Annotated in this window: 38 protein-coding genes and 6 pseudogenes (1 of these 44 only partly in view); 20 read left to right on the plus strand and 24 right to left on the minus strand. The window is 46.2% G+C overall.

All coding sequences use genetic code 11. From position 1 onward, the window contains the following. Positions 1-66: 66 nt before the first annotated feature. From E7747_RS13875 to E7747_RS13920, 10 genes and pseudogenes are all read left to right on the plus strand, one after another. Positions 67-600, plus strand: a complete 534-nt coding sequence (locus E7747_RS13875) for an RNA methyltransferase (RefSeq protein ID WP_136416589.1) — start codon at positions 67-69, stop codon at positions 598-600. An 88-nt stretch (positions 601-688) separates the two neighbouring features. After that, a pseudogene (clpP, locus tag E7747_RS13880) lies at positions 689-1,374 on the plus strand (ATP-dependent Clp endopeptidase proteolytic subunit ClpP). Between the two features lie 18 nt (positions 1,375-1,392). Continuing rightward, positions 1,393-2,661: an ATP-dependent Clp protease ATP-binding subunit ClpX gene (gene clpX / locus E7747_RS13885; protein WP_136416591.1), complete on the plus strand. Its 1,269-nt coding sequence runs from the start codon at positions 1,393-1,395 to the stop codon at positions 2,659-2,661. A gap of 81 nt (positions 2,662-2,742) precedes the next feature. After that, positions 2,743-4,917 (plus strand): DNA helicase RecQ, encoded by a 2,175-nt coding sequence (recQ, locus tag E7747_RS13890; RefSeq protein ID WP_123614467.1) that lies wholly within the window; start codon positions 2,743-2,745, stop codon positions 4,915-4,917. A 43-nt stretch (positions 4,918-4,960) separates the two neighbouring features. Then, complete coding sequence (locus E7747_RS13895; RefSeq protein WP_136416592.1) at positions 4,961-5,620, plus strand: cell division ATP-binding protein FtsE; 660 nt, start codon at positions 4,961-4,963, stop codon at positions 5,618-5,620. Between the two features lie 118 nt (positions 5,621-5,738). Beyond that, entirely contained in the window at positions 5,739-7,025 is a 1,287-nt protein-coding gene (locus E7747_RS13900) for an NAD(P)/FAD-dependent oxidoreductase (protein ID WP_136416594.1), read from the plus strand. Between the two features lie 129 nt (positions 7,026-7,154). Continuing rightward, positions 7,155-8,942 carry an arginine--tRNA ligase gene (gene argS / locus E7747_RS13905; RefSeq protein ID WP_136416596.1) on the plus strand — a complete coding sequence of 596 codons (1,788 nt, stop codon included), beginning with the start codon at positions 7,155-7,157 and terminating at the stop codon, positions 8,940-8,942. Between the two features lie 100 nt (positions 8,943-9,042). After that, on the plus strand, positions 9,043-9,786 hold the full coding sequence (locus E7747_RS13910; protein ID WP_123614471.1) for a Bax inhibitor-1/YccA family protein: 744 nt from the start codon (positions 9,043-9,045) through the stop codon (positions 9,784-9,786). Positions 9,787-9,848: 62 nt separating this feature from the next. Continuing rightward, a pseudogene (locus E7747_RS13915) lies at positions 9,849-11,044 on the plus strand (saccharopine dehydrogenase family protein). A 127-nt stretch (positions 11,045-11,171) separates the two neighbouring features. Then, positions 11,172-13,664, plus strand: coding sequence for a PemB family protein (locus E7747_RS13920; RefSeq protein ID WP_136416598.1), 2,493 nt, complete (start codon positions 11,172-11,174; stop codon positions 13,662-13,664). Positions 13,665-14,117: 453 nt separating this feature from the next. Here E7747_RS13920 and E7747_RS13925 read toward each other — a convergent pair whose 3' ends face one another. After that, on the minus strand, positions 14,118-15,347 hold the full coding sequence (locus tag E7747_RS13925; RefSeq protein WP_228449113.1) for an ISAs1 family transposase: 1,230 nt from the start codon (positions 15,345-15,347) through the stop codon (positions 14,118-14,120). 320 nt (positions 15,348-15,667) lie between these two features. Here E7747_RS13925 and E7747_RS13930 point away from each other — a divergent pair, with 320 nt between their 5' ends. The 3 genes from E7747_RS13930 to E7747_RS13940 all read left to right on the plus strand — a co-directional run bounded on the left by E7747_RS13930 (position 15,668) and on the right by E7747_RS13940 (position 17,635). Next, positions 15,668-16,222 carry an IS1096 element passenger TnpR family protein gene (locus tag E7747_RS13930; protein ID WP_123614474.1) on the plus strand — a complete coding sequence of 185 codons (555 nt, stop codon included), beginning with the start codon at positions 15,668-15,670 and terminating at the stop codon, positions 16,220-16,222. A 235-nt stretch (positions 16,223-16,457) separates the two neighbouring features. Continuing rightward, complete coding sequence (locus tag E7747_RS13935) at positions 16,458-17,177, plus strand: hypothetical protein (protein WP_136416600.1); 720 nt, start codon at positions 16,458-16,460, stop codon at positions 17,175-17,177. Positions 17,178-17,209: 32 nt separating this feature from the next. Continuing rightward, entirely contained in the window at positions 17,210-17,635 is a 426-nt protein-coding gene (locus E7747_RS13940) for a hypothetical protein (RefSeq protein WP_136416602.1), read from the plus strand. Positions 17,636-17,647: 12 nt separating this feature from the next. Here the strand turns inward: E7747_RS13940 and E7747_RS17370 are convergent, their stop codons facing one another. The 20 genes and pseudogenes from E7747_RS17370 to E7747_RS14030 all read right to left on the minus strand — a co-directional run bounded on the left by E7747_RS17370 (position 17,648) and on the right by E7747_RS14030 (position 49,454). Next, positions 17,648-18,196 carry an MATE family efflux transporter gene (locus tag E7747_RS17370; RefSeq protein ID WP_317130203.1) on the minus strand — a complete coding sequence of 183 codons (549 nt, stop codon included), beginning with the start codon at positions 18,194-18,196 and terminating at the stop codon, positions 17,648-17,650. A 26-nt stretch (positions 18,197-18,222) separates the two neighbouring features. After that, positions 18,223-19,011 (minus strand): MATE family efflux transporter, encoded by a 789-nt coding sequence (locus tag E7747_RS17375; RefSeq protein WP_317130204.1) that lies wholly within the window; start codon positions 19,009-19,011, stop codon positions 18,223-18,225. Between the two features lie 270 nt (positions 19,012-19,281). Further along, on the minus strand, positions 19,282-22,536 hold the full coding sequence (locus E7747_RS13950; protein ID WP_136416603.1) for a S41 family peptidase: 3,255 nt from the start codon (positions 22,534-22,536) through the stop codon (positions 19,282-19,284). Positions 22,537-22,687: 151 nt separating this feature from the next. Then, positions 22,688-27,226: a translocation/assembly module TamB domain-containing protein gene (locus E7747_RS13955; RefSeq protein ID WP_228449179.1), complete on the minus strand. Its 4,539-nt coding sequence runs from the start codon at positions 27,224-27,226 to the stop codon at positions 22,688-22,690. Positions 27,227-27,363: 137 nt separating this feature from the next. Continuing rightward, entirely contained in the window at positions 27,364-28,461 is a 1,098-nt protein-coding gene (locus E7747_RS13960; RefSeq protein WP_136416607.1) for a TlpA family protein disulfide reductase, read from the minus strand. A 284-nt stretch (positions 28,462-28,745) separates the two neighbouring features. Beyond that, on the minus strand, positions 28,746-29,378 hold the full coding sequence (locus tag E7747_RS13965; RefSeq protein ID WP_317130205.1) for a DUF3575 domain-containing protein: 633 nt from the start codon (positions 29,376-29,378) through the stop codon (positions 28,746-28,748). Positions 29,379-29,509: 131 nt separating this feature from the next. Beyond that, positions 29,510-32,391 (minus strand): annotated as a pseudogene (gene uvrA / locus E7747_RS13970) (excinuclease ABC subunit UvrA). A gap of 24 nt (positions 32,392-32,415) precedes the next feature. Continuing rightward, entirely contained in the window at positions 32,416-33,402 is a 987-nt protein-coding gene (locus tag E7747_RS13975) for a lytic transglycosylase domain-containing protein (protein ID WP_136416611.1), read from the minus strand. A 50-nt stretch (positions 33,403-33,452) separates the two neighbouring features. After that, on the minus strand, positions 33,453-34,766 hold the full coding sequence (locus E7747_RS13980; RefSeq protein WP_136416613.1) for a T9SS type B sorting domain-containing protein: 1,314 nt from the start codon (positions 34,764-34,766) through the stop codon (positions 33,453-33,455). A 217-nt stretch (positions 34,767-34,983) separates the two neighbouring features. Continuing rightward, the gene (locus E7747_RS16675; RefSeq protein WP_168185357.1) at positions 34,984-35,133 is read right to left on the minus strand and encodes a hypothetical protein; all 150 of its coding nucleotides are present in this window, start codon (positions 35,131-35,133) and stop codon (positions 34,984-34,986) included. A 75-nt stretch (positions 35,134-35,208) separates the two neighbouring features. Beyond that, positions 35,209-35,811, minus strand: a complete 603-nt coding sequence (yihA, locus tag E7747_RS13985; protein ID WP_123614485.1) for a ribosome biogenesis GTP-binding protein YihA/YsxC — start codon at positions 35,809-35,811, stop codon at positions 35,209-35,211. A 36-nt stretch (positions 35,812-35,847) separates the two neighbouring features. Further along, positions 35,848-36,924 carry a GNAT family N-acetyltransferase gene (locus tag E7747_RS13990; RefSeq protein WP_136416614.1) on the minus strand — a complete coding sequence of 359 codons (1,077 nt, stop codon included), beginning with the start codon at positions 36,922-36,924 and terminating at the stop codon, positions 35,848-35,850. A gap of 203 nt (positions 36,925-37,127) precedes the next feature. Further along, complete coding sequence (locus tag E7747_RS13995) at positions 37,128-38,651, minus strand: DUF4301 family protein (protein WP_123614487.1); 1,524 nt, start codon at positions 38,649-38,651, stop codon at positions 37,128-37,130. Positions 38,652-38,842: 191 nt separating this feature from the next. Continuing rightward, positions 38,843-40,441: an MBOAT family O-acyltransferase gene (locus E7747_RS14000; RefSeq protein ID WP_228449180.1), complete on the minus strand. Its 1,599-nt coding sequence runs from the start codon at positions 40,439-40,441 to the stop codon at positions 38,843-38,845. A gap of 59 nt (positions 40,442-40,500) precedes the next feature. Then, positions 40,501-41,727 carry a GDSL-type esterase/lipase family protein gene (locus E7747_RS14005; protein WP_168185358.1) on the minus strand — a complete coding sequence of 409 codons (1,227 nt, stop codon included), beginning with the start codon at positions 41,725-41,727 and terminating at the stop codon, positions 40,501-40,503. Between the two features lie 107 nt (positions 41,728-41,834). Further along, positions 41,835-43,241 (minus strand): SGNH/GDSL hydrolase family protein, encoded by a 1,407-nt coding sequence (locus E7747_RS14010; protein ID WP_136416618.1) that lies wholly within the window; start codon positions 43,239-43,241, stop codon positions 41,835-41,837. Between the two features lie 52 nt (positions 43,242-43,293). Next, entirely contained in the window at positions 43,294-44,460 is a 1,167-nt protein-coding gene (locus E7747_RS14015; protein ID WP_136416620.1) for a chorismate-binding protein, read from the minus strand. 19 nt (positions 44,461-44,479) lie between these two features. Beyond that, positions 44,480-45,790, minus strand: coding sequence for a 30S ribosomal protein S12 methylthiotransferase RimO (gene rimO / locus E7747_RS14020; protein ID WP_123614491.1), 1,311 nt, complete (start codon positions 45,788-45,790; stop codon positions 44,480-44,482). Between the two features lie 6 nt (positions 45,791-45,796). Beyond that, positions 45,797-46,756 carry a signal recognition particle-docking protein FtsY gene (gene ftsY / locus E7747_RS14025; RefSeq protein WP_136416622.1) on the minus strand — a complete coding sequence of 320 codons (960 nt, stop codon included), beginning with the start codon at positions 46,754-46,756 and terminating at the stop codon, positions 45,797-45,799. 142 nt (positions 46,757-46,898) lie between these two features. Further along, positions 46,899-49,454 (minus strand): DUF5686 and carboxypeptidase-like regulatory domain-containing protein, encoded by a 2,556-nt coding sequence (locus tag E7747_RS14030; protein WP_168185359.1) that lies wholly within the window; start codon positions 49,452-49,454, stop codon positions 46,899-46,901. Positions 49,455-49,583: 129 nt separating this feature from the next. Here E7747_RS14030 and E7747_RS14035 point away from each other — a divergent pair, with 129 nt between their 5' ends. Both E7747_RS14035 and E7747_RS14040 read left to right on the plus strand, forming a co-directional pair. Continuing rightward, positions 49,584-50,051, plus strand: coding sequence for a CYTH domain-containing protein (locus E7747_RS14035; protein ID WP_136416625.1), 468 nt, complete (start codon positions 49,584-49,586; stop codon positions 50,049-50,051). Between the two features lie 11 nt (positions 50,052-50,062). Beyond that, positions 50,063-50,359, plus strand: coding sequence for a nitrous oxide-stimulated promoter family protein (locus tag E7747_RS14040; RefSeq protein ID WP_136416627.1), 297 nt, complete (start codon positions 50,063-50,065; stop codon positions 50,357-50,359). Positions 50,360-50,384: 25 nt separating this feature from the next. On the opposite strand, the pseudogene E7747_RS14045 reads toward E7747_RS14040, so the two are convergent. From E7747_RS14045 to E7747_RS14055, 3 genes and pseudogenes are all read right to left on the minus strand, one after another. After that, positions 50,385-51,670 (minus strand): annotated as a pseudogene (locus E7747_RS14045) (bifunctional folylpolyglutamate synthase/dihydrofolate synthase). A gap of 73 nt (positions 51,671-51,743) precedes the next feature. Continuing rightward, the gene (locus E7747_RS14050; RefSeq protein WP_136416629.1) at positions 51,744-52,313 is read right to left on the minus strand and encodes a chromate transporter; all 570 of its coding nucleotides are present in this window, start codon (positions 52,311-52,313) and stop codon (positions 51,744-51,746) included. Next, on the minus strand, positions 52,310-52,912 hold the full coding sequence (locus tag E7747_RS14055) for a chromate transporter (protein ID WP_136416630.1): 603 nt from the start codon (positions 52,910-52,912) through the stop codon (positions 52,310-52,312). Before E7747_RS14055 ends, E7747_RS14050 begins: the two co-directional genes overlap by 4 nt. A gap of 324 nt (positions 52,913-53,236) precedes the next feature. On the opposite strand from E7747_RS14055, the pseudogene E7747_RS14060 reads away from it, so the two are divergent. The 5 genes and pseudogenes from E7747_RS14060 to nifJ form a co-directional block, all read left to right on the plus strand. After that, a pseudogene (locus tag E7747_RS14060) lies at positions 53,237-54,049 on the plus strand (CoA transferase); the annotation flags it as partial. Positions 54,050-54,093: 44 nt separating this feature from the next. Further along, complete coding sequence (locus E7747_RS17090) at positions 54,094-54,534, plus strand: CoA transferase (RefSeq protein WP_228449181.1); 441 nt, start codon at positions 54,094-54,096, stop codon at positions 54,532-54,534. A 261-nt stretch (positions 54,535-54,795) separates the two neighbouring features. Next, positions 54,796-56,465: pseudogene (locus tag E7747_RS17540) on the plus strand (thiamine pyrophosphate-binding protein); the annotation flags it as partial. 114 nt (positions 56,466-56,579) lie between these two features. Beyond that, the gene (locus E7747_RS14070) at positions 56,580-57,551 is read left to right on the plus strand and encodes an AEC family transporter (RefSeq protein ID WP_123614501.1); all 972 of its coding nucleotides are present in this window, start codon (positions 56,580-56,582) and stop codon (positions 57,549-57,551) included. A 109-nt stretch (positions 57,552-57,660) separates the two neighbouring features. Beyond that, positions 57,661-57,671, plus strand: the start of a protein-coding gene (gene nifJ, locus E7747_RS14075) for a pyruvate:ferredoxin (flavodoxin) oxidoreductase (protein WP_136416632.1). The gene runs 3,607 nt beyond the window's last position; only the first 11 of its 3,618 coding nucleotides appear in the window; it begins with the start codon at positions 57,661-57,663; the stop codon falls past the right edge of the window.

The raw sequence follows: 57,671 nt of genomic DNA on the forward strand, positions 1-57,671 counted from the left end.
GAGAGTCATGGCACGAGACCACAAAACCCACCCGCCACGACAATACCGCTTGTATAAAGACCAAATATGGAAAAGAAGACCATCCGCGACCTTCACCGCGCAGACATCGAACACTTCAAGCGCCAGCCAAAAATGTCGCTCACAGTAGTGCTTGACAACGTGCGTAGCCTAAACAATATCGGAGCTATATTCCGGACATGCGACGCCTTCGCCGTCGAGCGCATAATGCTGTGTGGCATCAGCGCATGCCCGCCATCGCCTGAAATCCACAAGACAGCCCTCGGCGCAGAGGAGTCGGTGGCATGGAAGTATTTTGCGACAACCGACGAGTGCATCGCCGAGCTTCAGCGCGACGGCTATACGCTATGCTGCCTCGAACAGGTCAAAGGCAGCATTGAACTTCAGGAATTCTCGCCTCAACGCGGACGGCGCTACGCCATGATACTCGGGCACGAAGTCGATGGTGTGGCGCAAGATGTGGTCAACCAATGCGACATCTGCCTTGAGATACCGCAAAGGGGCACAAAACATTCGCTTAACGTATCAGTATCAGGCGGAATAGCCATCTGGCATTTTTTCGAGCATCTCTCCACCTATTGAAAGATACATTTTAGAATATTTTTTTGACCGAAACAGTTTTTTTTTGTAACTTTACATTACAAAAACAGCGAAAACAAGTTACACATCTATGAATAAAGATTTTAGGAATTTCGCGGTGCACCATCTCGGAATGAACGGGCTCGCACTTGACCAATATGCCGCATCTTCGGCTCAACAGATAACATCCTCATACATCTCTCCTACAATCATCGAAGAACGCCAGCTTAACGTAGCACAGATGGATGTGTTCTCACGCCTGATGATGGACCGCATCATCTTCCTGAGCACCGATGTCAATGATTACACGGCAACCGTCGTGCAGGGACAGCTCCTCTATCTCGACTCTGTAGATCGGGCAAAGATATTTCAATCTATCTCAACTCTCCCGGCGGCTCTGTCATCGCAGGTCTCGGCCTTTATGACACCATGCAGCACATCAAGAGCGACGTATCGACAATCTGCATCGGCATGGCCGCTTCAATGGCAGCAGTTCTTCTTGTTGCGGGCGCTCAGGGCAAACGCATGGCTCTACCCCACTCCCGCGTGATGATTCACCAGCCCCTCGGAGGCGTGCAGGGCCAGGCTTCGGATATCGAAATCACTGCCCGTGAAATCCTCAAGTACAAAGCGGAGCTCTACAAAATCATAGCCGACCACTCAGGCATGCCGCTTGAACGCATCGAGGCAGACGCAGACCGCGACTACTGGATGACAGCTGACGAAGCCAAGGAATATGGCATGATCGACCGTGTGCTCCTCCCCGAAAAGAAATAATCACAACCAAGACACGAAATGGCAAAAAAATCCAATTCGAATCAAGGAATCAAATGTTCATTTTGCGGTAAGGAACCATCCTATACCGACATACTCGTGCCGAGCCCGCTCGGTGACACATACATCTGTAGCGAGTGCGTCGAACAGATTGAAGGACTCCTGAAAGATTATTATCAGGAGAATCCTTCACTCCGTCCCGCAGGCTCTAAAAACCGCAAAGACACACCCTCGGCAGACATCGAAGCAAAGCCTCTTCCAACCCCGGTTGAAATCCGCGAATTTCTCGACCAATATGTCATCGGGCAAGAGGACGCAAAAAAATATCTGTCGGTCGCAGTCTACAATCACTACAAGCGTCTCGCACAAGACAAAGACGACGTCGACATTGAAAAAAGCAACATTATCATGGTCGGCCCGACCGGAACAGGCAAAACACTTTTGGCCAAGACTATCGCACGGCAGCTCGATGTGCCTTTCGCCATAGTCGACGCGACAGTCCTCACCGAAGCCGGTTATGTCGGCGAAGACATAGAGAGCCTTCTGGTCCGGCTTCTTCAGGCAGCCGACTACGATGTGGCCAAAGCCGAACGCGGAATAGTATTTATCGACGAAATCGATAAAATAGCGCGAAAAGGTGACAATCCGTCAATCACCCGCGACGTATCCGGCGAAGGTGTCCAGCAAGGCTTGCTCAAACTGCTTGAAGGATCAATCGTGAACGTTCCGCCGAACGGTGGACGCAAACACCCCGAGCAGAAAATGATTGCCGTAGACACAAAGAACATTCTTTTCATCTGCGGAGGCGCGTTTGACGGCATCGAGCGCAAAATCGCCCATCGTCTCAACACTCACGTGGTCGGTTTCACAGGTTCTTCCGTAAGATCCAAAGTAGATTCCGACAACTACCTGAAATACATAGCGCCTCAGGATCTCAAGTCGTTCGGGCTTATCCCCGAGATAATCGGCCGTCTGCCCGTACTCGTCCATCTTGATCCGCTCGACCGCGAAGCCCTGCTTAGAGTGCTCACTGAGCCGAAGAACGCTATTACAAAGCAATACGAGAAGCTGTTCGCAATGGACGGTGTAAAGCTCGTATTCACCGACGAGACTCTTGAATTCATCGTTGATAAAGCGATTGAATACAAGCTCGGAGCGCGAGGTCTTCGCACAATCGTAGAGACCATCATGATGGATCCGATGTATGAGACCCCGTCGACCGACATCAAAGAGCTGGTCATTGACCGCACATTTGCCGAGGAGAAAATCCGCAAAGCCTACATAGGCTGAGCGGAGACCTCCGCTGCAATCTCCTATCCACCCTCCTCATAATATCACATTTCACTCCTCCACCAACCTGAAGCATATCCCATGAATCAACGACTTCACGACGCACTTAAAGAGCATTTCGGTTTTGACTCCTTCAAGGGCAACCAAGAAGCTATCATGAGCAGTCTCCTTGACGGAAACGATGTTTTCGTCCTGATGCCGACCGGAGGCGGAAAGTCTCTGTGCTACCAGCTTCCCGCCCTCATGATGGATGGTACGGCCATTATTATTTCCCCGCTGATAGCCCTGATGAAAAATCAGGTAGACGCAATACGCCATTTCAGCGAGGCTGACCACGTGGCCCATTTCCTAAATTCATCGCTCAACCGATCCGCAATCGATCAGGTGAAATCGGACATCACCGCCGGGCGCACGAAACTGCTCTATGTCGCACCTGAGTCGCTGACCAAAGAGGAGAATATAGAATTTCTTAAAACCATACCGATTTCATTCTACGCGGTTGACGAAGCTCACTGCATTTCGGAATGGGGGCATGATTTCCGCCCTGAATACAGACGCATACGTCCCATCATCAACGAAATCAATCCCCGGCCGATGATTGCTCTCACGGCCACCGCCACGCCCAAGGTGCAGCATGACATACAGAAAAATCTCGGCATGACAAATGCCAAAGTATTCAAGTCATCGTTCAACCGCGAGAATCTGTATTATGAAGTCAAACCGAAGACTCAGAATATAGATAAGGAAATCATTAAATATATCAAAAACAACCCCGGGAAATCAGGCATCATCTATTGCCTGAGTCGAAAAAAAGTCGAGGAACTTGCTGAGATGCTTGTAGTAAACGACATCAAGGCTCTTCCCTATCACGCAGGCATGGACGGAGCGACACGCAGTTCCAATCAAGATGCCTTCCTGATGGAGAAAGTCGATGTCATCGTGGCCACCATAGCTTTTGGCATGGGAATTGACAAACCCGACGTTAGATTTGTTATACACTATGATATGCCCAAGTCGCTTGAAGGCTATTATCAGGAGACAGGCCGTGCCGGCCGAGACGGAGGTGAGGGACAGTGCATCACCTTCTATACGGCCAAGGACCTTCAGAAAATGGAGAAATTCATGCAAGGCAAACCGCTTGCCGAGCAGGAAATCGGACGCCAGCTCCTGATTGAGACCCAAAGCTACGCTGAGGCAAGCAGTTGCCGCCGACGTTCGCTGTTGTTTTATTTCGGCGAAGAATACGGACATGACAACTGCCAGAACTGTGACAACTGCATTAATCCAAAGAAAAAAGTGGAAGCTAAAGATGATTTATGCGCGGTGTTGGAAACCGTCATCGCACTAAAAGAAAAATTTAAAGCCGACCATGTTACCGACGTTGTGCTCGGACGGGCTACCTCAGATGTCAAATCCTATGAACATGACCAGCTTGAAGTATTCGGCAGCGAACAAGGCGCGGACGAACGCCTTATCAGTGCCGTAATCCGCCAGGCCATTCTTGCCGGCTATCTCGAACGCGATATCGAGAACTATGGACTTTTAAAAATCACAGCGAAAGGCAAAAAGTTCCTTTCTCGTCCCGAATCATTCAAAGTGGTCGAGGACACAGATTTCAGTGAGGAGCCGGAACCAGAGATCCTGAAGAGCGGAGGCTCGTGTGCCGCTGACGACGAACTTTTCAGCATCCTCAAAGACCTTCGCAAGAAGATCGCCAAGAAGCTCGGACTGCCACCATATGTGATATTCCAAGATCCATCGCTCGAAGCGATGGCCACCACCTATCCTATTTCAATTGAGGAGCTCCAGAATATCCCCGGAGTCGGCCAAGGAAAGGCAAAGCGCTATGGCGAAGAATTTGTCAAAGTAATCAAGCGCCATGTCGAGGATAATGAGATTGAACGGCCGGAGGATTTCCGCGTACGCAGTGTACCGAGCCGCAACTCTACCAAATATTTCATAATTCAGGCTGTGGACCGTAAAATTCCCCTGCCGGAAATCGCCATAGCCAAGGGTCTTGATTTCAGCGAGCTTATCGATGACATCGAAGCCATCGTATATTCAGGCACAAAAATCAACATCAACTACTATATCGACGAAATCATCGACGAGGATTCACAGGAAGAAATATTCGACTTCTTCAAGGAATGCCAGACCGACGATCTCAATGAAGCATACCGCGAACTCGGAGAAGATTTCACCGAAGATGAAATCCGTCTGATGCGCATCAAATTTCTCTCTGAGATGGGCAATTGATTCCGCGCAATAAAATCCACATCTGCCACCACAACTCGAAAGCATGGGAAAAGTCATAGAATACAAGGATGTCGAGCTTCACCGTCAAGACCTGATAGCTCTGAAACATGTCAATCTCTCGGTCGACGAAGGCGAGTTTGTCTATCTTATGGGCAAAGTCGGGAGCGGAAAGTCAAGTCTGCTCAAATCCATCTATGCCGACATACCCATCGCTTCGGGTGAGGCGCGGGTGCTTGATTATGACCTCAACAAAATCCGCAACAAGCAGATTCCATATCTGCGGAGAGAGATCGGAATCGTCTTTCAGGATTTTCAGCTACTGACCGACCGCAGCGCATATGCTAATCTGCGTTTCGTGCTTGAAGCGACAGGCTGGCACGACAAAGCTGAAATCGAAAAGCGTATAGAAGAGGTGTTGAAGCAGGTCGGAATGCTTAACAAAAGCTACAAGAACCCTCATGAGCTATCTGGCGGCGAACAGCAACGTATCGTAATAGCCCGCGCGTTGCTCAACAGCCCGAGGATAATCCTTGCCGATGAGCCGACATGTAATCTCGACCCTATAACCGGAGAAGCCATTGTAAGCCGTCTTCATGAAATCGCGGGCAAAGGCACTGCCGTCATAATGGCAACTCATAACCTCTCGCTCGTTGAACAATTTCCGGCCCGCATTCTCACATGCGAAAACCGGACCATTGTCTGACTGCAACCGCAGCCTGACACACGACCTGATATTTCAGCCACTGCCAAGTAAAACCAACAGGAGAAGAAATGCGTTATAGAATCAACAAAACTATAAACGCAATTCGTCTTTCCTGCTTATGTCAACGAAACAAAAAATAGTTGTAATCGGTGGTGGTTTCGCCGGTTTGAACTTTGTCAAAAAGATAGACAAGAGTAAATTTGATGTAACACTCGTCGACAAACACAATTATCACACTTTCCCGCCTTTATTCTATCAGGTAGCTTCATCAGAGCTTGATCCGACAAGTATTTGCTTCCCTCTACGCCGTGAGTTGCGCAAACGCAATTGTCACGGGGTTGCCTTTCATATCGGTAAAGTCAGAAAAATAGATGTGGCAGCAAAGACCATATCCACTGATTATGAGACGACCCATTACGATAAACTCGTAATAGCACTTGGTACAACCAATAACTTTTTTGGGAATAAAGACCTTATCAAAGATGTATACACACTAAAATCGACTGATCAGGCCATAAGAATACGCAACGAAATTCTATTTCGCTGCGAACGCGCCGCAGTTGAGCCGGACAATGAAAAGCGACGCCGGATGTTGAGTTTTGTGGTAATCGGTGGAGGGCCTGCCGGAGTTGAAATCGCCGGAGCAGTCGGAGAATTGAAGCGTTACATCCTGAAGCGTGACTATCCCGGAATTGCTCCCGATGATCTCAGCATAACGATCATAGAGGGTACAGATAGATTGCTTGGGACGATGAGCCGGGAAGCATCTGACACAGCATTGCGCGACCTCAATCAACTAATGGTCGAGGTAAAACTCGGCCGTCTGATGAAAACATACAATGATAATGTAATCACACTTGACGACGGCTCTACCATTTACAGCGAAATGGTCATTTGGACTGCCGGTGTGACTGGTGTGCCAATTGAATTTTCAGGAACCGACTATAAGGCCGGACGTGGCGGCCGCTTTCCAACCGACCATTATTGCCGCATCGCAGGGCTCGAAGACATATATGCCATAGGCGATATCGGGCTCATGACAACCGAAAAATATCCGAAAGGATTACCACAACTTGCACAAGTAGCCATACAGCAAGGACGCTTTCTCGCAAAGAACTTCAATTCCGGCAAATGGGAAAAACCGTTCAATTATGTCGACAAAGGCTCTATGGCCACCATAGGCCGAAACAGAGCTGTCGCAGACCTACACAGTATACACTTGTCAGGCTTTATAGCATGGCTCGCATGGATGTTCATCCATCTGATTTCACTTCTTGGCATGAGAAACAAAATCAATGTGCTTATAAACTGGATATGGGCATATTTCAGCTATAATACATCTTTAAGACTGCTTCTCGCCGGATCAAAATATCCCAAAAGAGGAGAGTTATGGGACAAAGGATGACAAATATTTCGGATATTCGCATTTTTATTGTAATTTTGTGATTTGAAGCTTGGGTGCGTCAGCTCTCAAGCAAAACATAATCATCTTAGGAATTTTTTATTTATTAAAGACAAAATCCGAACAATAAAAATGTCTATTGATAGCATCATTGCACAGGCAGTCTCAAAAGCGGTCAAAGAGCTTTACGGCATCGATACTCCCGCAGAAACCATAGTACCACAGGCTACCCGCAAAGAATTTGAAGGCAACCTGACAGTTGTCGTCTTTCCGTGGGTAAAAGCAGCCCGCAAGGCTCCTGATGCCGTCGGTCAGGAAATCGGCGCATGGCTTGAGGCTAACGAAGAAGCAGTTGAGAAATTCAACGTGGTCAAAGGCTTCCTCAATATCACCATTGCTCCTAAATTCTGGAATTCGGTGCTCAGTCATATCGCTGACACTCCCGACTATGGTTTGCAGACAGCCAATGAAAATTCGCCTCTCGTAATGGTAGAATATTCATCACCAAATACGAACAAGCCTCTTCACCTCGGACATATACGTAACAACCTTCTCGGTTTCAGTCTATCAGAAATCCTCAAGGCATGTGGCAACCGAGTCGTGAAAACCAATATCGTAAATGACCGTGGCATCCATATCTGCAAATCAATGCTTGCCTGGCAGAAATGGGGCGAAGGAGTGACACCTGCCTCTTCAGGGAAAAAAGGCGACCACCTTATCGGTGATTTCTATGTACTTTTCGACAAGCATTATAAAGCCGAGCTTAAAGCACTTGAAGAGCAGGGCATGACCAAGGAAGAAGCCGAGGGTGCATCTCCTCTGATGAAAGAAGCCCGCGCGATGCTCGTGAAATGGGAACAGAAAGACCCTGAAATCAGATCCCTCTGGGAGACAATGAACTCGTGGGTCTATGCCGGATTTGACGAAACCTACAAAAGAATGGGCGTTAACTTCGACAAGATTTACTACGAAAGCGAGACTTACCTCGAAGGCAAGGGGAAAGTCCTCGAAGGTCTTGAGGCCGGGAAGATGTATCGCAAAGAAGACGGCTCTGTATGGGCCGACCTTACAGGCGAAGGTCTTGACCACAAGCTTCTTCTGCGTAGCGACGGGACATCTGTATACATGACTCAGGATATCGGCACAGCCAAACTGCGCTATGAGGATTATCCCATTGACAAGATGATATATGTCGTTGGTAATGAACAGAACTACCATTTCCAAGTTCTATCCATTCTTCTTGACCGTCTTGGCTTCAAATGGGGCAAAGACCTCGTGCATTTCTCCTACGGCATGGTAGAACTCCCTGAAGGGAAAATGAAATCGCGTGAAGGCACTGTCGTCGATGCCGACGATCTTATGGATGATATGGTTGCAACCGCAAAAACAGTATCAGCCGAGCTCGGAAAACTCGATGGTCTCAGCGACGATGAAGTGGCACGCATTTCAGAGATGGTCGGCCTCGGAGCGCTCAAATATTTCCTTCTGAAAGTCGATCCGCGTAAAAACATCACTTTTAATCCAAAGGAATCAATTGACTTCAACGGCAATACCGGCCCGTTCATACAATATACCTACGCCCGAATCTGCTCTGTTCTTCGCAAAGCTGAAGAAGAAGGCATGAAGATCGGTGACTACAGCAACGTTGCCCCCGGAGAGCGTGAGATAACCCTTATCCAGACTCTGGCTGATTTCCCGGCGACTGTTCAGGCTGCAGGACAGAGCTATAGCCCGGCACTCATTGCCAACTATATCTATGACCTCGTGAAGAGTTACAATCAATTCTATCACGACTGCTCCATCTTAAAGGAAGAAGACGAGGCCAAACGTTCGCTCCGTCTCGAATTAAGCCGTCAGACAGCCAATGTCGTTAAAACAGGTATGGGGCTGCTCGGCATCGAAGTTCCTGAAAGAATGTAAACCACACACGAGCAATAGCCATACAAACATATTGCATCGTCAGTCCGTTTCTATACTACTCTATAATTCATTTCACACAAACTAAAAACGCATCTTAAACATGAGTTACAATCAGCAGACACCTCCCCCTTATTACGGCGGAGGCAATAATTACAACGGATACCATGCCTCACAGGCAGAGGTTGTCCAGACCACCTCTTCGGTGATGAAGCGTGTCTACTTCAAGATGTTTCTTGGTCTTCTCGTGACCGCCTTCATCTCGCTCTTCTGTGCAAACTCCATGAGCTTCATGTCATTCGTAGCGACCAATTCATGGTTCTACTGGGGTCTGTTTATCGCTGAACTCGCACTTGTATTCGTACTCTCTGCACGGGTAATGAAAATGTCGTCGGCAGCAGCCACTCTGATGTTCTTTGCATTTGCCGCCCTCAACGGCATGACTCTTGCTCCGATTTTCCTCGTCTATACAATGACTTCTATCGCCAAGACATTCTTTATCTGCGCCGGTACGTTCGGTGCCATGAGTGTCTATGGCTATTTCACCACTCAGGACCTTACGAAATGGGGCAATTTCCTGTTCTACGCGCTTATAGGTCTGATTATCGCTTCTGTGGTAAATATCTTCACAAAAAGTTCAACTCTTGACTGGATTATCTCGATTGCAGGTGTGCTCATCTTCGTCGGTCTTACTGCATGGGATACTCAAAAAATCAAGCAGATGGCTCTTGTGACACCGTCATCGTATGTCGGTCATCTCGCCACTATCGGCGCGCTGACTCTCTATCTCGATTTCATCAATCTCTTCCTCTATCTCCTTCGTTTCTTCGGTAGCCAGCGCGACTGATTGGCATCTTCATTACCGATAAAACAAACTCAGATTTAAATCCTATCTTTAAAATAGAGAACATGGCAAAAGTCGTAATCATCGGAGCAGGCGGCGTAGGAACCGTTGTAGCTCACAAGTGTGCCCAGCACCCTGAAGTTTTCACTGAAATCGTCATCGCTTCGCGCACCCGCAGTAAATGTGACGCAATTGTTGAAGCCATCGGCAAGCCCAATGTCAGCTCAGACGTTGTTGATGCCGACAGCGTTCCTCAGCTCGTAGAGCTTTTCAACCGCCACAAACCCGAGCTTGTCATCAATGTGGCACTCCCCTATCAGGATCTTACCATCATGGATGCTTGCCTTATATGTGGTGTCAACTACCTCGACACTGCAAACTATGAGCCGAAAGATGTGGCACATTTCGAATATTCGTGGCAGTGGGCCTACAAACAGCGTTTCGAAGATGCCGGCCTGACTGCAATCCTCGGTTGCGGATTCGATCCCGGAGTGTCGGGTGTGTTCACAGCATACGCCGCCAAACACTATTTCTCCGACATGGAATACCTCGATATCGTCGATTGCAACGGCGGAGACCACGGCAAAGCGTTTGCAACAAACTTCAATCCTGAAATCAACATCCGCGAAATCACACAAAACGGACGTTATTACGAGGACGGTAAATGGGTGACAACAGGTCCGCTTGAAATCCACAAGACTCTCACATACCCGAATATCGGCGAACGCGAAAGCTATCTTCTCTATCACGAGGAACTCGAATCTCTTGTCAAGAACTATCCTTCAATCAAGCGCGCCCGTTTCTGGATGACATTCGGACAGGAATATCTCACACATCTCCGTGTAATCCAAAATATCGGTATGGCTCGCATCGACGAAGTGGAATTCAACGGACAAAAGATTGTTCCTCTCCAGTTCCTAAAGGCAGTCCTTCCCAATCCGCAGGATCTTGGCGAGAACTACCACGGCGAAACATCTATCGGATGCCGCATCGAGGGCTCGACAAAGAAGGCAAGCACCTCACTTACTATATATGGAACAACTGTTCACATGAAGAGGCATATCGTGAGACAGGCATGCAGGCTGTCAGCTATACAACCGGTGTTCCGGCAATGGTTGGCGCAATGATGTTCCTGACAGGGAAATGGGTTAAACCCGGTGTGAACAATGTCGAAGAATTCGATCCGGATCCGTTCCTCGACGAACTCGCCAAAAACGGTCTTCCATGGAACGAGGAATTCAACCTCAATCTTGAAGTATAATAAACAGAATATACTTACTCAATAACAAGGACGCTTTTTGAGTGTCGGCAGAAAGCACATTGAAAATCAAAAGAGCTTCTGATGACACTCAAAAAGCGTCCTTGTCATTTATCAACCATTCCTAACCATGATAAAACCACTTCTGCTAACAGCGTCTCTGTTATTTTCCGGCGCATATGCCTCAGCCGAAAATCTCACTGTCAGTCCTGATCATTCATCAGTCAGTCTAAACGGACAAAATTTCACTCTCAGTCCGTCCACATTGTTGCTTACCGCAGGAAAAAGCAAATCGCCATACGCATTCAACGACGCACTTTCAGCCATCAGCGCAATCAACAGAGCCGAAGCGACTAATGTGACTCTGTTTGTCGAGCCGTCAGTCTACTGGCTCGATAACCCTGACGATCCGGAAATCCGCCGTAATCCCAAGAATTCCGGGAGTATTCCGTATGCTGCCGAAATCAGATGCGATACACTATCAATCATCGGACTTGCAGACAATCCCGAAGACGTAGTCTTTGCCGTCAACCGCGGGCAGACACAAGGAGCACTCGGCAACTACACAATGCTTCATTTTATCGGCAAGAGTCTGCACACGGAAAACATGACTTTCGGAAATTATTGCAACGTAGACCTTATCTATCCAAAAGATCCGTCCCTTAACCGCCCGAAACGTCGTGATGCCATTGTTCAGGCACAACTTGGAATCTGTGATGGGACAGACAGGGTGTTTGCTCGGAACTGCCGATTTATCAGCCGTCTGAACCTGTGTCCGATGGTAGGTGGGCGGCGTTCACTGTATAAGGACTGCTACTTTGAATGTACGGATGACGCACTTACAGGTTCTGCCGTATACCTCGACTGCAAATTCACATTCCATAGCGGTAAACCGTTCTATACCACCGCATCAACGGGAGCAGTTTTTCTCAATTGCGACATACATACTCTTGTCAACGGAGTCCAATATCTGACCAAAGCTCCCGGCATGGTAACAATGATTGACACCCGTTTTACCGCCGAGAACCCTGTGAAACTGCAATGGACACGCGACATCTCTCCTATACGCTGCTATCAAAGCGGAATCACTCTCAACGGAAATCCTGTGACTATTGACGCTGACAGGCCGGAACTCAGCACCGATATCACGGAATCGCCCCTGCTTGAAGCATATAAAATCATCAACGAGGGAAAAAATATTTATAATACACCAAACCTTCTCGGTGGAAATGACGGATGGGATCCGCTCGGCATGCTTACCGAAGTACGAAAAGCAGAAACAGCTCAGGGTAAGTCGCTGACCTCACGTCCCGTAGCACTAAAAATAAACGTCACATCACGACCACTTACCGCACAGGGTGATACGCTACACCTCACAACGTCTCCTATATGCTGGGGTGACTATCCGGCAATCGGAAAATACAACGGAATACGCTGGTCTGCCCCAACCACTATTAAACTTTCAACTTCCGGGCTCGCGGCAACAGCTACCAGCGCCAACATGTTTCCACGAAAAGCCGAAAGCATAATCACAGCTGTCACCTCCGACGGTCTCACAGGTGCGACAAAAGTCACAGTAGAACCCTATCTCAAAGATGCTCCTGAATTCTCAGCTTTCCCATCGGTAAAAGTCGAAAAAGGCGTTGCAAAAGTCAGCTATAAACTTTCAGCAGACGGAAACGACGACAGCTACATCGTATGGTATCGTTCCACGCGCCCTGACGGAGCTGACAGTATCCCTGTTCGCCACGGAAGAGGACTAAGTGGAGCGACCTACACTCTTTCAAGCGCAGACCACGGGTATTTCATTACAGCTGCCGTATCTCCTAAACTTGACGATACCCGTCAAGGGACACGTAAGAGTGTCAGACTTGAATGCGGAGCAATCACTAAGAAAATCTCAAAGGCTTCGCCGAAAAAAGAGCGGACACTCTTGACATCATTTGCGGAAATTCCTATCATAAAGACAAAAGGAGGGAAACCGGGATTCTGGCATTTTGACTCTTATAAACCGGCTGACACACAGCTCCACGACTGGAAAGCAGACCCGGATTTGAGCTGGTATTACGGTCAGGCAACCGATGCGTCGACCGGCACAGGACTCGTACAGGCCACAAGAGGTGCGCGCTTATCATATACTCCGACAATAACCGACTGCAAGGCGATGAGTTTATCACTCGTGGCTGAACCATGCAAAGGTCCGGGACAGGGATTCGGAAGTGCCACCGGTCAGTATATGGATGTATGTATCCGATTCGATCCACAGACTCTTTCCGGCTATGGATTGCGTATTGAACGTACTCCCAACTACGACAAAGCTGTCACATTTACACTCGTTCGTTATGCCGACGGTAATGTATCTCCAATCAGTATACCCGTCGCATCAAACTGTTTCCGTAATCCATGTCATATTTCGCTTGAACTCAAGAATGGAATCCTGAGCGCTAACGCCTACACTGAAGCTCCATCTGTCGGAAACAGCAATCCGGATGTGAAATCTGCTGTCAGCATTTCAGCCAAAACCTCAATCCCGACGACAAACAATTCATTCGCCATACAACACACAGGCTCTGTAGGCGCATCGGCAACCCTGATCCGCGATTTAAAGGTCACATGGGAATAATCACGATGAAATTCAAGCCTTCATCTATGTGATATTTTCATGAACCCCAAAATAACCAGATTTATTTCCGGCTGTGTTTTTAAATGCAGCCGGATTTTATTTTCTATTCATAGGCAGTAAAACCTTTATCTTTTCCATCAACGCCTTAATGCAGGATGTCGGTAGACACTCATAAGCAAAAAATGATTTAATCCTCATGTATGCCACAGAACCAACACCTTCAATACGATCAAAAGATGTGATAATACGAAAACCTCCAGAATGGCCACATCAAATGCTATACCCCGAATAAGAGTCCCTATTTTCATATATCGCTTAAATGCAGTACCACGGCTCTTTCATTTAAGACAAAAAATAGAGACATATCTTCCCTTACCCGGTTCATTTCGAATCGGGTAATTTTATTGATGTTGTATGTCAGGGATTTATCTTTTTGTCAAAATCTTAATTTTTTCATTTTTGGCACAGGAACCGCATGAGTTTAGTAAAGCTCATTGAGACATGCCTCATGAGCTCTGCCACTCCTTTTCTTTTGTCCGACCGCTTTTTGCGAAGCCCTTTCCATATTGAAAATACCGAGAGGACTATTCTCTGGATGGTGTCAAGATTGCGGGCAGCTTTAGACGACTTACGTTTGATCCTGTCTTGCAGGAGATTGACATCCAGCCCCCAGTGCATGCTCTCTATCGACCAGTGGTCTCGCACATATGCCCCGAGAGCGGGCGTGTCGGTTGGCAGACTGCTCACATACAGCCTTTTTTCGGAGGTATGCGCGCCTGTTGACTTCCTTACCGTGTCGGCTTCATATTCTATTATCGTCATATTGCCGCCCCATTTCTCCTTGTCTGCTATGACTTCAAGCCCGTCGTAGACACGATAAGTCCGGGTCTCGATTCTGCCGTGTCCGAGTTCCGGCCCTTCGGTATATGAATAGACGGGCGTGAGCCCCTCAAGTCTGTCTTCCACGCCGTAGCGCAGGGAGCGCTGGTTGGCCTTGAGTTCTATCAGGAAGTCACCGCCTTGCTCCCTGATTCTGTCGATTATCTCCTTCTGCATGGACATGGCGTCTGCGGTTACGATCTTTCCGGATATGTCGATTTTGTCAATCAGTACCGGGACTGCCTTTATCTCGTTGCTCTTTTCCTGACATGCTTCCGTTGCCACTGTAATGCCGGCATTGAAAGAATATGCCGACACAATATCCGGATTGCGCCCGTTTTCCTGAACGGTGCCACGCTCGGCCTTACCGTCCACACAGACTATTTCCCTGTCGCGGCACGCCTTAAGCAGCTCATTGCGGAAGCCCTCGGCGAACGCCTGCATCCTGTCGGCCATGGATAAATCGTCGACACCGTTCTCCACCCGACAAAGGGTAGCCTCCGAAGGGATTCCATTCTTCAGTAGACCCATTTTACGGAGTTTTTTGAGATTGTGTCTGCCGAACGCTATTATATCAGCACGTCCGACATACCCGCAGGTCCGTCCCAGTATCATCAGAATGATGATGTCACTGAGCCGGTGACGGATGTTTCCTTTATCACACCTACGGAAATCAGGGACTGACCAGGCAAAATTCATCAGGCGTTCCAGGATACTGCCCTGTGGTATGAATTTATTTAGTACTTTTGCGGCATGATTGGGCTTACGTGCCTCAATCGAATGTTTTTGGTCAAGCGGATCCATTTTTTTTGCGTAACTATTTGATTTTCACCTATAAAGTTACTAAAAATCTGCCGCTTGGCCAAATTTTATGAATGCTTATTTTATTAATAATCAGGGAAATAGTCACATCTATACACGCAGGATGCCCTCTATAAAATAGCACATTCATTGAGTGTGCAACGTATTCTTAAATGAAAGAGCCGTGATGCAGTACTGAATTTTTTCACTAAAGTGTTTTGGGTTTAAAAAAAAGTTATTACTTTCGCAGTACAGATTAATGACCATACAAAAATTGTTGTGGTCTTTCAGAAAATAACAAGAAATACAATACACGATTCAATATGATATTCAATTTTCGTATCGTCTCTGACGAAGTTGACAACTTCAAGCGTGAAATACAGATAGACGCTGACGCCACATTTCTTGACCTTCGCAATGCCATCTGTGACTCTGTTGGCTACGACAAGGGACAATTCAGTTCATTCTTCATGTGTGAGGATGGATGGGAACGCAATCAGGAAATCTGTCTGGAAGATATGGGATCGGATTCTTCAGAGGATGTCTATCTGATGGAGGATACACCATTGAGTGATTTCATTGAAGACGACGGACAGCGCCTTGTGTGGGTGTTCGACTATATGACAGACCGTTCATTTTTCATTGAAATGAAAAAGTCGATTCCCGGCAAAAATCTCCACGACCCGCTCTGTACGATTTCAATGGGCGACGCTCCCGCTCAATTCGTAGATCTTGATGACTTCGATGCAAAGATTGATGCAAAAGCCGCACAATCAGTCGTATCGTCGGATCTCGATGACGATTTCTATGGCTCGACTGAGTTTAACGAAGATGAATTTGACGCAGCCGGCTTTGACGAAATGACCTTTGACGAATAATCTGATTCCTTTTAATTAGTGAATATAAATCCCTGTCAGACCACATTCCCTGATAGGGATATTTTTTCGTCTCAAAGCGAAATGTAAGGTGACAAAATCAATTATTCAGCCACCCATGTTAAAAAAACGTAACCATACGTTGTTTTTATCAGTTTATCGTTTACAGTGATTGTTTTATTCAGATTTAATTCTGATATTTGCAACTATAAGTCACACAATCAGAATCACTCACATTATGAATAAGATATTCTCTCTTCTATTTGCCGCCCTACTTTTTGTGGGCTGCACAGACAACCGTCGCACATACGAGACTCCATCACAGATACGTGACTATCAGACCGACGCAGAAATTATGGCTCAGTTCATCGACATTGATGCTTCAACCGGGCTATTTTATGTCAACGCTGACAAGAAAATTGCTGTCACAGACTATGTCGTCAATCATAGCCGCGAGGAACTTGCCTCTGTCAGCGATATCAACCGCGACAGATTCTTAAGCGAGATGAATGATGCAAACGTCATTCTGAAAGCCCTCAGCGATGAATCACATGTCAGCGCCGTGGTCTACTCGACATATTCAAACAGCTATGTGCGGACAGGCTCAAACGAAAGCTACCTGAAAGTCACACGATTCGCAAATGAAATAAGCCGGTCGGGATTTCTCGGAAATGTCGATATAAACGGACGCAACACAGATGCCATACTCTATCGTCTGCCGGAAAACATCCAGATGAATATAGCAGCATCTCCGCGTTCGACATTCTATGTCTCACAACTTTCGTTTTGCGACAATCACGATACTGACCGCGCTACTATAGTCATCACAGGCGTAGGAGCAACAATCCCCAAGGACTATATGATTATGTTAGGCATTGATGCGAATCGAGAGTCAATGAAAATCAAAGGCTCATCGTTGCTTGATGACAGTCCTGTTTCAGTAAGTTTCTCAAAATGAAAAAATCGGTCTTTACGGCTATCTTAACAGCCGTGGCAACACTTATATTGGTCGCCTGTGAAAAATCAGGATATATCGGACCGGAACAAGAGGGCGTGGTAGCGAAGCTCACCGCAAACAACTGGGTATGTAAATCAATCACCCATCCCGACTCGTCCCCAGAAATCTACGATGAAGACAATATGATATACAGCTTCGAGACTTCAGGCAAAGGTTGTTACCGATACGTGAATCCTGATCCTGACAAAGAGGACTATGTGACCTATTTTCAATGGGCTTTCACAAACGACACATTCGCGGTAATCTATTTCAGTGACGGCTATTCCATGACCTATTGGCTCATTGACAAACTGACAGACAAGGAACTACATGTCACCGGCACCAATCAGGATCCTGTAATCTACCCAAACATATACAAAACCGAATATGTGTTCAAGGCAGTCCCAAAGAATCCATGATTCCATATCATTTCAGGCAACACAACATTTTTCCTTACGTCTCTTAAAGAAATAATAGCCGACAATCGATACCGATGTCAAGATCTCGGACGCAGCTAACGCCAACCATATTCCATTATTCCCTAAAATGGCGGGCAATATTATAAATGACGTGATTAGATACAATATCCCCCTCAGCAATGCGAATACAATCGATGGCAATACTTTTTCAACGCTCTGAAAATATCCGATTGCGGTAAGGTTAAAAATAAAAAATATAAAAGCTATAGAATATAACGGGAATCCGGCCACTGCAATTTCAGCTGCTTCAGTATATCTGTCAAGAAACAGCCCCACCATCAGATCAGGAAAAAGGTTGAATGCAAGCGTGACCAAAACGCCACATGCGATAGCAGTGATGATGGCGAGCCGTTCGGTTGCAACAACCCTGATTCGCTCATCAAGGCCGTAATTATAACTTATTATTGGCTGTGCGGACTGGGCAATGGCATTACCAATCATAAACACGAAGGGGCAATAATAGCATGCGATGCTGAAGGCACCCACACCGTTGTCACCCATATAGCGCATAAACATAAGATTTCCCATCAGCATGAGAACCCCATCGTCGCTTCACCGAGCAATGCTGATATACCAATCCGGCACTGATAGCCGATGTTGCGGATGGTCAACATCAGACTCTTCCGGCTAATCTTGATTTTTATAATCTTAAGTGTCGTCGCAAACCATACAAGATAAGCCATCACCATGCCGCCACCGACCATACAGCTAAGAAATGTGGCCAATGCCGCACCTCTTACGCCCATTCCGAGCGGAAATATAAAAACATAGTCGAGAATGACATTAAGCAGGCCGGGAAGGACATTGCACCACATAGCATATCTCGGAGATCCGTCAAGACGAACGACAAACAGACCGATCGCACACCACACCTGAAACAGACAAGTAGCGAAAATCCAAGGCATATAATCCCTTACCAACGGCAACAGATTTTCAGAACTGCCGAGCAGACGCCCGGTAGCAGATACTGATGTCAGAGTCAATGCAAGAAACGCACATACAATAATGGTTGCCACGAAGAGTGACTGTGTGATGTTCAGTCTTGCAGCCTTGACATTATTATTTGCGAGATGGACCGACGACACCACCGATGCCCCGACTCCAAGCATCAGTCCGATACCCATCATGACCATTGTGGGAGAGATACATATATTCACGGCAGCCAAAGCGTCGCTGCCACAACCGCGACCGACGAAAATGCCGTCTGTCGCCGTTACGGCACATAATGACAACATGCCGAGCAATGTCGGGACAAGATAGATTCTGAAAAGAGTGGGAATGTGTACCTTACCAAGATCAATAGCATCACGTTTCATTATAAAAATTAGCTTATAAATAAGTTAAACATAAAAATAGCCGCATAAGAATCGTGGTTTTACCCGGTCATCTTATCCAGCATAATATCATGCCCTCCGATGAGGATTACAAAACGCAAGCTTATAATCGGTATTACAAAAGTAGTAAATATTCTTTATCTGTCAAAATCATACTCTCCTGCAAAAAAAACGGACTGACGATAAGCGTATCATCGTCAGTCCGTTTTTTTAGTTAGCGACTAAGTCGCGGTCTTGAATATGAAGAAAGGGTTACTTCTTCACAGCCTTGGTTTTATTCATAAGATGCTTTGTAGCACCAATGAGCTGGTCGTCAACACCACTGAGCACATTCTCTGGTGTGTTGTAAATCAGCACATCAGGATTGAGCTGTTTATTCTCCAGAGGCTGTCCGTCAATATCGAGAGAAGTAACCTGCGGTATACCGAAATAAATTGTAGGATCAATCTGTGTCTCCCACCAAACTGCAGTCATTGTTCCCGGAATAGGCGCACCGACCACATCTCCGATTTTCAAGGTATGATAGACATACGGCGAACCATGCGCATCGCTGTAGTTGCTTTCGTCGACAAGCATCACTGACGGCTTGGTCCACTGAGAGAACGGCTCGGTGCCGATATACTGTCCGCGAGGGCTGAAACGCACATACTCTTTACCGCCAAGCAGAAGCGCGAGGTCATTGTGAAGCCAGCCTCCACCGTTGTGACGGGTATCGACAACCACCGCATTGCAATTGCGGAACTTGCCAAGAAGACGGTCGTAGACTTCACTGAAACTTGATCCATCCATACCTTCCACATGGACATATCCTATGCGACCGCCTGACACGCTGTCAACGATGCGCTCATTGCGTTCAACCCAGCGATGATAAAGTAGATCGCGAATATTTCCGGCTGTAGTTGTCTTGACATAGACATTCTTTTTGTCGCCGTTGCGTTTCTTTATGCTGAGCTTAATTTTCTTTTTGCCTTCAAGCAGAGGGAAATAATCCTGTCCGGCAAGAATAGTGGAATCATTTATCGCCATGATAATGTCGCCTGCCTCAACTCCGACATTCTTGGGTGACAGAGGGCCACGCTTTATGACCTCAACCACTTTCAGACCGTCACCTTCATAGTTCTCATCGAAGAACGCTCCAAGATTAGAGGTCGACAGACGGTAACTGCCTCCGCGATAACCGCTGCCGGTATGGGAGGCGTTGAGTTCGCCGAGAATTTCACTGAGAAGGATGGAGAAATCATAGTTGTTGTTGATATATGGGAGGAACTTCGCATATTCATCACGATACTTAGCCCAGTCAACTCCATGAAGGTCCGGATCATAGAACTTGTCAAGGACCTGACGCCACATGTGTTCATAGATGTAATTGCGCTCATCTGCAGCACGACGGGTATATTCAGCCTCAAAAGCCACAGGAGTCTGTTTTCCTGAAGCGAGAGTGACTTTCTTGATACCTGTACGATCCATAACAAACACATTCTTACCGTCTTTATCAGGAATCATGGTCCATGCGCTCAGACCTTTCGCAAGCGTCTTCGTGTCACCTTTCTTCAAATCACGTTCATAGAGCGAACGTCCGTCGGGGCTTGAAGCGACATAGTAAAGTTTATCGGCCTTAGGAGAAACATAGTATGCGCCAAGCTTTGAAGAAGAACCGGTCAGACGTTCGAGGCGATGACGGCGGTCAGCGAGATCGAATACAAGAGGTTTCGACTCTTTCTTTTCAGCTTTGTCATCTTTCTTATCCTTGTCGGACTTCTTCCCTTTTTTTGAATCCTTCTTGTCGTCTTTTTTATCTTTTTTGTCCTTGCCCTCCTTATCTTTTTTATCTTTTTCTGCTTTATCAGCAAGTTTTTCTTCTTCCTCAGTCATATTGAAGCGGTCATAAGCTTCACCGTCAAGGAACATAAGGAGTACATCGCTTTCATTACCCCAGCTGCCATGACTCTTATAGCCATATTTAGCAGTGGTATAGGCCACAGCTTTTCCACCGAGAACCCACTGAGGACTGCTGTTGCTATACCCGCTCTCTGTAAGATTAATGACTTCACTGCCGTCGGCTTTTACAAGAGCGATATCTGAATTGTTCCAGCCACCGACACCGATATAGTCAATCAGAAGCCAGTTACTGTCAGGTCCCCATTCGAAACCTATATCTCCGTCCTGATAGCTGTAGTTGAATTTACCGTCTAAGGCTGTGGTCACTTTCTTTGATTTGACATCAAGAATGCGCAGCGTTGTGCGGTCTTCAAGGAATGCCACTTTCTTGCCATCGGGACTGTAGTCGGGGAAAAATGCCGGCTTATCACTTTTGTATAACGATTTCTCAACAAGTTCAGTAGCATAGAGCAATGACTTTTCATCCGGATCTTTAATCTCAGTCGTGAACAGCTGCCAGATTCCGTCACGGTCGCTGTCATAGACGATACTACGTCCGTCAGGAGCAAAGTCGACCGAACGTTCCTGAGCGGGAGTGTCAGTAATGCGACGGGTGGTGTTATACTCGGTAGAAGTCACATAGACATCACCGCGAAGCACAAAAGCAATCAGCTCGCCATCGGGCGACACAGCGATGCTCGACGCACCTGAACGACGCAAAGACTTTTCGGCAGACGACGCATATTCGTCGGCAATGATTTCAACATTGACCTTCTCGGGTTTGCCGTTCTCATTCATAGTATAAATCTCACCGTCCCAGCTGAAAGCAAGAGTTCCATTATCCGATGCGGAGAGCGAACGGACAGGATGTGTGGTAAACGATGTCAACTGCTTCTTTTGCTTACCGTCCACAGAGCGTTTGTAGACATTCAGAGTACCGTCCTCTTCGCTGACGAAATAGAAAGAACCGTCAGGTGCCCATACAGGATTGAGATCGTGTCCGTTGAAGTCTGTCAGCTTTGTATGCTTCCCGTTATCAAGCAGCCACACATCTGAAGTACCTGACGAACGTTCATGTTTACGCCATGCGTTCTCCACTCCTTTCTTGTCGTGATAAAGCACTCGTCCGTCCTTGCCGACGCTCAAAGCCGGCATGGTCAAAGAAATGAACATCTTAGGACGATGGCCTTCAAGATCCACAGTGTAGACCTGCTGATTAAAACCACCCTGAGCGGCAGTCGGCGACGGGAGCAATGATGCTGAAAACAGCACATGGTCATTATCTTTAAATGCCAGCGGAGTTTCATTGCCGGAGTTAGTGGTCAGGCGTTTTGGCACACCGCCTCGACTGTTGACAACAAATACATCCATTGAGCCTTCGCGATCACTTCCGAATGCAATTTTTGTGCCGTCGGGACTCCATACGGGATTGGTGTTGTAGCTGCTTCCCGATGTCAGCTGACGGGCTTCACCTCCCTTGGCCGGAACTGTGAAGATGTTGCCTTTATAGGTAAAGGCGATTGTCGCGCCATCAGGAGAAATAGCCACATTACGCAGCCATAAAGGGGCTGCAGAAGCTCCTACTGCCGAAACAGCAAACAGAGCCAGTGAAACAATACTTTTTCTCATAATGTGATATTAAATATGATTGGATTTGAATTAATCAAAAATAGTTGCTTAATACAAAAAATCTGACGAAATTAAGTACCGAATATTATATATAAGACGTAGAAACAGTCCTATTAGTTACATGACGAGAAGTGATTTTTTTTGAAAAAAATCACTTCTCGTCCAATTTACTGTCAAATATGCTGTCGGTAGATATACGTTTTCTCTTTTCAAGCACACCGTCATTCACAGAATCCGGCTTTGCCTCTTCCTTTGCCTTGTCATCAGAGTCTTTCTTTTTACGACGCAGGAATGAGAAAATATTATCAAAATCACGCTTGAACACGAGACCTATGCCTTGAGTCGTAAGAGCGCTCTTCAGATAATAGTTCTGGTCATTGTAACGGTTATATGCCTTGAGCTGTATAGAGCCTGAACGATTGAGCAAGTAACGGATATCGAAATCCCCGATGAAGCTATTGTTGTTCATAGATTTATCACGATATCCGAGATTTCCGTTCAGAAGAAGCCTGTTGTTGAGCAGATGGCTTGAAAGCGCGACATCGACTTCAACATTCGAGAAGTCACCGCGATCACTGCGTATGGCAGGTGCTATACTCCAGTTGTCACTCAATTGTCCGAGCATCGAGCCAAGCCGCGACGAAAGTGTCGACGAGGCGACTGAGACAAGTTCATTGCCATGTGTTCCGGTCATGTAGTCAGGAGTATAGAACTTATTCAGTGCAAGGAGGTATATTATCTGACGGTTCATCATATCCTCCGTCGAGACTATAGAACGGACTTTGCGATAAATCTCCTGCGAAAGGCTCGGGAATTCCAGATCGAATGTGATGTCCGGCTGACGGATATCACCCTTTACGAACATAAGGGCGTCGACACGCACATTAGTCCGGTTAAGCTCCCTGTCCTCAAGAAACGATTCATCAAGCTCGCTTAGATTTGCATTGAGTGAATAGGATGCAGTGATGTCAAGCTGCGCAGCATAGGGATCTCCGAGGAATGAGATCTTACTTCCTTCACGTATATCAAAATCCTTCAGAATTATATCCTGAAGAGTGAAATTATACTTTCCTCTGTTAATCGTGTAATTTCCATACATCTTCATATCTCCGTCAGATGTATATGTCATGCGCAGATTGCCATTTCCATGAGCGGTAATCTTATCACCCCCGGCCGGATCCATCAGAAGTGTAATCGTTGCGTCGGGTGTTATGCCGACCTTAAACGTCAGCGAATAGACCGAGGCGACACCCTCCTCATCATGCCTGATTCGCTCATTCATCTTGCGGATTATCATCTGTTTAGGATCAAGCATCATAATAGAGTCCTTTTTTGCCTTATCGCGGTCGCGCAAAGTGATGAATGTATAATCCATCGCATGTTCTGCATCACTTAACACAAACGTAAAGTTCGAATTAGGAGCGGTAGACATATCCACATCAATATCCACGTGTCCCGGACCTCCTTTCACGATAGCACGGCCATTCCCGAAAATACGGCCATACCACGGATCCTCGGTCTGATTATCACTCACATCATAGACAAGGAAATCCTTAGCATCGGAAATGTCAAACTTAAACGACGCATCATGGAAATAGTTATGTCTGACATATCCGCTTAGATTTGCCACTTTATTATTTCTGTCGGTAAGTCTTATGTCATTGAACCGTATTATTCCCGGTTCGATATGCACACTATCTGTCGCCGTATATGTAGTGTTGGTAAAATCAAGCTTTAAAGAAAGATTGTCGGCAAAAACATCGCCCTTCAAGTCAAGATCCTTGAAAGTGCCATAGAGATGCGCATCACCCGAAACACGTCCTGAAATTTTCGAAGTGAACGCAGACATGAACGGAGCCATGAAGCCGACAGGGGCATTTTTGGCTGAAAATTTAAAATCAAGTTCCTCTGTCATAGGCTTGATATATCCGTCAACAACCGATAAGTCGGAATTTGGCTGACGTATGTCAGCCTTTATTACAATGCTTTTTTCTTCGTGATTCCAATATGAACGTATATCGGCATCGCCCATGACACATTTATTATATTTCAATCCATCGACTTTCAGGCGTGGAGTGTAAAGTACCGGTTCCTGCGAAAGGAGCATAAGGCCATAGAAATCGCCTGTGGCACATCCTCCAAACTGAACAGCATCGCCAATATTAAGGGTTTCGAAAATATAATCCAGATCTATGTTCTGAAGTTTCATGACCAGAAGCTCTGTGGAATCAGCCGATGCGACACCATTGATCGAGAGCGATTGTCCCTGACGGCCTCCGCTTAGATTGTCGACAACAACCCGGTGTGGAGCGATGCTGATTCGTGACGGATTGACGGTCCACATCGAGTCGTTAAACACCATTTTTGATTTGTTGATAACGATATCGGTTAACAGCCTGTTATCAATCGTGTCACGACGGAAATCAGTGTCAAAACTTAGATTGCCTCTGAATTCCTTGTCACGGTCCACAACCCAAGAAATATCCGTAGCTATAGAATCGGTATGTCCCATAGACTTCAAATCCAAGTCAAGCTTTCCATCCTTGGTGGGGAATGAAGTATGCGCCAAAAACTCCATTTTCCTCGCCACCCCGTCAACCAGCAATGAGAGACGGCTTCCCTCGATAAGCTTATTCTTATTCCTAAGGAAAGGCATGTCGACAGAAAGTCCTAATGTCGGATTATCACCGCCGTTGGCATATGAGCTAACATTTACGGGATAAATAAAATCGACAGGTAACTTAAAGAACTGCGATAGAGCTGAATCTTCCTTCACTGTAAGATTCAGCCGGCAATCAATCGTGTTAGCTCCAGTCTCACCGGGCTTTACCAGCGAAGGATAAACCGATGCAACTATATTCCCGATATCTTTTCCAAGTGTCTTGAGGCTGAAACGGCCTGAAAGGTCGGCATCAGCCTGCGGACTTCTTAGCGTGATAAGCCTTAATGAATCCCTCTCGGAAGCTTCAAGTTCCACATATGGAATTACAAGTTTTTTTCCGTCTGACCCGGAAAATTTTATATCCTCGACCTTTACCCAGCCGGTCAATGTATCAGGATTACGCCCCTGTACAGACACGTCGATACCTCCGGCTACCGAATAGTCATGGAAGCGCCCGTGTTTAACAAACGGAGCGAGCGAAACATTTTTTATTTCCGCATAAAACTCATTCAACGGCTTTTCACCTGTGAAATCCGCACCACCTGTAGCTATGAAATCAAGGCCGGGAGAGGCAGAGCGCAACGCCCCGTCCATTTTGTCGCCAAAAAATCGAGCTTTAGCAGAAATGTCAGAAAAAATAAAACCATTCCATTCCACCGTCGGGACAGCCAACTCCACACTTCCTTTGATATAACCTTTTTTGCCAATGACAAGATCTACCATTGTTTCAAAAGAAATCCGAGTAAGCGGAGCAAGTCCCGGAAGCAATTGCGAAGGATTAAACGACGATGTGTTCACACTGCCGTCTATACTAAGAGGACTGTTCTTTCCTCGCTTGTAAATACCGCAATCCAAATCAAGATTGCCACAGTCGGTATCTAATGATCCATTGAAATCAAGACTCCCTGAAGTCAGTGACATGTCACCAAGCAGGTTTATATTGCCGAGTGAACGCAACGGAAGCAATTTTTCATATAGATGATGGAGCGCACCTGAGGGCGAGGCCATAAATCCAATGACGCTACCGACATTGGCCACAAGATTGACCCGACGCAAACCAATCACCACCGAATCGCTTCCGTTAGTAAGATTTTCGATAAGGCCATGAGTACCAAACCGAAATCCACGGTCTGCGATTTCGACATCGAAATGCCTTATGACAAGACTGTCCGGGCAACCATCAAGTTCAAAATCAATGTCGATTCTATCATCTGTGCCACTAAGCTCCCTGACAAAAGGCGAAAGGTCAGAGAGAATCAGATATGTATCAGGTAGAGTCTCGACAGGTGACATAAACGCATCCTGCAACCGGAAGGCATTCCCGAGTGGTGAAGCTATGGTCAGATTGTTGAAAGCAATCCGGGAATGTCCTATTTCGGCTACAAAATCGTTTATCTGCATTACATCCTTGTCGGCGATGACCGAAACGGTAAAATCTTTAAGAGACAGACCAGAACGTTCCTCAGCGCCAAGACGCTTAACATCTATACTCAACCGGTCATTGGCAATAAGGGGTGCACTTATGTCGGCTCTGAAATCAGAAACAGAAATATGATTTTTATCAAACCGGGCCGAATCGGCAAGCGGAGTATCAAGAACATCATAAGTCAGAGAACTCCTGCGGATGACGACCAGATTAACAGCAAGGTCAAAGGCTGTCGGAGGCTTGTTGCCGTCAGACTTGAAACGGTCGATTATCGGCTGAATATTTAAAGGAGCACCCATACTATCCTTGTAGAGCTTTATATCCATGTCGATAAGTTCCACATACGAAATCAAAGGCCGCTTCCCCCACAGGCTCTCCATCAAGGAAATTCCCGCGCCTATGTGCCCGATGTTGAGAGCTTCAATTCCCGACGGGTCTTTAATTGAGACATCGCTAAGTACGATGCGGTTGAAAGGAGCAACAGACACTCCCCCTAAATGCACATCAGTGCCGAGCAGAGCCGTTAGCTCGTGTTCGGCACGTTGTGCGATGCTATTCTGGACAGACGGCAACGATAAAAGGACATATAGGATTAAAGGCACTGCCAACGGTAGCACAAGCATACACACAAGTACGGAGCGAAGAATCCTGTAGAATGTTTTCAACTCAGTGGCTTTATGTCAGAAAATCGTTACCTTAATTTCAGTCTGAAGAGAGAAGATTATATACAAAGTTCATATCAAAGCCTACGGCTAACAGACGAATCAAGAGTCGAGATGTCACTCACACGTTCGACCACATCGCCATTCCTGTCAAAGATAAATATCGCGGGAAGCGATCCCACATTATAGTCGCGCAAAGCCTTGTCTCCGTCAGTCGGGCCATTGAGCACAGTGATCCACGGAAGATTTTTGGCCGTTTGCTTCCACGCATATTCATCGGCATCGAAAGCAACCTGAAAAATCTCAAGTCCCTGAGAATGATATTTCTCATACACCTTATTGAGCGCGACATTAAACGCAGGTGATTCTTCGGCAGTATAAGCAGTAAAGTTCAGAAGCACAACTTTTCCTTTCGAAGTTTCTTCGAGAAGAGAATGCTCCTTGCCTGTATTATCAAATAGTTTGATATCAAATGCACGAACTTCATTAGCGACAGGGACTTCTCCGTCCACAGACTGTGGGCTCTTGGGGCGATTACCGAGATACAGACGACGAAGATAGCCAGAGCGGGGATCCTCAGGACGGCGCTCATTAAACGCGTTGGCGACAGCTCCGATAATACGCAAATCTGACTTCTCTGCAGGGTTAAACAACGGTTTACCTGCAAAACTCTTGTTTATTATATAATATGTGACAATACCCGCAGGGTCGGCAATAATCATCCTGCCAAGCTCTCGTTTAAGTTCCGCGTCAGTGCTGACCGCAGCAGATCCGCTCTTTGCAGCCACCGCAAGAAGCATGCTGTCAACTCTGACAAGGTTTTCAGCCTGTGGTGAACCTGCAAGAGTGTAGTGCGCGTCAATGTCAGGAGCCGCGGCAGAGAGAGTGACAGACTCTATGCTGTCAATCGGGAAATATACAGACTTCTCGCCTACCCTCAGACGATAGATGTCCGGATAGCCCTGTGCTTCACGGCTATAGGAATAAGATCCGTCGGATGATACTTTCAATGTATCCATCGGATACCAATATCCTTGATTGTTGCCTTCAAGCACTACTATATCGTCTTTGTCAAGACCTGAAATCTTGCCGTCAAGATGCCATTTGTTGCCTCCTGAGCATGAGGCGAGAAGAGTCACAAAAGAAAATGCTATTAATTTGCCTGTTGTGTTCATGAGTTATGAGCTTGTTTTAACATGCAAATTTAATAAATTCCTGTCTAAATTTCAAGCTTAATTCGACCGAAGCATAAAATACATCAGTAAAATGGCTACCGTCACGACAGAATAGCCACACTTTAACCATTGATACAAAGCAAATTAAATCACATCTATAAAACTTAAATCTCCTTTCAGATAGATTGTCTTATTAATAAACAAGGGAATGTGATAATTATTATATGATTTAAGAAGAGACAGGTCTACACCAACAATATCTGTGCTGACCTGTCTTTTTACTTTCACTTGCCAAGAAGCCAAACGATGGAAATTTCGGCCTTTACCGGTCCGAAATAGTGTAATTTACGGTCTCCGTCACAGATATGCTGTCCGCACATGTAGCGATAACGCTTGTAGTGGGAATGTATAAATCCAATCCCAATGTTCAAATCAAGGTTCAGCCTACTGGCTATCGGAAAGGAATATCCATAGCTCAATCCCCAGCTTGCAGCTACATCAGGACATTGCCGCCCCACTTCACCAAGTTTCATATCGTATGTGAATAATCCGACAAACACTCCGGCATGATGCCCTGAAAGCACTCTTGACCGGGATACTTCTCCAAAATAGCAACGCCATTCAGCTTCTCCACCATATATACGCCAGCACTTATTTCCTCCGCCCCACCAAGCAGCCGCCCATGTGGCGCTTCCGCTATAGCGTCCTCTGCCAAATTCAAATGTCACATTCGGAATTAAAGCAAGATCCAGTAGCCCGTTGCTTCGTAATGCGAAATGATAGCCGGATTCATGATTCAAAAATCCACATGTGTCAGAGGATAGCAGGTCTGACACACTGCCTTTTTCCAAGTTTCCGGCGTCCAAGGAAAAAGGCAATATCAAAATGAGCAGAATTGAAAAGAAATAAAGCCTCACGTTTAATAATTTTTCTTTCGTTTTTACAATTTAAACACCATGATATTTGTCATGGTTCAAAACAAAGCCGGAAATCATGACATCAACAGAAACGATCATGACTTCCGGCCTATATTTTGCGTACCAATATTCTATTGTCGCAACTTGACGTCAACGCCCTGCTGTTGAAGCGTCTCACGAACAAACAAGGCCGTCGGCGAATCAGACTTGGCAATCTGCAGAGGCGTACCTGTCGCTATTATATAGCCTCCATTCTTACCTCCTCCGGGTCCCATGTCTATGATATGATCCGCAGAGCATACCACATCAAGATTGTGTTCAATCACAAGCACTGTATTACCCTTATCTACCAGACGGTTCAGGACATTTAGCAAGACCCTTATGTCATCGAAATGCAATCCTGTCGTCGGCTCGTCAAGGATAAAAAGCGTATTGCCTGTGTCTCGGCGTGAAAGCTCCGTCGCCAGTTTGACTCTCTGATTTTCTCCTCCCGAAAGTGTCGATGATGGCTGACCAAGCTTGATATATCCGAGTCCGATATCCTGAAGCACCTTTATTTTATTTATGATCGACGGAATACCAGCAAAGAATTCTACAGCCTGATTAATCGTCATGTCAAGGACATCAGCGATAGACTTTCCTTTAAAACGGACTTCGAGTGTCTCACGATTATACCGCTTTCCGCCACAAGTCTCACAAGGGACAAGCACATCAGGGAGAAAGTTCATTTCAATAGTCTTATAACCGTTGCCCATACAGGTCTCACATCTGCCGCCGGCGACGTTGAATGAAAATCTTCCGGGGCGATAGCCACGAATCTTTGCCTCTGATAGCGAAGCATAAAGATCACGTATAGCAGTGAATACCCCGTGTATGTCGCAGGATTGGAACGCGGTGACTTGCCAAGCGGCGACTGGTCTACAGTGACAACTTTGTCAATGTTTTCCAATCCTTCAATCTTGTCATAAGGAAGTGGAGCTGTGTGTGAGCGATAAAATTTCTGACTCAATATCGGCTGCAATGTCCCGTTGACAAGCGAAGACTTTCCGCTACCCGACACACCTGACACGCAAATCAACTTTCCGAGTGGAAGAGTAAGAGTCACATCACGCAGATTGTTTCCTTTCGCACCACGCAACACAAGTTTCTTTCCGCTTCCCTTACGTGGAGCAGACTGCCAAGGGATAAGATCCTTGCCATTAAGATAGCGTGCGGTAAGGGTGTCGGTCGCAAGCATTTCCTTTGGAGTCCCGCTGAACACAACTTCACCGCCTTTACGTCCGGCCTTAGGTCCAATATCTATTATATGGTCGGCATCAAGCATTATATCCTTGTCGTGCTCGACAACAAGAATCGAGTTTGAGGCATCGCGCAACTGCTTTAATGAATCTATGAGACGGCGGTTATCACGCTGATGAAGGCCGATTGAAGGCTCGTCAAGGATGTAAAGCACGTTCACAAGCTGGCTGCCCAACTGAGTCGCAAGCCTTATACGCTGACTTTCGCCTCCTGAAAGAGTAGCCGACGCTCTGTTCAACTGAAGATAGTCAAGTCCGACATCAATCAGGAATTTGAGACGACTACGAATTTCCTTCATGATTTCGTGGGCAATGACAGCATGCGTAGGAGACAAACGGCTTTCGACATCTTTCGACCATTCATAAAGATCCGAGATATCCAGTCTGCATAATTCAGCAATATTCTTTCCGTCCACAAAAAAATGAAGCGCCTCACGGTTGAGCCTGTCGCCATTACATTCGGGGCAAACCCCACGTGAAAAGAATCCTTCACTCCATTTTTTCGCAGATGCCGAAGCTTCATCGGCCTGCTGCATTTCTATGTATTTCACAAGCCCGTCGTAGGTCTGGAAATAATTATAGGTGGCCATTGTGTCATTTTCAATCACAAGACGTTCGGATGTGCCGTTGAGAATCTCACCCATAGCTTCCTCAGGGAGATTGGATACAGGTGTCTTTATTGTATATCCATACTTTTTGCAGATTGCATCAATCTGCCAGAATACCATAGCGTTTCGATATTTTCCCAACGGAACGATAGCCCCTTCATGAATAGAAAGATAAGGATTGGGAATTATTTTCTCTCTATCAACTATATTGACATAGCCAAGCCCCTTGCAGCACGGACACGCACCAAGCGGAGAATTGAAGGAAAAATTATGCGGAGCAGGCTCCCGATATGAAATTCCACTCGCAGCATCCATCAACGCCTGAGAAAAATACGTCACTTTATCGGCATCGACATCATAGACCATCGCCTGTTTGTCTCCCTGACGCAAGGCATCCTGTACGGTAGCGTCAAGACGGGTAAGATCTTTATCCGACACCTTCAGACGGTCAATCACAAGCTCAATATCATGGTTCTTATATCTGTCAACCATCATATTGAGTGTAAGGTCGCGAAGCTCGCCGTCGACACGGACGGTAAGGAATCCTTTCTTGCGCAGCTGTTCGAACAGCTCTTTGTAGTGGCCTTTTCGGTTTTTGACCAAAGGAGCAAGAATATACACCTTATGCCCGGCGAAACGCTCAAGAATCAGATTGACAATCTGCTCACGGGTATATTTCACCATAGGCTCGCCTGTCACGTAGCTGACCGCCTGACCGACTCTCGCATAAAGCAGACGAAGGAAATCGTAGACTTCAGTAGTTGTCCCTATGGTGCTTCGCGGATTTTTATTAACCGTTTTCTGCTCAATGGCAATTACAGGGCTAAGACCTGTGATGTTGTCGACATCAGGCCGTTCGAGGTTGCCAAGCATATTTCGCGCATAAGCCGAAAAAGTTTCGATGTAGCGGCGCTGCCCCTCGGCGAATATAGTATCGAATGCAAGAGAGGATTTGCCACTGCCACTCAGCCCGGTGATTACGGTAAGTGTGTTATGAGGAATATCCACATCTATATTCTTAAGATTGTGGACTCTCGCGCCTTGCACACTGAGCTTGCTCAATGGCCTGATAAATTTATTGTTAGAATTATTTTCAGAGGTTGTCATTGCTCTTTAGTCGGACATTTCTTGTCAGTCTGTCACCCATGCTTGGTTATAGACTGACTTTTTCTGTCGCGCACGCGACATGGAATCTTTGGTCGGAATCTTCACAGTGTATGTCTTGCCGGTCTTATTAGGGAGCGACTTTGCCCGTATCCACGGATTGTTTTCACGTAGTGTCATGTAGTCGATGCCCTGTGCTTTGGCCCATGCAGGCCAGTCCTCAACAGGCCCATTTACTTCGACCGTTTTGTATTCAAGGGGCTGATAAAGCTGATCGGACGAAATACGGAATCCATAATCCTGAGGATTTTCCATAATCAATTTCATGGCAAGCAGACGGAACATATACCGCATGGTTTCATCGGCCAGATAAAGATCATAGGCAGTGTCTACCTGCTGAGCTGCAAGCTCGTTTGTGATACGGGCCACACCGCCGTTATAGCTTGCCGCCACCGATTCCCAATTGCCATATTTGGCATAACTTTTTTTAAGGTAATCACAGGCCGCTTCAGTTGCCTTGACCGGATCATAGCGCTCATCAACATAGTCATTAACCTCAAGTCCGTATTCTTTTGCTGTCGAAGGCATGAACTGCCACAGGCCGCCGGCCTTTGCAGGAGAAAGCGCACGTGGGTTTAACGTACTTTCAATCACGGCGAGATATATGAGGTCGGACGGGATACCGTTTTTCTTCAGAATTGGTGCAAGAACCGGGAAATAACGGTTTGCACGCTTTATTGCCAAAAGTGTATTGCCATGAGTATATGTCATAGCTGTAAGCTCACGGTCAAGACGTTCCCATCTGTCAGTCCTGTCAAGGTCGACTTTTTGTCCGGCAAATTTAACAGATTTCGGAATTCGCGGATTGATGACTTCGGAATAATTCTGAGCATTCTCTACCTCCGGCGCTTCCTCAGCAGGGGTCAAAGCCTGCACATCCTCTGCAGGAGCAAAAAATGCCAATGCGGCAAGCACTGCGACTGAACCGATAAATGATTTATGATAGTTGTTCATTGTCTGTAATTTTTTAATAAGTTAAATGTGTTTTTTTCAATCAGGAGAACTCATTTCCTGTAATTCACAATATTTATGTCGCCCGACAATTTGTAGTCTTTTCCGTCTGCGCCACGAGCCTTGATTACATAGTAGTAGGCACCGGATGGCACATTTTTGCCATTATGTCTTCCGTCCCAGCCTTGCGAAGGATCGGAAAATGAAATCATTTTATGTCCGTAACGATCAAAAATGCTGCACTCAAAGCTCACTATACCTGAATAGCTTACTTTCCACTCGTCGTTTATTCCGTCTCCATTCGGCGAAAACGCATTCGGACATTTCAAAGATGACGCTCCGACTGCCACGGTGTAGATGTCACTGTGAAACTCACATGAACCGTCAGAATTGGCACATACGAACCGTACGTATGTCGTGCCTTCTTCCGTGAACGTATAATCAAACTTCAATTCCTGAAAGCTCAGATTAACGACATCGAAATCCTCGAATCTCGACAACTGCCATTCCCTGAATAGAGCGCCGTCGGTGACAGCAGCCTCAAAAGAAACCTCACAGGGAGCAGAGCCTCCAAACGATGCGTCTCCGGCGCCGGGATTCACCTCATTGTCATTCTCACGTTCGGTCTGGACTGCTGAAGTTATCGCACTTACAGAATATGGCTGAATGACAGGCGACGTATACTGTACTGCATCACCCCATTCCTGCAAAAAACGGTCACCGGTAATTACAAAATCCGTAGGGCACAGCACACCTTCCAGTCGCAAGGGACTCTCAAGAAATTCCAACGACTTCTCTCGCGCAGTCTCTACGAATGTCATATTTTCGACATCAGGCATGAGAGTCCTGTATGCGAGCGAGATTCCCCGGTCAAGGGTAAAACGGCGGCCGTTAATGCCATAATACAGAATTTCCGCTCCTGTTCCATCGACATCAAGCCCCATAAAGCCACAATCACGGTCAGGAGATTCCGAAATTGAGTTAACAGAAAACGGATGACGCAAATAATCAACCACCCAAAAACAATATTGCTTTCCGGCGGTCTCAACCACATAGCCCATATCTCCCTCAATATTCCCAAGGGTCGACAACCCATCGGCGAATACAGCCCCGGAAACCTCTTCAGCAAATCCTGCACCAAGATTAGAATAACGATACCATTTCACATTCTCGGCAGACGAAGCCGGGAAGGAAACACTCCTGCCCTCCATACCGTAGGCCACACAAATTTCGGCCAGACCGGTAGCGTTAGAAGGGACTATGCTTATGACAGACCTATTTCCGCCTTCCCATATAAGCTGTGAGGCAGAAATAGGAATTGAGCATATTGCCGATGACAGGAGTATGATGGCTAAGGTGCGGTTCATTGATACTGGCACAATTGGATTTTTTGGTTTCTCAACCTACAAAATTAATAAATTATTCCAAATACAACAACACCGTAGAGCTTGCCGGCATGTTATATTTCGCTAAAAATTTTCATAGGCGATATACACAACCACAGCCGCTGACTGATTGAGACAATCGACGGCTGTAGGTTTTGTTTTCTAACCAAATTAATCTGAGATGAAGAACAATGAGAGATCAAGGCATCTCAACGTCATTATTCCGAGGATTATTATTAAGTTCCTTGACATCCTCTTTCACCATATCGGGAGTAACCTTGTTTTTATCTGCCACGTTGGTTTCTACACCGGGGTATTTATCTACACCCTTTTTGTTGTTTTTGTCCATAGTTCTATGTTATTAAATAAATAGCTTTTATCTTATAACATCATGGACGCAGAAAGGGTTCGAACTCACTTTTTTCTATTCAAGGGGGAGTCTGTTGAGCTGCTCTATGTAATCAAGCAGTTCGTCACGACCGCGACGGGTCTCGCTTGATGTCAGGAAAACAGGGGGCAGCTCCTCCCAAGTCTCAAGGAGTATCTTGCAATACTCTTCAACATTGCGTTTACCTGCCTGTGAGCCCATCTTGTCAAGTTTTGTAAATACTATCGAGAAGGGGACTCCGTTTTCGCCAAGCCAGTCAAAAAACTCCAAATCAATTTTCATGGGCTTATGGCGGGAGTCAATAAGCACAAAAAGATTCGTCATTTCCTTACGGTTTAGGATATACCCCTTAATCATCTTCTCCAAAGCCTCGCGCTGAGACTTCCCACGCAATGCAAAGCCATAGCCGGGAAGGTCGACAATATACCACTCGTCATTGACAAGAAAATGATTTATAAGCAATGTCTTCCCCGGGGTCGACGATGTCTTTGCAAGACCCTTGTTGCCGGTTAACATATTTATCAGTGATGATTTGCCGACATTGCTGCGCCCGATGAAAGCGTATTCATGACGCGAATCTTTAGGACATTTCCTGACTACGGCATTTGATATTACGAAACGTGCTGAATTAATGATCATATTTTTAGATTTATTTTAAACAAATTTGCAAAGGCGTCAGTCAAGCATGAGGCTTATCATCGGTCTCACTGACGGAAAGCGGATTATGGAACCTATTGCAGACGAACTGAAAACAATGTCAGCAAATACATCGACCGTGACATCGAAATCGAGTTTTCCGCCATAAGCATCGTCAATTTCACATCGACCGTCAGCCACAATGAATGTGTGAGAATTATATTCCGGGAGAAGCTCGTCGGATACTTTGATACAAGTTTTGAATTTCGGATCGGAAGCTGCTATAATCTCAAGAGCTTTCCCTACATTGACAAAACGCCCCATACCCCTTGGCATCAATCGCCCTCCCATTGAATCGTCAGGATGACCATATAGCAAAACGGGCATATCACCATTAAGACAGCGCAACTGCCTCAATGCACCGGAACGGGCATCGGAATCCTCGCCCATCACATCTGTCACAAGAAGAATATCGTCATGCCGTACCGCCCATGCCATAGAAACGATCTCGCTTCCACTATCCTCATCATCACGAGCCATTACTACGAAATTGCCATTATCTGACTTCAAATCGGACAGAATGTTAAAGAAATCGCGTCGGGAATGCAAAACATAGCACTGCCGACGACGCTGAAACCTGTCAAACGCACACCAGACCTCATCACTCGCATCATTTTCCACATGATGGTAGTCTCCCTTGACCGGGAATGAATGAAATGCGGTAAAACGTTGTTCCTTTGTATAAAACACCGTAGAGAATCCATATCTGCGATAAAAAAAGAACAAAGCCTCGTCGGCCGGAATCAGAGAGCACAGCATATCACCTCTGACAGCCGATTCACGTAAAGCGTCAATCATCAGGCTGGACATGTAGCCCTGACCGCGTTTCGACCGACGGGTCGCCGCCCCGGCAATATAACTCACGGGCGCTTCCGATCCGTGAAATGACATGGCATAGCGCTGAAGCAACAGACTGCTGACAGCCGAACCGGACTGATCGGTCAGAAGCATAGCTTCATCATCGCGGTAGACCTGATCGAAAAACATATCGACATACTCACGCGAATCTTTAAAACACTCTGTCCATATTTTCTTTATTTCATCTCTCTTACTCATCGTGACGACATTTCATTACATAATACATATTGATAATATAACACCTGAAAGACGGTCTTTGTGTTCATGATGTCCACAAAAAAGTATCTGTCTCCTTTTCAGTAGTCTAAAAAGACGACAGATACCATTTTACCTATTTCATATAGATGTACTTATCCATATGGAGCGTACTCCTGCCGGATCCTATCCGAGACAGTCCGGTTTCACTGCTGATGTGCAGAACGAAGAAGATCGTTTACTGTCTTTACCGGGTTAAAAGTAGAAATCGGAACTTCAACAAAGACTGTATTCCAGTCACTCATCGCTCCGTTCCAAAGACCGGGAAGTTCCATAGCACGAAGCTCTTTACCATGACTCGACTTAGAAGAAATAAAGCCTGTAGCGGGATCGACATACTCGGGCAGATTGAATTTCTTCCCATGAATATCCTTTATATAGCAGACCAGATCAACAGGATTGAAATGGGTTGCTGAAGCCATCATTTTCTGATACTCTTCATTGTTCGGATCAACCTGATTGCTCTCGAGAATCTGCGGCGAAGTAGAGCCATCTGTATTATATGCGATAAACGGACCGCCGCCCGGCTCTCCTTCATTCTTCACCATACCGCACACGCGCAACGGACGGTCAAGTTTCTCGCGGATATAGGCCACCACACTGTCGTCGTCCATGCTTTCAAGTTTGGCATCGCTTACGTTCAACACATTGTTGAGATAGTCAAGCATGCGTTTGATGTCATCCTTGGTATATATCTTCTCATCAATGGCAAGAAGATCTTCTTCAATCTGGTCATGAACCTGAAGCAGAAGTCCACCGAGCACTTCCTTAAAGCGCACAGTATCGCCACGTTTGGAATCAGGAACGACATTGTCAATGTTCTTGATGAAAACAACAGCAGATTCCATATCGTTAAGATTCTGAATCAGAGCGCCATGCCCCCCGGGGCGGAAAAGAAGATGTCCATTCTCCATAAAAGGAGTATTGTCGGGGTTTACGGCTATTGTATCGGTCGACGGCTTCTGCTCGCTCATCGTAACATTGAATTTCACGCCGGTGCGTTCCTCTGTGGCAGGAATAACTTCGGCAAGTTTCTCCTCAAAAAGTTTACGATGGTTTGCTGAAACAGTGAAATGGAGATTGACAATGCCCTTGGAGTTTGCCGCTGTCTGCGCACCCTCTGTCAGATGTTCCTCAATCGGAGTGCGAGAGCCGTCAGGATAAGTATGGAATTTTAACAGTCCCTTGGGAAGACCGCCATAGTTCATACCTTCCGGATTTACTATCGCTGCAATGATGTCACGGTTACGTCCTTCGGCAAGGAGCTCATCAAGCGACTTGTTATAAAGCCTGCCGGCTGTCTCGCGAAGTTCAGGAAGGAACGGAAGCTTATCAATTTCTGCAATCAGTTTTGCAACCGGAGTTCCTTCTTTAAGTTCGTCTGTCCCTCCATCAACATATTCAAACAACGCTTTAAACATTCGTGAAGCCGCACCCGAGGCAGGCACAAACTTGCAGACTTCGCCACCGTGTTCGAGATATTCGTTCCAACGTTCGAGGGCTGCGTCGATTTCTTCATCATCAAGGCGGAATATGCCTGCTCCCACACGGGCGGCATCACTGATTTTAAGATAAGGGAATCCTGTCACGAAACGTTTAAGCTGTGATTCTACTTCCGCTTCGCTTATTCCTTTATTTTTCAGGAGTTCAAGATCTTCGGGTCTTAGCATGGTAATTGCATTTTTAAGTGTTTAAATTATTTCAACCCAAAGTTAATGATTTTTTTTAAGGTATGTCAAAAAAAAATCACTAAAATACCATTGCTATCCTAAAATCCTACTTCACAGACAGCCTGTCGGACATTACAGAAGAGTCATCAAAGTCAGGATATCAAAAAAGCAGGCTGCGACCCGTTGCAAAATCAATATTGCAGATATATGAAGGGCACAATATCGCTCTGACGAACCTGAATGACAACAAGAATCACAATAGCGAGAATCACAGCCTGAACGAAAACAGGAGCATTCTCAAACATCATTTTCGGTTTGTCTGTCAACCGTGACGGAGTTATATGGATAATGTAAGCCCCAGCCATCAACAAAACAATGTTCAAATACCCCGACACAAATTGAGGTGCCACCGATAAATGGAAATCGAATAATATCTGATGCCACATCATACCTACATCCTCGAGCGAAGGCGCACGGAAAAACATGAAAGTCACCGATATAATCAGAAAAGTGAAAATCATGTTGAATCCCTTTATCCAAGGAGAAGATGACAGACCGGAATCCATGACGACCACTTCACCGGTCTCAGTAACCGCCGTACGAGAAACTGTCAAAGGGAAAACCCTGCGTAGAAATTTATGGACAACCAAAAGACCTCCATGAATCGCCCCCCATATAACATACATCCATGATGCACCATGCCACAAACCACCTATGACCATTGTCGCAAACTGATTGAAATACATACGGGAACGCGAACAACGGTTTCCACCTAAGGGTATGTAGACATAATCGCGCAGCCATGTTGAAAGTGATATGTGCCAGCGATGCCAGAATTCCGTTGGATTCTGTGCTTTGAAGGGAGCATTGAAATTTTCGAGAAAACGATAGCCCATAAGCAGCGCTATACCGATGGCCATGTCACTGTAACCTGAAAAATCGCAATAAAGCTGGACTGTGAAGCCCAAAGTAGCCATCATATTTTCAAATCCGCTGTAGAGTGCCGGATTGTCAAAAACGCGGTCGACGAAATTGCCGCTGATAAAATCGGCAATCACAACTTTCTTCACAAGGCCGGTCATGATAAGATAGACACCTTCAGATGTCATAGCTCTTGTCACGATAGGATTACCTTTAATCTGCGGGAGAAAATCCTTAGCCCTGACAACAGGGCCGGCAAGCAAAGGAGGGAAGAATGTAAGAAAGAACACATAGTCAAAGAGACTGTGGCATGCACTGAGCTTACCACGATAGAGATCAACTATATAGCTTATAGAACGGAAAGTAAAAAACGAAATACCGGCAGGAAGCAGAAGAGATTCAAAACCGCCACTGACAGTAAAGAATTTTGACAGCGTGTCAATAATCAGATGAAAATATTTAAAATATGCCAGCATCCCGACATTCACCACGACATTTACACCGACAATCAGTTTTTTAGCCGATAAAACGCCTCGCTTGTCGGCCTGTTCCATTAGCAAGCCAAGCACATAATCACTAACGCATACTCCAACAAGAATCAGACAGCAGATTCCTGATGACTTATAATAGAAATAAAGTGAAAACAGGATGACCAATGCCATCTTCAAGACACGGACTCCCTTCACAATCCAAAACAAAATCATGAAGGCCACAAAGAGGAGCATGAACAGTCCCGTATTAAACATCAACGGCTGATGTGGATCATATCGCAACACGTCCACCAGTTTATCAATGTCGATATTGACAGCTTCAAGCAGAATCGAAGCTTTGGCCGCAAGCCCGAAAAAGAATTCAGCTAATGCTTCCAATTTTCAAGAGTATATTAAATTTTTAAGATAAATATTGATGAAACAACCTTAAAGACTTTTCAATTCTGGCTTCGTAGTGCATCCATAATAGCATCATAGAGCAGACGTCCCTCAAGATTATAGCCCTTGTGTGTATGGTGTACTCTGTCCTTGGCAAACAAGTCTGAATTTATCCAAGATGTGCTTGCTCCGGTTCCTCCGGCCACATCATACCAGTCATATACAGCCACACCGTTAGCCTTTCCATAGTCAAGTATGGCTTTTCTTAACGGAGCTATGTTTCGGTTGACAGCATATGTCTTATTGGTGCGTGTCACAGTACGGTATCCTTTCCTACCTTTCCTGCGGACACGCGCCTTACTTTTTGTCAGTACGCTTCGGTGACATTCCATCGGAGTAGTCAGCAAAATCAGAGCGTCGGGATTGGCCTGACGCACATTGCTTACAAGCAGGTGTATCGAACGCTTGAAACGCGCAATATCCTGTCGGCCGAATGCCTCGTTAGTGCCAAGTGAAATAATTACGAGATTTGGATGTAATGGATTTATCCCAAGTCCGACAGAGCCTATTCTGTTATAGGAATCAAACGTTGCTCCATTGTTTCCTATTGAGTGATAGAACACACCCGGGCGTTCGCCTGAAAGAGAGGCCCCATAGAGCGTAAGGTCACCGGCTGATGCGAATTTCACATTGATTTTAGTCGCAAGCGACGACAATATTATCTGGGTATAATCACGCGAAGGAATAGCTCTGAAGTCCAGCTTATTGCCATCCGCATCCGTCACTTCCTTGATGGAGAGTTTGCCGTTATGAAAAAGGGTCGTTGATGAAAACGGATTATAATCGTCAGTATCCTTAGTGCCGATTGTCAGCTCGCTCGTAGAGCTTGCAGGACGAATGGAAGTTCCGGTAAAACCGACGGTCTGCATCCATGAAGTATTCATTAATTTTACCGTGTTCCATGAATTGCTGCTCTGAAACACATAATCTGTAGGCTGATTGGTGCCACATATTTTCAAAGGCGATACAAGACCACGCCCGGCATTTCCAAAATCATATTGAAGCAGCTCTCTTACCGTAGAAGTATTTATATCGGCCTGCACATGACTGTCACCGATATGCACAATCGACACCGGGGATTCCTTGCTCATTTCAAAAGCTCTGCGAAGACCTGTCCAGTCCGCTCCGTTATATATAATGTGGTTGGCATTACGCTTGATGAAAGACGGAATCGGAATATCAATATCATCAGCTTCGTCGGGAATAACGACGAAATCTTCCCGCATTTCTTTGTCTATAGTTCCACTACTATTGTAGGCCAACGGAGCCTGGGCATATACAAATGCCGGTAAAGCCAATGATGCAAAAAAAGATATAATTTTATTATATGAAGTCATTTCAAATCTGATTGTATAGCATTAAAAAGTTCTTTGGCCAGACGCGCTCCACCTTTGTGGGTAAGATGGATGTAGTCTTTATTGATGAATCCGGCTCCGCTCCATTCAACCACCGCATTTTCACCGCCCATTGCCTCTCGGGTATCCCAAAAGAGGCAGTGTGCGCGACGTGCGGCATCGCGCTGAGCGCTGATCATGAACGAAGCAGTCGACATTGATTTTACCTGTGACCCGACTTTCTCTCCTCTGTCACCTACGCCCATAAGCAGGATATCAGCTTCAGGATAACACACTCTGACATGATTTATCACATCGACCATGCGAGAGCAATATATGCTGTAATCCTTCTGCTTGGCACTCATGGCATTTATGCCGAATTCAAGAATGATAAGATCGTAATCAATATATTCAGCCATTTCTCTTGAAAGATCAGGATTGACTTTTGTAAGCGTTATGCCTGAAAATCCTCTTGAAGACATACAGTCTACGCTTATGCCGGACGCACCGTCAAGCCATACACCGAAACCAATCAGAGAAGTAGCCGAGGTCTTAATGCCGAACTTGGAGACAGGACCTCCGACCTCCAGACATTGAACGGACGGTGAACCTGATATATTGCGCTCCTCCCATTCCGAATCGTCGGTTTTAACACTGATTGTCACATCTTCGGGCGAAATGAACAGGAATCTGGAACGTGACCACGATTTTGTCTGCGGAAATGCAGAAGTCCCCTCGTATAGAGATTTAGCTGTGCCAGTAGGGATAGAGTACTGCTCCGCTATGTCGATATATTTTCTATCAATCTTTTTATTAGCGGTAAAAGTTTTCCAGCCATCACCGCTCTGTTTCACAGAACGCCTAAAGCCGGGAAAGTTTGTGTGCATATTTACATAGCCTACTCCCTCGCCGCCATATTCTCCTTGAAGAAGCGACCTAAGATCCTGAGTAAAAATATCACCTTCGATATAACTGTCGCCAACCACGGCAACGCGCATAAGTCCACCTTCCCCGAGGGCAGCCTTGAAATTAGCCAGCCCAACCCCGAGAGTCGTATAATCTTCAATCTTGACAAGCTCGCCCACCCTTGACGGCTTCACAGGAGAAATAATCGTATCAATCGGCTCGCCTTTTTCAGGAATAATCGTATCAATCGGCTCACCTTTTTCAGGAAAAATGTCCACAGGTTCACCCTCGGCCTGAGCCTGAATAAGAGCAGGGTCAATGTCTTCTGTCGTTTCGTAAGAAGGCGCTCCTTCAATTATCCCGACCTCTTTCAAAATGTCGCTGACAAGACTGAAATCCTTAATTTGACCTCCACTCCATTCTGACAGAGGGAGCAGCGACATTATGGCCACTATGGCCACAGCCACAATTATAATAATTACAGGAGATCCTTTTTTCATTGCAATGCCATGTTTTGGATAGTGCGGAAATTTTATATTCTCAATAGAGATTTCAGTATACCATCGGAGCATCAAGAATTTCTATGCTCCCAGAATTAATCATCGTCCCCTCGACAGCAAACGAACCGTCTGCCCCGGAAAGTACCTTCGCGAGAACTTCTGTTTTCGCATTTGTTTCATTCCATTCATCCTCTTCTATGGAATCAGCTACTATGCCGCCTCCGGCATAAAGATTACACAGCCATCCTGATGTCTTACCGAAAACAGCAGGAGCCATAAAACAGCAACGCAGGTTCACATAAGAATGGTAATTGCCATCAATCCTGACCCCGACATAACCTCCGTAGCAGTTTCTGCGATGAGTCTCATAACGGCTGATTTCCTCAAGAGCTTCATCTCGCGGATAGCCGGCGACTGCCGGAGTCGGGCTTAATTCCTGCATGAGATCAACGACATCAATATCGCCACGCGCAGATATTTCAGTACACAAATGCTTTATATTCAAAAAACGCCTCTCCGACAGATCGTCAATCGTCACGTCAAGACCTTCTTTCTTCAGAGTCTCAGCTATGAAATCAGCCACGATTGACTGTTCATAAAGATTCTTTTCATCCCAAGACGCATCATCGTCACTCCTTCGGGTTCCTGCGAGCGCCATCGTTCTGACTTCTCGGCTTTTGGCATCGCTTTCAAGCAGAAGTTCAGGCGTAGATCCGAACCAGATGCCAGTTTCGGGCGTGTAGCATAAGTAGCGAAACGTCGAGTCTGTCAGACTGAAGTAATCCATGACTATGTCAACAGGCAGCCGTTTCGTAAAAACAGTACGATGACGCGAGAGGACGGTTTTGCCTCCGTCCGATTTAAGTCGTGGTATTATACGCGAAAAAGCCTCATGATAACTTGCACGAAAAGTTGCGGATATACGCGGCCGTATCTCCGCACAAGGCTGACAAAAACTACGGGCCTTACACAATTGAAGCAGAGCCTCAGCATCAAGTGAGAACTTTACTCCGGGTGTATAAGCCTCGTCATTGTCAAAAAAATTTATGAAGAAACAGTCTGTCAAATCATCGACAAACGCAGGCGACATACCTGTCTCACCCACCGGCGATGCGTAAAACACCAGCCTGTCAGTGCCCGGAAGAGCATAGAGGACAAAAGGGATTCTGCGATTCAGACAAGCATTCACCGCGTCCCTTGTCAGTTCATCAATCTTCATGTTGTTAATTGGATGTCGTTTAGATAACCGGCTCAGCCATGAGCTCGAATGGAAGCGCTGAAATTACTTTCACATCATAGAATTCGCCCTTCTTCAATGGCACTGTCTTGCGGATAAGCACTTCCGGGTCGACCTCTGGCGAATCAAACTGTGTACGGCCAACATAGAATTCATCTTCTTCACGATCAACCACCACTCTCATCTCAAGTCCGATTTTCGACTCCTGAATCGAAAGTGATATTTCCTCCTGCTCAGCCATCAGACGGGACAAACGATTCTGCTTAACTTCATCGGGGATATCGTCTGTAAAAGACTTTGCGCCGTAGGTATCTTCCTCCTCACAATAGGCAAAGGCTCCCATTCTCTCGAAACGCTGTTCCTTGACAAATTCTACAAGTTCCTCAAATTCTTTCTCTCCTTCACCGGGGAATCCGACCATCAACGTCGTTCGGATATGTATTCCGGGAACTCGACGACGAATCTCGGCAAGCAATTCACGCGTTTCCTGTCCTGTGATATGTCGACGCATATTTTCAAGCACATTGTCGGAAATGTGCTGCAATGCAATGTCAAGATACTTACACACGTTGTCATGCCGAGACATGACATCAAGCAGTTCCATCGGAAAATCCTTCGGATAGGCATAGTGCAGACGTATCCATTCCACACCCTCAACCTTGGCGATTTCATCAATCAGGCGCGCAATCTCGACTTTACCATATAAATCCTTGCCATAGTTCGTGAGATCCTGAGCAATGACATTGAACTCTTTGACACCTCTGCAGACAAGCATCCGGACTTCATCGACAATTTCCTCTACAGAGCGGGATTTATAACGTCCTGTGATGAGAGGGATGGCACAAAAAGAACAGAAGCGGTTACACCCCTCGGCGATTTTCAGATAGGCATGATGGCGCGGAGTGGTGATGACACGATCATATGGAGCGCTTCCGGGCGCACGATTTACAAGATCGAGAACCAGATTGGACCAGTCTGTCTTTCCATACCAACGGTCAACCTCCGGGATTTCCGCCGGAAGCTCATCGGCATAGCGTTGCGACAGACAGCCCATGACATAGAGGGCATCGATTGCGCCTTCATTTTTTGCCTCACACCATGCGAGGATTTCATTGACCGACTCCTCTTTGGCGTCGCCGATGAAACCACAGGTATTGATTACAACAATTTTCTCGCCGTCGCTACCGATAAATTCATCAGAAGCAGCATCGGCAACATCATAACCGACATCAGCAAGCATTCTCATCAGACGTTCCGAATCGACAAGATTTTTGGAACATCCCAAAGTAATGACTGCAATTTTCTTTGACATGTATTTTTACTTTTCGCCGAAAAGTGATTGAACAAATTCTTTTTTATGGAACACCTGAAGGTCTTCAATTCCTTCACCGAGACCAATATACTTCACAGGAATCTTGAACTGGTCGCTGATTCCGATGACGACACCTCCCTTGGCCGTACCGTCAAGTTTTGTGATTGCAAGCTCGTTTACCTGAGTTGCGGCGACAAACTGCTTGGCCTGTTCGAAAGCATTCTGGCCTGTAGAGCCGTCAAGGACGAGCAGCACTTCGTGCGGAGCTTCCGGGACAAGTTTCTGCATGACGTTTTTGACCTTGGTAAGCTCGTCCATAAGACCTTTCTTATTATGGAGACGTCCGGCAGTGTCAATAATGACCACATCCGCATTGTTGGCAATTGCGCTCTGGAGCGTATCGAAAGCCACCGAAGCCGGATCTGCACCAAGTTTCTGCTTGACGACAGGGACATCGGCGCGTCTGCCCCATTCCTCAAGCTGCTCGATTGCAGCGGCGCGGAATGTATCTGCTGCGCCAAGGACTACTTTGTTTCCTGCCTTCTTAAACTGTGCGGCCATCTTTCCGATTGTGGTAGTCTTTCCGACACCGTTTACACCGACAACCATAATCACATGCGGCTTATGTGAGGCCGGAATGGTAAAATCGTCCAACGAGGAAGCTTCGCTCTTCTCGGCAAGCATATCGGCAATCTCTTCACAGAGCAGACGGTTGAGCTCCGACGAACCCACATATTTGTCTCGTGCCACACGTTTCTGTATACGGTCGATTATGCGCAGTGTAGTATCAACACCAACATCAGAAGTGACAAAAACTTCTTCAAGATTATCAAGCACCTCGTCATCGATAGTCGATTTTCCGGCTATGGCATGTGAAAGGCGGTCGAACAGTCCACGTTGTGTTTTTTCAAGGCCCTTGTCAAGGGTCTCTTTCTTTTCGCGCGAGAAGAAATTGAAGAATCCCATATTTGTAACGTTTTAGAACTGCAAAATTACTCAAATTTTCCCTATTATCCAAACAGCATCACCGGCCTTGGACAACAAAAAGGCTTATAAAATCGACCATATTTCCAACAATGCCGGAAATATGGTCGTTAATATGATTTTTTCAGAATGAAAAATGGAATGTGAAACGCACACCGCTCTTACATGCTCCGGGATTATCGCGATAAGTCAGACGCCATGTATAATCCACACGCAGGACACGGAATATATTGTCCAATCCCGCTCCTATCTCCATATAAGGCTGATTTGTCATCTCTTGCGTCTCGGCAATAGACGGAAACGCATAAAGTTCCGGATTAAGACGCGGGTTGTTGCGATCGCTAAGATGCCCCCATACGCCTTTGAATGTGACAGCCTCGCGAAGCTTGAGCTTTTTGAGTAACGGGATATTATTAAGAATTGCTCCATTTGCCCAATATGTAATGTCCCATTGTGCATAAGAATCGTTTATAAACTCCATCGGATTCAAACAGGAGAAAAGATCCGACTGTATTATATATGAAAGATTCGCGCCGGGAATAAGCAGATTTGGATAAGGAGAACGCGACCAGACATGACCACCCTTTATTCCTACATCCACACACCCGAAAGCCGACAGCCAGAAGCGCTTGCTTATAGAAGCTTCTGTCACGTTCAATGCAAACGGATTGCCCATAAAGCCTTTAGGCGCAAAAGTATGTGAAAGCGTCATTATCGGCGCATCAAGGTTGATAGGCATACGTCCGGTTTTCATCTGATAGAATTTCTCACCGGGAGCATATCGCAGAAGAAGCCGGAAAGAATTCATGGTATAGTGCGCAAAGTTTTCGCCATAGCCATTGACAAATGTCATGAAACGGGTTGAATACTGACGTTCCTGCCGGATGCGGGCTTCCAATGAAAAATGTTTTTCCGTCTCAAGGATATATTCAAGTTTGCTCACACGGTGATAGGTCTCTTGCCTGTCGGGCATACGGCGGAACGAAAGGAATACGTTGTCGACATTGTGCATAACCGACAACTGCCCTAAACGGTCAATGTCATAAAGCTGCGTCGCGCGAATCGAATGTACCGGAAATTCACGCGAATGATATTCCTTGTCCCGGAATGAATATTCCAGTTCAGCGCTATATTTCCATTTATGATCCTTAAAACCACGGGCAATGTAGCCGCGTCCAAACCAACGTGGCGAGATATTTGCCGTCGTCATACCTCCGAGCTTAAGGCGCAATCCTTCTACTGCGTTATATGAAAACATCGTCGTCATTGGACCGAGATCAAAATAAGATGGTTTCCCGGTGGGAACATAGCCCGAGGTGACAAGACGGATTGTTTTCTCTCCCCAATAGAACAATGGCACAGAGCGCAGACGAGCCATCATCTGCTCTATTGAATTTGCGCCCCTGCCGATTTCAGCTTTTCGGTTCTCAGTCCAGAACTCAGAGTCCTGACATCTTGCCTCGGGAGCATAAATCTGGTCAGCTCCACGGTCAAACAATGACTGATCCGAAGCAAGGTCAAAGTTGTGACCGTCATAAACGGTGTAGCGATGACCGTAAAGACCCGGTGTGCCGGGCAAGACACGAGCCTCAAGCATCATATCATCTTTAACTTTCAAACGCGAGCCGTCAGAAGCTTTTTCGTAATCCTGCTTTATGACAAGCCCCTCTATGAAGTTAAGATTAATATCGTGTGGAGCCCGCAATATTATCCGTTTGATAAACATGGTCGTATCACCCACCGGAACATAGAAACGGCCTGTGAAACCAAGGCTGCTCGGATTACGCGGGACAAACGTCAACTCGACACAGCGTGTCGTGTCAACAGTCACCGTATCAGTCAGATAAAATTTATAAAAATCGGGAGCAATCCGAGAAAGAGGAGAGACAAAACGCACCTGCAATATGGTGATATCATTATCATAGACATCCACCTCGCGCATTACATCCTCATAAAATGTCTGGACGCTCTGCTTATCAAGCACATCGTCAAATCCCGATGACCTAAGACCGCTGACATACTCTTTCCGCGATTCAGGCGACCTGCGGTAATGCACCGACGAAAGCTTCTCTCGCAACGCAACATTAAGTATAGGCTTGCCGGAAATTTCAGATGTATCGACATATTCTTTCAGAAAAGCGAAACTACCACCTATTCCCTTTTTTCCGGAATCCTGAGGATGATAATCGTTTATGGCAAGAGTTATACGTTCATACTTATCATAGTTAAAATTATCGTTACGACGTGGATCAGTCAGATCCTGAGTACGACGAATCTTCTCCATGAAGTCGACTGCCGGATTGTTTTTCTTGGAATAATGTTCGCGTTTCGGTCTTGCAATCACCTCACCAAGCATTACCCCGGTCGGATGCAGATCTATGTCAAGATTTACAGTGCCTGACTTGGGCTTAACCGCGAGAGTCTTGTCGCCATAGCCTATAGCCGAAGCAAAAATACTGTCAAAACTCAGCGAAGTTGAAATCGTATATCGTCCATCGTCATCTGTCAGGACACCTCGTTCAGTCCCTTTAAGCATTACAGTGGCAAACGAAACCGGCTCACGAGAAACGGAATCACGCACAACACCTGTCACTGTCACATTGACAGCGATGACACTAAATGAGGACAGAATGTAGACTAAAAATATGATGATGCGCAAATGCGGGCGCAAATTGACCATATGGAATCGTTGCAAATCGTGACAATCTTCTTTAACTTTGCAAAAGTAGATATAATCGACAATATTAACACTATTGCCGGTATCCATTTTCACTATTTTAACACTCACAAGACTAAAAAACGCTTCTGCATGGCAAAAGAAATTGAACGTAAATTCCTTGTAACCAATACATCATTCATATCCAAAGCCGAATCATCGACGAATATCCGCCAAGCATATATTTCGACAAATCCAGATTCAACAGTGCGTCTGCGAATCAAAGACTCACAAGCCTATATGACTGTCAAAGGGCGCAACAACGGAGCGGAACGCGATGAATGGGAGTTTTCAATACCCTATTCCGATGCCTGTGAAATGGCCCGGAAACTATGCGGCGGTTTTTCAATTGACAAAACACGTTATATCGTAGACCACGAAGGCTGGAAATGGGAAATCGATGTATTCCACGGTCGGCATGAAGGGCTGATTGTAGCAGAGATCGAACTGCCGTCAGCTGAATGTCAGCCGCCTTTGCCTAAATTTATAGGTAAAGAGGTCACCGGCGATGCGAGATACTACAATTCCATGCTGTCGTTGAACGCGGGCATTCCTGTATAAGCGAAGATGAAATGGCAAAATATTCACGCATAGAAAAAGAAAAACGCACTATCGAAATGATGATAAGGCTTTACTGCCGCCGTCATGAGAAAAACGGGATGCTATGCGACAAGTGCCGTGAGCTGCTTGCTTACGCACATGCCAGACTCTCACGATGTCCGTTCGGCGATAAGAAACAGTCCTGCAGACATTGCCCTATTCATTGCTACTCCCCATCAATGCGGAATCAAATCAGAGTTGTCATGCGCTACTCCGGCCCAAGGATGCTGTTGTTTGCGCCTATAGAGTTTCTTAGACACTTGAAGTGAATACCTTCCGAGGGCTCATGCTCTATCATAAGGTTTCAAGCTTGATGTCGGCTACAAGGAAATTGCTTCCGGCAACAAGTATGAGGTCATCAGCTCCAGCTGATTGCTTCGCCAATGAGAGAGCCTCGTTGACATCCGGGACAACCGTTCCCGACAAGCCAAATTCCAATGCTTTCGCCGCAAGCAGATCGGCCGGAAGTCCACGCGGGACTGACGGCGCGGAAAATATATAGCCTTATCTACATTTATGTCGGAAATCTTCTGCAGAATCGCAGATATGTCTTTATCATTCACAAATCCGACAATCAGATGAAGCTTTCCGCATCCGCACGACGAGAGCTGATGTGCAATATACTCCCATCCTCCGATATTATGCCCCGTATCACAGACGGTAAGAGGCGTTTTACATATCGTCATCCACCGTCCGATCAAACCGGTGTCACCACAAACATTCGCAAAACCGGCTCTGACAGCGTCTGGGGTTATTGCAAACCCGTTCTCAATCAACCGTTGGATAGCACAGAGAATCGTAGCCGTATTTTTTATCTGGCACTCTCCGGCAAGCTCACCGACTATCTCACCGAAAGGAGTAGATTGATAGATAATTTTCCCCTCCTCTATTCGTCCCGCAACACTGTCTGCAAAATATATTGGCGCCCCGACCTCCTTTGCCTTATCGATAAAAACCGGCTCTGTCTCCGACAGCCGCTCTCCAACCACGACAGGCACTCCGGGTTTGATTATCCCAGCCTTCTCATAAGCAATCTTCTCGACAGTATCTCCGAGTAGCCCTGTATGGTCAAGCGATATATTGGTGATAATGCTCAGACAAGGCGAAATAATATTGGTGCTGTCAAGTCGTCCTCCAAGACCTGTTTCAATCACGGCGACATCGACTTTTTCATTCGCAAAGTGTTCAAACGCCATTGTAGAGGTCAGCTCAAAAAAACTTGGATAAAGTTCACTGCCTGAAGCTTCGCTTTTCCATCGTTCCACGAAGTCAACCACTGATGCTTGAGGAATTTTACGTCCATTCACGCGTATACGTTCACGGAAATCAAAAATATGCGGCGACGTGTAGAGCCCGACTTTAAGACCAGCACGCGCAAGAACAGCAGCCAACGTATGCGCTGTCGACCCTTTGCCGTTAGTCCCGGCTATATGGATTGTCGGATACGCTCTGTGTGGATTCCCGAAAATATCATCAAGGGCTATTGAGGTGGCAAGCCCCGGTTTATAGGCCGATGCCCCGTCTCGCTGAAATACAGGCAGAGAGTTATATAAAAAATCAATCGCGTCCTGATAAGTCATAACTGAATAATAAAAACTTAGCTCGTTATACTCTATTACAATAGTACTTGGATTATACTTAATTTCCCCGACTTCAATATATGATCCATCCTGCAAAGCCGGCAAGACAGATAATCAAAATCGGATGCCATTTCACCCAATAGACAAGCACAAAGGCCGCGATACACAACACGATACTCCAGAGCACCTGTGTATTTTCCTCGCCAAAATTTGCTGAATTCATCAACAGCAATGCGGCTGATACAATCAGGCCAACAACAACAGGACGCAAACCTGCAAAAATACCTTTGACAACAACACTGTCTTTATGTCTGCGTATCAGATGGCTCGTAAAAGCGACAAGGATAAACGACGGAAGAACTACGACAAGCGTACAGATAAGCGAACCAAGTATACCATAAAGAGGCGAGGCAAAAGCATCGGAATATTCAGCCGGAGCGACATATCCTATGTAGGTAGCCGAATTGATTCCGATAGGGCCCGGTGTCATCTGAGAAATTGCAACTATATCAGTAAACATCTGCTCTGTAATCCACCCCGGGCCTACAATTTCCCTTTCGATAAGTGCAAGCATGGCGTAGCCACCGCCAAATCCGAAAAGTCCGATTTTAAGATATGACCATATCAGTTTAATGTAAATCATAGCTCCTCATCCTCCTTTCTGATTTCTTTTTCAACTTTCTGAAGTGATTTCACATGGTGGGAAAACCAAAGCCATCCGAAAAATCCACCTGTCACGATATAAAGTATCGGATTGGACACTACAGGCCATTTTGAATATATCAATAAGGCTACTCCTATCGGTATCACAATCGTCTTCCATCCTATTTTTGCTGCTTTCGCCGACGAGATGACAGGGGCTATAATCAAAGCCACAACCGCCGGGCGCACTCCTTTAAATATAGCCGAAAGAGTCGGATTATTCTTAATAAGATCAGGAGTAAGGAAAATCGCTATACAGAGAATTATCATGAACGACGGCAATATGCACCCTGCCGCAGCGGCAATCGAACCTTTCATACCGCGAAGCTTATCGCCGACAGCAACCGAGATGTTGACTGCCAATATTCCCGGCAAGGACTGTGCAACGGCAAGGAGGTCGAGAAACTCTTCGCGCTCTATCCAATGATGCTTGTCGACTATCTCCTTTTCGATTATTGAAATCATGGCCCATCCACCACCGAAGGTGAATGCTCCTATTTTAAAAAAAGACAGAAACAGTTGTAGACAGATTCTATTCATAAATTTACATTTATGAATCCTAATAGCGAGGTGTACGATATTTCCATCTGTATTTCAAGACTATAGCACACCGCTAATGAAGACTCTATTATTTTTAGAGCGCAAATTTACTAAAAAATGGTTAAAGAAGATATAAAATCAACTTTTCACATATCGGTTTGTTATAAGTATAAAGATTTGGGCAAGCAACGGCATAATATGAAAATGCCGATTTGAGTCAGAGAAACACACACATGACCTATAATATATGTAAACCCAACTCCAATAATCCAGACTACGAAAAAACATAAATAATCATCAATTCTAATTTTCATACTTACAATTATGAACACTGCACCTCTTCAAGGAATCAAGGTGATAGACTTCACCGAAGTACAATCAGGTCCTTCATGTACTCAGATGCTCGCTTGGCTCGGAGCTGATGTCATCAAAATTGAACGCCCCGGCAAAGGTGATGCCACCCGTAAAGAACTACAATTTGACCCTGACTGCCCAAGTTATTACTTCCTACAGTTAAATTCAGACAAGAAATCACTTACCCTTGATGCAAAGACGCCCGACGGAAAAGCAATCCTTACAAAGCTTCTTGAAACCGCCGACGTATTTATTGAGAACCTTCATCCCGGAGCAATGGACAAACTCGGATTCAGCTGGGAAGAAGTCCACAAACTTAATCCTAAATGTATTTACGGCACAATCAAGGGATTCCCGATATCATCGAAATATAAAGACCTCAAGGCATACGAACCTGTAGCGCAGGTAACAGCCGGCGCAGCCTCAACTACCGGATGGTGGCAAGGTCCTGACAATGTGCCTACACAGTCAGGAGCCGCACTTGGCGACTCGAACACCGGCATGCACCTTCTCATCGGTATCCTTTCAGCCCTGTTACAGCGCGAAAAGACCGGTGAAGGCTGCTACGTATATCAGTCTATGCACAATGCCTGCCTTAACCTCTGTCGTATCAAGACCCGTGATCAGCTCACCCTTGACCGCCTTGGTTACCTCACACAGTTCCCGCAGTACCCGAATGAAAAATTCGGTAATTTCGTTCCGCGTAGTGGTAATCAGGAAGGTAGCGGCGTGCTTGGCTGGACATATAAATGTAAAGGCTGGGAAACTGACCCCAACGCATATGTTTATGTAATCCTTCAGCGCGATGCTAAGAGTTTCGAACTTGCATGCAAGGCTTTGGATTTGAAGACTGGCTTACAAATCCTGACTTCAATACCGCTGACGCCCGCGACAAGCATAAACAGGAAATCTACAAGAGAATCGAATCGTTCACAATCAACAAGACCAAATTTGAAGTGACCGAGCTTCTCTCGAAAGCAGCAGTGCCTGTTGGTCCTGTCTTGTCAACCAAGGAAATCATGGATGACCAGAGCCTCTATGACGGCAACACACTCGTCAAAATCAATCAGGGCGGCAAGGTCGGTGAGTTTGTGACTGTCGGATGCCCGTTTACTCTCTCAAATTATCAGCCGACATACGGCCCGTGTCCTGAACTTGGAGGAAACACAACAGAAGTTCTTAAAGCATACGGATATACAGACGAACAGATTGCAGCATTCGCAGCCAACCATACGACAACTCCCATGCCCAAGCCTGCGGAGAAATAGACATCTGCATAATCTGGAACTCACACTCAACGAAATCTAAATTTCATTTTTACAATCATAAGCGAGGGGACAATTTCCTATTGTCTGCCATGCAGATTCAATTGAGAATTGTCCCCTCGTTTCTTTTTAGATTTATTGAGTTCAAATACAGAAAACAACGTCTATCAATCAACTATCAAATCTATCATTATGGCAACTAACAATAATATCGCCCCACAGCAATCCGCTCCCCATTTCCCGGAGCAGGTGACAGGAATGTATATATTAGCGAGGGCGCTTAAAAACGTAGGCATTGAAAATGTCTACGGTCTTGTCGGCATACCTATTACCGAGGCCGCTTACCTCGTTCAGGGGCAAGGCATACGTTTTGTAGGCTTTCGCCATGAACAGCAAGCCGGCATGGCAGCCGCAACCGAAGGCTTTCTGACAAAGAAACCCGGAGTACTCATGACCGTATCGTCTCTCGGATTCATGAACGGTCTGACAGCAACCGCAAACGCCACCGTCAATTGCTATCCGATGATTCAGATTTCCGGAGCAAGCGATCCGACGATGGTCGACATGAACATGGGCACCTACGAACAGCTCGACCAGTTCAACACGGCCAAACCGTTGGTCAAGGCAGCCTTCCGCTGTAGCCATGCCAAGGATATACCCTCTGCTGTCGCCCGTGCGTATCGTGCTGCCGTTTCAGGACGCCCGGGCGGTGTCTATATCGACATGACAACACCTGCGCTGGGTGAAATCATGGATCGCGAGGAGGCAGAAAAACTCCTCTATCAGCCTGTCGATGTCTATTCGCCTGTTGCGCCCAATGATGTCGCCGTCGAACGAGCCGTCGAGCTTCTCGCTTCCGCCAAACGTCCGGCAATACTTCTCGGTAAAGGAGCAGCCTACGCACAAGTCGACGATAAAATCAAGACAATCATAGAGAAATACAATATCCCTACTTCCCGATGTCAATGGCCAAGGGCCTTATGCCCGATGCCGGACCATTGAGCGCGCTGTCATGCCGTTCTACCATAATGGAGAAAGCGGACGTCGTCATGATTATCGGTGCTCGTCTAAACTGGCTGCTCTCGTTCGGACACGGAGGCAAGTGGAATCCGAACATGAAATTTATCCAGCTTGATGTCGAGCCTCAGGAAATTGATGTAAACGTTCCTATTGCAGCACCTGTAGTTGGCGATATGGGACTTGCTCTCGATGCCATGCTTGCAAAGATGGATAGCAAAAAGATGAGTACAGACCCCACATGGATTCCGGCACTGCAGCAGGAGACAAAAGAAAAGGATGCCAAATTTGCGACGCGCCTATCTGATGCCAAATCGCTGATGCCAATGCACCACTGGACAGCCCTCGGAGTTGTCAAGCCTATTATCGAATCCAATCCTGATGTCATCCTTATTAACGAAGGTGCAAACACACTTGACGACACCCGCGATGCCATCAATATGTCACTCCCGCGCCACCGCGTTGACTGCGCTACATGGGCGATCATGGGCATGGGCATGGGTTCGACCGTCGGGGCCGCAGTTGCGACAGGCAAATCGGTCGTAGCTATCGAGGGGGACTCTGCATTCGGGTTCTCAGGAATGGATTTCTCAACAATCTGCCGTTTCAACCTGCCGGTAACCGTTGTGATTTTCAACAATGGAGGCATCTACAACGGCATCGGCGTTCCGCTTGACAAGACGACAGACCCCGCTCCTACCACCCTTGACATTCATGCCCGTTACGATAAACTCGGAGCAGCCTTCGGCGCTCAGACCTATTATGTTCAGACTCCCGACGAACTTGACAAGGCTCTGCGCGAGAGCATCGCAAGCAAGAAACCATGTCTTATCGACGTGCAGCTTGCCGCAGACTCAGGTAAGGAATCAGGCCATATCGGCTATCTGAATCCGGCACCTCTTCAGGATATCACCGTTTAAGGAAATTTCCCGAAATAACGCGACTCACACGGGCGCATAGGAAATCTGACATATAAAATCAGCCATGCGCCCGTGTCAATAAAAGTCAAACTCATCATCAATTCATAGTTTATGAAACACATTATCCTTTATGCCATCGTCCCTATAATCGTAGTGATGCTGGCCGGTTACATTTCGGGAAAGAAGGGTATTTTCTCAGGTGAAGACGCAAAGAAATTCAATAAAGTAGTGCTTGACTACGCCCTTCCTGCAGCCCTGTTCGTGTCAATCGTACAGGCAAGCCGCGAAATGCTCGCCAGAGATATTAAGCTTTCGCTTATTTCGCTTGTCGGAATCATGCTCTGCTTCATGATTGTCTACTTTGTGTTCCTTATGTTTAAAAAGAATACAGGCGCTGACGCTGCGATTTCGGCTCTTATCAGTGGTTCACCAACCATCGGCTTCCTCGGATTTGCGGTACTTGAACCGATTTTCGGCACGACCCCCTCAGTGGCACTCGTAGTTGCAATCGTCGGTATCGTTGTCAATGCAGTCGGTATCCCTGTAGGTCTGTCTCTTCTCAACGCATCACTTGAGAAACAAAATCCCGGTTCTTCCAAAAACAAAAGTGCATGGGCACCTGTGATTCATGCCCTCGAACAGCCGGTAGCATGGGCCCCTATTCTTGCTGTCATCTGGGTGGTAGTCGGTATACCTTGGCCGGAATGGGCAAGCCCATCGTTTGATCTTATAAAAGGTGCGAACGCATCAATGGCCGTATTCTCTGCAGGTATTACACTTTCAGCAATCAAAATCTCAATTGACTGGCAGGTCATACTTGGTTCAATACTTAAAATGGTGATGATGCCGGCAGTCATCCTGATCATGGGACTCATTTTCCACATGGATCCCCTCAACCTAAAGATGCTTGTCGTAGCCGCAGCTCTGCCACCGGCATTCTCCGGAATCATCATCGCTGACGAATACGACACTTATGTGGCGGAAGGCACATCATCACTGACTCTTTCAGTAATCTTATTTATCGGATTCTGCCCGCTATGGTTGTGGATAACAGACATGTGTGTACACTCCGCAGCGCTCTAATTCAAATTTAAGAATCCTAAACCACAGGACATAAGGGAATGGCATTCCCTTATGTCCACTATTTATCCTCTCTCAAACCTACCCATCACTTTATCAATGAAAAACGGAGATGAAAAAGCA

It is taken from the genome of Duncaniella dubosii, assembly GCF_004803915.1.
Taxonomy (GTDB): domain Bacteria; phylum Bacteroidota; class Bacteroidia; order Bacteroidales; family Muribaculaceae; genus Duncaniella; species Duncaniella dubosii.

Coding starts and splice junctions, on each gene's coding strand:
- yihA (WP_123614485.1), bottom strand. CDS start 35,811: ATGATCATTAATTCAGCACGTTTCGTAATATCAAATGCCGTAGTCAGG.
- E7747_RS14055 (WP_136416630.1), bottom strand. CDS start 52,912: ATGAATAGAATCTGTCTACAACTGTTTCTGTCTTTTTTTAAAATAGGA.
- E7747_RS13960 (WP_136416607.1), bottom strand. CDS start 28,461: ATGAACACAACAGGCAAATTAATAGCATTTTCTTTTGTGACTCTTCTC.
- E7747_RS13925 (WP_228449113.1), bottom strand. CDS start 15,347: ATGGATCCGCTTGACCAAAAACATTCGATTGAGGCACGTAAGCCCAAT.
- E7747_RS14015 (WP_136416620.1), bottom strand. CDS start 44,460: ATGAAGATTGATGAACTGACAAGGGACGCGGTGAATGCTTGTCTGAAT.
- E7747_RS14070 (WP_123614501.1), top strand. CDS start 56,580: ATGAAACACATTATCCTTTATGCCATCGTCCCTATAATCGTAGTGATG.
- E7747_RS13935 (WP_136416600.1), top strand. CDS start 16,458: ATGAATAAGATATTCTCTCTTCTATTTGCCGCCCTACTTTTTGTGGGC.
- E7747_RS13910 (WP_123614471.1), top strand. CDS start 9,043: ATGAGTTACAATCAGCAGACACCTCCCCCTTATTACGGCGGAGGCAAT.
- E7747_RS13895 (WP_136416592.1), top strand. CDS start 4,961: ATGGGAAAAGTCATAGAATACAAGGATGTCGAGCTTCACCGTCAAGAC.
- E7747_RS14030 (WP_168185359.1), bottom strand. CDS start 49,454: ATGGTCAATTTGCGCCCGCATTTGCGCATCATCATATTTTTAGTCTAC.
- clpX (WP_136416591.1), top strand. CDS start 1,393: ATGGCAAAAAAATCCAATTCGAATCAAGGAATCAAATGTTCATTTTGC.
- E7747_RS13930 (WP_123614474.1), top strand. CDS start 15,668: ATGATATTCAATTTTCGTATCGTCTCTGACGAAGTTGACAACTTCAAG.
- argS (WP_136416596.1), top strand. CDS start 7,155: ATGTCTATTGATAGCATCATTGCACAGGCAGTCTCAAAAGCGGTCAAA.
- rimO (WP_123614491.1), bottom strand. CDS start 45,790: ATGTCAAAGAAAATTGCAGTCATTACTTTGGGATGTTCCAAAAATCTT.
- E7747_RS17090 (WP_228449181.1), top strand. CDS start 54,094: ATGCAAGGCTTTGGATTTGAAGACTGGCTTACAAATCCTGACTTCAAT.
- E7747_RS13875 (WP_136416589.1), top strand. CDS start 67: ATGGAAAAGAAGACCATCCGCGACCTTCACCGCGCAGACATCGAACAC.
- E7747_RS14005 (WP_168185358.1), bottom strand. CDS start 41,727: ATGCGGGAAGATTTCGTCGTTATTCCCGACGAAGCTGATGATATTGAT.
- E7747_RS13900 (WP_136416594.1), top strand. CDS start 5,739: ATGTCAACGAAACAAAAAATAGTTGTAATCGGTGGTGGTTTCGCCGGT.
- E7747_RS14040 (WP_136416627.1), top strand. CDS start 50,063: ATGGCAAAATATTCACGCATAGAAAAAGAAAAACGCACTATCGAAATG.
- E7747_RS14010 (WP_136416618.1), bottom strand. CDS start 43,241: ATGAAAAAAGGATCTCCTGTAATTATTATAATTGTGGCTGTGGCCATA.
- E7747_RS14050 (WP_136416629.1), bottom strand. CDS start 52,313: ATGATTTACATTAAACTGATATGGTCATATCTTAAAATCGGACTTTTC.
- recQ (WP_123614467.1), top strand. CDS start 2,743: ATGAATCAACGACTTCACGACGCACTTAAAGAGCATTTCGGTTTTGAC.
- E7747_RS17370 (WP_317130203.1), bottom strand. CDS start 18,196: ATGGGTGACAACGGTGTGGGTGCCTTCAGCATCGCATGCTATTATTGC.
- ftsY (WP_136416622.1), bottom strand. CDS start 46,756: ATGGGATTCTTCAATTTCTTCTCGCGCGAAAAGAAAGAGACCCTTGAC.
- E7747_RS13950 (WP_136416603.1), bottom strand. CDS start 22,536: ATGAGAAAAAGTATTGTTTCACTGGCTCTGTTTGCTGTTTCGGCAGTA.
- E7747_RS13975 (WP_136416611.1), bottom strand. CDS start 33,402: ATGAACAACTATCATAAATCATTTATCGGTTCAGTCGCAGTGCTTGCC.
- E7747_RS13980 (WP_136416613.1), bottom strand. CDS start 34,766: ATGAACCGCACCTTAGCCATCATACTCCTGTCATCGGCAATATGCTCA.
- E7747_RS13920 (WP_136416598.1), top strand. CDS start 11,172: ATGATAAAACCACTTCTGCTAACAGCGTCTCTGTTATTTTCCGGCGCA.
- E7747_RS13990 (WP_136416614.1), bottom strand. CDS start 36,924: ATGAGTAAGAGAGATGAAATAAAGAAAATATGGACAGAGTGTTTTAAA.
- E7747_RS14035 (WP_136416625.1), top strand. CDS start 49,584: ATGGCAAAAGAAATTGAACGTAAATTCCTTGTAACCAATACATCATTC.
- E7747_RS16675 (WP_168185357.1), bottom strand. CDS start 35,133: ATGGACAAAAACAACAAAAAGGGTGTAGATAAATACCCCGGTGTAGAA.
- E7747_RS13995 (WP_123614487.1), bottom strand. CDS start 38,651: ATGCTAAGACCCGAAGATCTTGAACTCCTGAAAAATAAAGGAATAAGC.
- E7747_RS17375 (WP_317130204.1), bottom strand. CDS start 19,011: ATGAAACGTGATGCTATTGATCTTGGTAAGGTACACATTCCCACTCTT.